Raw genomic sequence first — 57,671 nt, forward strand, 5'->3', positions numbered from 1 at the left:
GCGCGGATCGAGGTCCTGGTCGAGGACGCCGACGCCGACGCCGTGATCGACGCGGTGGTGGCCGCGGCGAGGACCGGCAAGATCGGCGACGGCAAGGTGTGGGCGGTGCCGGTGGAGACGGCGGTACGGGTCCGCACCGGCGAACGCGGGCCGGACGCGCTGTAGTCGCGCCGGGACCGGCGGGGACGCGCGAGGTCGGCGTCCACGGCGTCCACCGCGTCCGCGGCGTCCGCGCCGGGGTCAGCCGGCGGTGACCGTGGCCCGGACGGCGCCGTCCGGGCCGGCGAGCAGCACCGGCGTGTCCGGGCCGCCCAAGTCCCGTACGGCGGCGCGGTCCTGGTCCGCGGCGGCCTCCGCGTCGGTGACGATGGCGGCGGCCTCCAGCGAGGTGGCGCCGCTGGCGACCGCCATCGCGACGGCGGTCTGCAGCGCGCTCAGCCGCAGCGAGTCCAGGGCCACCGTGCCGGCCACGTAGGTGCGGCCGGTCCCGTCGCGCACGGCCGCGCCCTCGGGCACGCCGTTGCGCGCACGGGCGGACCGGGCGAGCGTGATGAGCTTGCGGTCCTCGGGGTTCTCGGGGGCGGCGGTGGCCTCGGCGTCGCTCATGCCCGTGATCATACGGCGCTCGCTCACGGCGCCGGAGGCCGCGCTCTGTCCGGGCCCCGGCCCGCTTCCTCCGGGGGCGCCGACCCGGCGGTCTCACGCTGTGTGACTGGAGATGCGCGAGGGGCGACCTCCGCCTAGCCTGAGCAGAGCGTCGTCTCATATGAGGTGATTTTCATGCTTTTGCACATGCCGTTCGTCATCGCTCTCGCCGTGGTGACGTTCTTCCTCACCCGCAAGGGCGGGCTCAAGAGCAGCCACGCGCTGGCCTGCGGGGCGTTCGGCTTCTACCTCGCCGACACCAGCTTCTCCGGGTCGATCCACGAGGCGAGCGCGAACCTGCTGAGCATGCTCGGCCAGTTCAGCGTCTGAGCACCGCCGGGCGCTGGGCCAGCCAGACGGCGCGGCTCAGCGCTCGGCGTCGAGCGGGCCCCGGGAGCCGAGGGGCTCGACGAGGACCGTGCCGATGCGGTTGCGCCGCCCCGCCTGGGTCTCCGCGGTGAGCCGCAGCGCCACCGTCTCGCGCGCGGAGGACGCGTCCTCGGGCAGCGGCACCACCGCCGTCGCCCCCGGAATCGGCACCCTGCCGAGGGACTTCGCGAGCAGCCCGCCGACCGTCTCGACGTCGTCGTCGTCGAGCAGCACCCCGTACAGCTCCCCGAGGTCGCCGATGTCCAGGCGCGCGGTGACGCGGTAGCGGCCCTCGCCCAACTCCTCGACCGGCGGCGTCTCGCGGTCGTACTCGTCGGTGATCTCGCCGACGATCTCCTCCAGGATGTCCTCGATCGTCACGATGCCCGCGGTCCCGCCGTACTCGTCGATCACCACCGCGACGTGGTTGCGCTCGCGCTGCATCTCGCGCAGCAGGTCGCCCGCGTTCTTGGTGTCGGGGACGAACGCGGCCGGCCGGATCAGCGAGGACACCGGGTCGGACTCGGCGTCGCGGTTGATGTGCACGCGGCGCGCCAGGTCCTTGAGGTAGACGAAGCCCACCACGTCGTCCTCGCTCTCCCCGGTCACCGGGATCCGGGAGAAGCCGCTGCGCAGCGCCAGCGTCATGGCCTGGCGGACCGTCTTGAACCGCTCGATCATGACCAGTTCGGTGCGCGGCACCATCACCTCGCGCACGATGGTGTCGCCGAGTTCGAAGACCGAGTGCACCATGCGGCGCTCCTCGTCCTCGATCAGCGACTCGGACTCGGCGAGGTCCACCATCGCCCGCAGCTCCGCCTCGGAGGCGAACGGCCCGCGCTTGAAGCCCTTGCCGGGCGTCAGCGCGTTGCCGAGCAGGATCAGCAGCCCCGGCACCGGGCCCATCACCCGGGCCAGCGGCAGCAGGACGTACGAGGCGGCGGTCGCGGTGTTCATCGGGTGCTGGCGGCCGATGGTGCGCGGCGAGACGCCCACCGCGACGTACGACACCAGGACCATCACGCCGATCGCCACGCACAGCACCTGCCAGGTGCGGTCGAAGGTGCGGTCGCTGACCACGGTGATCAGCACCGCGGCCGCGGTCTCGCAGCCGACCCGCACCAGCAGGGCGACGTTGAGGTAGCGCGTCGGGTCCGAGGCGACCGCCAGCAGGTTGGCGGCGCCCCGGCGGCCCGAGCGCAGCGCGTCCTCGGCGCGGAAGCGCGAGACGCGGGCGATGGCGGTCTCGGCGCAGGCGGCGAGCCAGGCGACGATGACCAGCAGGACGGCGGAGACGATCATGCCCGTGGGGTGTCCCTCGTGTCCGTCGCCGCCGTCAGTGGGTGGTCGGGGCCGGCGAGGGCCCGTCCACGCCGCGCCCGGCCCGCCAGTCGTCCAGGATCGCCTTCTGCAGGCCGAACATCTCGGCCCGCTCGTCCGGCTCGCCGTGGTCGTAGCCGAGCAGGTGCAGGACGCCGTGGACGGTGAGCAGCTGCAGCTCCTCGTCCATCGAGTGCTTGGTCGGCGCCTGCTCGCCCTGCTTCTTCGCCACCTCCGGGCACAGCACGATGTCGCCGAGCAGCCCCTGCGCCGGCTCCTCGTCGTCCTTGCCCGGACGCAGCTCGTCCATCGGGAACGACATCACGTCCGTCGGCCCCGGCAGGTCCATCCACTGCAGGTGCAGCTGCTCCATGGCGGGCGCGTCCACCGCGATCACCGACAGCTCGGACAGGGGGTGGATGCGCATCCGGTGCAGCGCGTAACGGGCCGCGTCCAGGATCGCCTGCTCGTCGATGTCCCAGCCGGACTCGTTGTTGACGTCGATCGCCATGGGGTGGGTCGGCTACTTTCTCTTGGGCCGGGCCGAGCGGTCGCCGCCGCGGCGCTCCCCGCCGCGGTCGCCGTCGCCCGCGGTCTCGTTGTCGTACCGCTCGTAGGCGTCCACGATGCGTCCCACCAGCTTATGGCGTACCACGTCGGTGCTGGTGAGCCGGGAGAAGTGCACGTCGTCCACGTCCGCGAGGATCGCCTGCACCTCCCGCAGCCCGCTCTTGGTGCCCCCCGGCAGGTCCACCTGCGTGATGTCCCCGGTCACCACGATCTTCGAGTCGAACCCGAGCCGGGTGAGGAACATCTTCATCTGCTCCGCGCTGGTGTTCTGCGCCTCGTCGAGAATGATGAACGCGTCGTTGAGCGTGTTGTGCGTCAGCAGGTGATCCTCGGTGACGTAGAGCGAGTCCTGCGCGGCCACCTGGATGCACACGGTCTCCTCGCGTCCGGCGGGCTCGATGCTGTCGACGAAGCGCATCGGACGGCCGCCGCCGCCCGCCGCCCGGTACTTCTCCGCCTTGCGCGCCAGGCGAAAGGGCTCGATTCCCTCCGGGAGCCGGATGTCGACGATGTGCGCGTCGTGGCGGTGGTGCACGTCCCGGCCGTGCGCCCGTCCCGGCTTACGTCCCTGCGCGGCCCGGCGGCGGGTGTAGGCGACTCCGCCGAGGGACTGCACGAGGGCCACCACGTCGTCGCGCAGCACGATGGACGTGGTCGTGTACTGGACGCGGCACGTGCGGTCGGCCTGGGTGACCGGGCCGCCGTCGGCGTCCAGCAGGCCCTGCAGCACGGCCAGCCGGACGTCCGCCGAGTTGCGCAGATAGACCTCGGGCACGAACTTCGCGTGCGACCTGTTGCCGAGCAGGTCCAGAGCCCTCATGGCCGCCGTGACGGGGTTCTCCAGCGTGACGACGTCACCGGGCGTGCGGACCCGGTTCAGGGTGTAGTCGACCCCCCTCTTGCGGTTCACCTCGACGCCGGGCAGCGCCGCCTGGAGGGCGGCGGCCAGTTCGGTGTCCTCGGTGGAGAAGGAGGGCGTGGTCCGTCCGGTCAGACAGCCGTCGCCGAGGAGCAGACCCAGGGCGTACGGGTCCATCGGGACGGGCTGCTCCGGGAGGCTGACCGGTGCGGTGAGCATCGGCAGTTCGTAGCGGCGGTAGTGGGCCGCGCGGAGCTTGCCGATCATCTCCTGGGTCTCCAGGACCCGCCACGGCTTGTCGCGCCGCTTGTCGTCGCGCGTCCGCACCGTCCACAGGTGCTCGCCGCAGCACAGGGTCGAGGCGCCGTCCTGCGCCGTGACCCGGTAGACGTCCTTCTCGCCCTGCGGGTAGACGCCGAGCACCGGGGTCGGTTCGCCGCCTGAGCCGATGACCAGGTCGCCGACCCGGAGGTCGCCGATGGGGCGCCAGCCGTCCGGCGTCAGCACGTTGGTGAAGACCGGCTGCGCCCGTCCCCGCATGTACGCCAGCGGGGCGACCTCGATCGTGCCCGCGGCCATCAGGCGGGGGATCGAGTCGGGGTCGATCATGTCGTGCAGGGCGTCGTACAGGGGGCGCAGGTAGGGGTCGATCTTCTCGTAGAGGGTGCCGGGGAGGAAGCCGAGGCGTTCGCCGGCCTCGACCGCGGGGCGGGTCAGGATGATGCGGTTGACCTGCTTGGACTGCAGGGCCTGGACCGCCTTGGCCATCGCCAGGTAGGTCTTGCCGGTGCCGGCCGGGCCGATGCCGAAGACGATCGTGTGCTTGTCGATCGCGTCGACGTACCGCTTCTGGTTGAGCGTCTTGGGGCGGATGGTGCGGCCGCGGCTGGACAGGATGTTCTGGGTGAGCACCTGGGCCGGGGTCTCCGCGCCCTCGCCGTCGGGTGCGCCGTCGGCGTTGGCCCGCAGCATGGCGATGGAGCGCTCGACGGCGTCCTCGGTCATCGGCTGGCCGGTGCGCAGCACGAGCATCATCTCGTCGAAGAGCCGCTGGACCAGGGCCACCTCGGGGGCGTCCCCGACGGCGCTGATCTCGTTGCCCCGCACGTGGATGTCGACGGCGGGGAACGCGCGCTCGATCACGCGGAGGAGGGCGTCTCCCGAGCCCAGCACGGTGACCATGGGGTGCTTGGCCGGTACGACGAAGTGGGCGCGCGCCTGCTGGGGCTGCTGCGGCTGGTGCGTGGTCGGTGTCTGAGTCATGGGCAGGCTCTAGGGCCTGCACATCCCGCCTTCTGCGTTCGAGGGCCTGTCGGCCCTGGGGTGACCCAAGCCTACGACGTGCGGCGGCGCCCGCCGAGGGGTTTAGGCCCGGGTGGCCGGGGGTCTCGGGCGCCGGGTCCCGGGTGGCCAGGGGTCTCGGGCACCGGGTTTCGGGTGCCGGGGCCCCGGGTGCCGGGTCCCGGGCGCCGGGGTCCCGCGCGGCCGTGGTCCCGGCGGGCGGCCTCCCGGGGAGCCGGGCCCGCGCGAGGCCCCGGTCACTCCCCCGGGGCGTCCGGCGGGCGGGGGGCCGGGCGGAAGCCGACCGTGGGGACCGCGCGGCGCAGCGGCCAGGGCCGGGTGCCGGTGGGCAGCAGGTCCTCCAGGAAGCCGTAGCGCACCAGCGCCTCGCGCTCGGCGGGCCGGCCGCCGGACCGGCCGGCGTACGCCTTGGCCTGTTCCCACCAGCCGGCGATCTCGGTCCAGCCGGGCGCCGACAGCGAGCCGCCGAACTCCTGCACCGACAGCGCCGCGCACAGCGAGGCGAAGGCCAGCCGGTCGGCCAGCCGCCAGCCGGCCAGGGAGCCGGTGAGGAAGCCGGCCACGAAGACGTCGCCCGCGCCGGTCGGGTCCAGCGTCTCGACCAGCAGGGCCGGCACCTCGGCGGTCTCGCCGGTGGAGGAGTCCACCGCGCAGGCGCCCTCCGCGCCGAGGGTGACGACGGCGACCGGCACGAGCTCGGCGAGGCGGCGGGCGGCCTCGCGGGGGCTGTCGGCCCGGGTGTAGCGCATCGCCTCCTCAGCGTTGGGCAGGAAGGCGGCGCAGTGCCGCAGCGCGTCGAGGTCCGCGGGGTCCCAGCGGCCGGAGTCGTCCCAGCCGACGTCGGCGAAGATCCGGGTGCCGGAGGCCGCCGCGTCGGCGATCCAGTCGCCCTCCTGCGACTCCGAGCGGTGGCCGAGCGCGGCGACGGCGGCCCGGGCGGGCGGCGGGCAGGCGGGGACGGCGCCTTCCGGCGGCGGGGCGCGGTGGCCGTGGCTGACCATGGTCCGCTCGCCCTCGTACGCCATCGAGACGGTGACCGGGGAGTGCCAGCCGGGGATGCGGCGCGAGGGGGTGAGGTCGATGCCCTCGCCGTCGCGCAGGCTGTCCCAGCAGTAGTCGCCGTAGACGTCGTCGCCGAAGGCCGCGGCGAGCGTGGTGCGCAGACCGAGGCGGGCCAGGGCGGTGGCCATGTTGGCGATGCCGCCGGGGCTGGAGCCCATGCCGCGGGCCCAGGTCTCGGTGCCGCGGACGGGGGCGCGGTCGAGCCCGGTGAAGATGATGTCGAGGAAGACGGTCCCGGTGAGGTACACGTCCGTGTCGGGGTCGCCCGCCGCGCGCAGGCCGGCGAGCGGGTCGAGAACGGGCTGCTCGTCCATCCCCCCACTCTTCCACGCGGGTCCGACAGGTCCGCGTCACGACGTTCCGTGCGCGGGGTGCGGGAGGGCGTTGCGAGGGCGCGCCCGGGCGGCCGTGCAGGATGGAGGGGAAACGGGCCCCCGGGCAGGACGGCGCCCGGCGGACGGCCCCGCGGCGGGGCGGAAGGCGGAGACGACTCGTGCGACTGACCATCCTCGGCGGCGGCGGCTTCCGCGTGCCGCTGGTGCACGCGGCCCTGCTCGGCGATCCGACGGTCGACGAGGTGGTGCTGTACGACACCGACGCGCGCCGGGTGGGGGTGGTCGCGGCGGTGCTGGCCGCGCAGCGCGCGGAGTACGCCGCGGGCGGTAGGGGGACTCCGGTGGCGGAGGCGGTACGCGCGGGGGCGGCACGGGTGGTGCCGAGGTCGGCGCGGGCGGTACGGGCGGTACGGGCGCCGGCGGCGGGCCGGTTCCGCGGGTGCGGGTCGCGCGGGACCTGGACGAGGCGCTGCGCGACGCCGACTTCGTCTTCTCGGCGATAAGGGTCGGCGGCACCGCCGGCCGGGTCCGCGACGAGCGGCTGCCGCTGGCCGAGGGCGTCCTCGGCCAGGAGACGGTCGGCGCCGGCGGCGTGCTGTACGGGCTGCGCACGGTGCCGGTGGCGCTGGACATCGCCGAGCGGGTCGCGCGGCTGGCGCCGCGCGCGTGGGTGATCAGCTTCACCAATCCGGCCGGGACGGTCACCGAGGCGATGGCGCGGGTGCTGGGCCCGCGGGTGATCGGCATCTGCGACTCGCCGGTGGGCCTGGTGCGGCGGGCCGCGCGGGCGGCGGGCGCGGACCCGGACGCGCCGGGCTTCACGTACGACTACGTGGGCCTGAACCACCTGGGCTGGCTGCGCGCGCTGCGCGCCGCGCCGGACGGTCCCGACCTGCTGCCCGGGCTGCTCGCCGACGCCGCCGCGATGGGCTCCTTCGAGGAGGGCCGACTGTTCGGCGCGCGGTGGCCGGCGGCGCTCGGCTCGCTGCCCAACGAGTACCTGCACTACTACTACTTCCGGCGCGAGACGCTCGCGGCGGTGCGCGCGGCGCGGGCCACCCGCGGGGAGTTCCTGGACCGGCAGCAGGGCGACTTCTTCGCCGCGGCGGCGAAGGCGGGCGCGGCGGACCCGGCGGCGGCGTACCGGCTGTGGCGGCGGGCCCGGCGCGAGCGCGAGGAGACGTACATGGCCGACAGCCGCGCGGCGACCGGCGGTTGGCAGCGCGACCCGCACGACCTGGACGGCGGCGGCTACGACAGGGTGGCGCTCGCGCTGATGCGGGCGATCGCGCACGACGAGCGCGGCACGCTGATCCTGAACGTGCCGGGCGGCGGCGCGCTGCCGTTCCTCGACCCGGCCGCGGTGGTCGAAGTGCCGTGCGAGGTGGGCGCGTTCGGGGCGCGCCCACGGCCGGTGGCGCCGCCCGACGAGCACCAGGCCGGCCTGATGCTGGCGGTGAAGGCGGTGGAGCGCGCCACGATCGAGGCGGCCGTGACGGGTTCGCGCGCGGCGGCGCTGCGCGCGCTGGCGCTGCACCCGCTGGTGGACTCCGCCGCCGCCGCGGACCGGATCCTCACCGCGGCCGGCTGGTGAGCCGCCCGGCCCGCCGGCGAGCGCGCCCGCGAACACGCCGACGAACACGCCGGGGAGCGCGCCGGCGAACCACGTCGGCGAACACGCCGGGGAGCGCCGGGCAGCGCGCCGGCTTTCCTGAACACCGTCTGAACTGCGCGTTGACCTCGACGAAACACCCGCCGCGCCGACTTCGGCCCCCACGCGCGTAGACACCCCTTGACCTGCCACGATGCCGGGCCCTAAGTTCGCGGGCACCAACCAGCGTCGAAGGAGCACCGCCATGCCCCGAGCCCGCCTGTCCAGACGTTCCCTGGCCGTCGCCGCCGCCGCGGTCGCGCTGAGCGCGACCTTCTACGGCGTGGGCGCCGCGACCGCCGACAACTCCGTGCCGCGCAGCGACAAGGAGATCCCCAACCTCACCGACGTGGTGAACGACATCAAGGCGTACTACGGCGACACCGTCGACGCCTCGGGCGAGCACCAGGCGTCGGCGACGAGCAACTACGCCAAGCAACTCGCCGGCATCGAGGCGAAGGCGACCGCCACCCTGGCGCACAAGCCGCGGCACGGCGCCAAGCCGGCCATTGTCCTGGACGTCGACGACACGTCCCTGCTCACGTACAACTACGAGCTGGAGGTGGGCTTCAACTACACCCCGGCCAGCAACCAGGCCTACCTGGACACCAAGAACATGCCGCCGGTCTTCGGCATGGACACCCTCACCAACTGGGCGGAGGACCACGGCTACACGGTCTTCTGGATCACCGGCCGCCCGGAGTCGCAGCGCGCCGACACCGTCCGCAACCTGACCGCGGTCGGCTACCGCGCGCCCTCCGACTCCGCCCACCTGTACCTGAAGAACAGCGCCAACCCGCCCGCGTACCTCTCCTGCGGCGCGACCTGCACCACGGTCGAGTACAAGTCCGGCACCCGCGCGCACATCGAGTCGCTCGGCTACGACATCGTCGCCAACTTCGGCGACCAGTACAGCGACCTGAGCGGCGGCCACGCGGACCACGCGTACAAGCTGCCGAACCCGATGTACTTCCTGCCGTAACGGCCCGTCCCGGCAGGGGCGTCCACCGGTCGCGCCCGCGTCCCGGCACGGCATCCCCGGGCGGCGTGCCCGCGCCGGTCCCGCGGCCCTCAGCGGCGCCGCGGGACCGGGACGCGCACGAGGTCGGCGGCGACGGTGAGTTCGCCGGCGAAGCCGGCGGCGCGGGCCCGGTCGGCGAACGCGGCCGGGTCGCCGTAGCGCTGCGAGAAGTGGGTGAGGACCAGGTGCCGGACGCCGGCGTCGCGGGCCACCGCCCCGGCCTGTCCGGCGGTCAGGTGGCCGTACTCGGCGGCGAGCCCGGCGTCCTCGTCGAGGAAGGTCGACTCGATGACCAGCAGGTCGCAGTCCGCGGCCAGTTCGGGCACCGCGTCGCACAGCCGGGTGTCCATGATGAACGCCGCCTTCTGGCCCGGCCGGTGCTCGCTCACCTCGTCCAGGGTGACGCCGCCGAGCGCGCCCTCGCGCTGGAGCCGGCCGATCGCCGGACCGGTGATGCCGTGCGCGGCGAGCCGGTCCGGCAGCATCCGGCGGCCGTCCGGCTCGGCCAGCCGGTAGCCGTAGGACTCCACCGGGTGCGACAGCCGCGCGGCGGACAGGGTGAAGGCGGGCGTCACGGCCAGCACGCCGTCCGCGGCGACGGGCTCCTCGCGCAGGTCGGCGGTCTCGCGGTAGGCGGTGGCGTACCGCAGCCGCGCGAAGAAGTGCCGCCCGGAGGCCGGGTAGTGGGCGGTGACCGGGTGCGGCACCCGGTCGAGGTTGATCCGCTGGATCACCCCGGCCAGGCCCAGGCTGTGGTCGCCGTGGAAGTGCGTGACGCAGATCCGGGTGAGGTCGTGCGCGGCGACCCCGGCGTGCAGCATCTGCCGCTGGCTGCCCTCGCCGGGGTCGAAGAGGATGCCCTCGCCGTCCCAGCGCAGCACGTAGCCGTTGTGGTTGCGCTGCCGGGTCGGCACCTGGCTCGCGGTGCCGAGGACGACGAGTTCGCGCACCGGCGGTCCCTCAGCCCATGTGGGTGAGGTCGCGGCCGCCCAGCACGTGCGCGTGCGCGTGGAAGACGGTCTGGCCGGAGCCCGCGCCGGTGTTGAAGACGACGCGGTAGCCGTGGCCGTCGATCTTCTCCTGCGCGGCGACCTCGCCCGCCTCGCGCAGCACGTCCGCCGCCGCGCCCGGGTCGCCGGCGGCCAGCGAGGCCGCGTCGGGGTAGTGCACCCGGGGGATCACCAGGACGTGGGTCGGCGCCTTGGGCGCGATGTCGCGGAAGGCGACCGTCGTCGCGGTCTCGCGGACGACCGTGGCGGGGATCTCCCCGGCGACGATCTTGCAGAACAGGCAGTCGGCCTGCGGCTCTCCCGCCATGGCGGATGCTCCTCGGGTGCTGGGGTCTTCTGGGTCTTGAGGTGCTGGGGTCTGGGAGTGCTGGGGTGCTCGGTGTTCGGGTGCGGGCGTCCGGGCGCGCGCGCCCGCGTACGGGTTCTGGTACGCGGGCGCCGCGCGGCCCGACGGGAACGACTCTACGGACGCCGGGGCGCTACGGGCGGGGCGGCACGGGCGGCAGCGGCGGCGGGGTCTTGGCCGGGGTCTCCTCCAGCGCGGCCAGCGCCAGCGCGATCGCCGTGTCGAGCTGCGGGTCGCGGCCGGCCGCCGAGTCCTGCGGGGTGTGCACCACCTCGACGTCCGGGTCGACGCCGTGGTTCTCCACGCCCCACCCGTAGCCCTCCAGCCAGAAGGCGTACTTGGGCTGGGTGACCAGCGTGCCGTCGACCAGCCGGTAGCGGCTGTCGATGCCGATCACGCCGCCCCAGGTGCGGGTGCCGACGACCGGGCCGATGCCGAGCGCGCGCACCGCCGCGTTGACGATGTCGCCGTCGGAGCCGGAGAACTCGTTGGCGACGGCGACGACCGGGCCGCGCGGCGCGTCCTGCGGGTAGCTGTAGACCGGGCCGCCGCGCGGCAGGTCCCAGCCGACGATGCGGCGGGCCAGCTTCTCCACCACCAGCTGCGAGGTGTGGCCGCCGCTGTTCTCCCGGACGTCCACCACCAGGCCCTCGCGGGCGACTTCGAGCCGCAGGTCGCGGTGGAGCTGGGCCCAGCCGCTGCTGACCATGTCCGGGACGTGCAGATAGCCCAGCCGCCCCCCGGACGCCTGGTGGACGTGCGCCCGGCGGCCGGCGACCCAGTCGTGGTAGCGCAGCGCCTCCTCGGCGGCCAGCGGCACCGCGACCACGTGGCGCACCGCGCCGCCGCCGGCCGGGGCGACGGTCAGCTCGACCGGCTTGCCCGCGGTGCCGACCAGCAGCGGCCAGGGGCCGGTCGCGGGGTCGACCGGGCGGCCGTCCACGGCCAGCAGCAGGTCGCCGGCGCGGACCGCGACGCCGGGCGCGGCCAGCGGCGAGCGCGCCTCGGGGTCGGAGGACTCGCCCGGCAGCACCCGGTCGACCCGCCACGCGCCGTCCTCGGTGCGGGACAGGTCCGCGCCGAGCAGGCCCTGGCGGTGCAGCGGGTCGCGGTAGCCGCCGGTCCCGGTGACGTAGGCGTGCGAGGTGCGCAGTTCGCCGTGCAGCTCCCAGAGCAGGTCCACCAGGTCGTCGTGGGTGGCGACGGCGTCCAGCAGCGGCCGGTAGCGCTCGCCCAGCGCGTCCCAGTCCAGGCCGTTCATGTCCGCGCGCCAGAAGTTGTCGCGCATCAGGCGGTGCGTCTCGTCGAACATCTGCCGCCACTCCTGCGCGGGGCGGACGGTGACGCGGACCCGGCCGAGGTCGACCGAGGCGGCGCCGTCGGAGTCGTCGGAGGAGTCGGACTTGCTGTCGGCGGGCACGATCCGCAGCCGGCCGCCGCTGGTGATCAGCACCTTGGCGCCGTCGCCGGTGACCGCGAAGTCGTCGGCGGCGTCGGAGATCTCCTCGACCCGCAGGTGGCCGAGGTCGTAGCGCTCCAGCACGCTGTCCGGCGGCTGCGCGTCGGGGGTGGCCAGCGACGAGCCGAGCATGCCGGTCAGCGGGTGGCGCAGCCACAGCACGCCGCCCTTGGCCGCGCGCAGGCCGGAGTAGCGGCCGGCCTCGACCGGGAAGGGCACGATGCGGTCGGCGATGCCCTCGGCGTCGACGGTGGTCGGGCGCGGGCGCTCGGGCACGCTCTTGTCGTCGCCCTGGTCGCCGCGGCCCTCGCCGTCGTCGTCGAGCCGGCCCCGGGCCCGGTGCCGCCGTCGCCGGAGCCGCCGGCCGCGCCCGGCTCGTCGTCGTCCTCGTTCTCGTACGGGCGGCCGTGGCGCTGCGGGCCGAACGGCGAGGGGGTGGTCGCGGCCAGCGTGATCAGGTACGGCCGGCAGGCGTTGGGGAAGGACAGGTCGAAGACGTGCGCGTCGTAGACCGGGTCGAAGGCCCGCTCGGACAGGAACGCCAGGTGCCGGCCGTCCGCGGTGAAGGCCGGCGCGAAGTCGTTGAAGCGCAGCGGCGTCGCCTCGACCACGGTGAGGTCGGCGGTGGCGGCCAGCTTGATCTGGCGCAGCCCCCCGGGGCCCGGCTGGGACCAGGCGAGCCAGCCGGAGTCGGGCGAGAAGGCCAGGTCGGAGCAGTCGCCCTCGGCGCCCGCGGTGACCTCGCGGACCTCGCCGGTCTGGGTCTGGACCAGCAGCACGCGGCCGTCGTGCGAGGCGACGGCGATGCGGTGGCCGTCGGGCGAGACCTCGATCTCGTGGACGCGGCCGAGGCGGCCCGCGGCCAGGCGCCGCGGCGCGGGGGCGGCGTCGGGGGCGGAGCCGGTGTCCGGGGTGGAGCCGGTGTCCGGGGTGGAGCCGGTGTCCGGGGTGGACGCGGTGTCCGCGGCGGACGCGGCCGGATCGCCGCCCGCCGGGGCGGAGTCGGGGGCCGCACCGGCCGGCGTGGCCGCGGCGGGCGGCGCGGGGGTCGCGGGCGCGGGCGGCACGAGTCCGGTCGCCGGCGCGATGTCCAGCGCGTCGTCGCCCTCGGCGTCGGTCACCCACACCACGTACTGGTCGGCGCCCTGCTGGAAGACCCGCGGGTGGCGGGCGCGCACGCCGGCGGTGTCGGCGAGGACGCGGGCCGGGCCGCCGCGGTGGGTGAGCCAGTGCACGGTGCCGCGGATCTCCACGGCGCTGCCGCGCCCGGTCCGGTCCGGCCGCGCGTCGCCCAGGTACCGCGCGGCGCGCACCGGGTGGGGCTGGAGGTCGCCGCGCTGGCCGCCGAGGCGGATCTGCAGGACGCGCGGCTCCCGGCCGGCGTCGAGGCCGTCCAGCAGGTGCAGCCGCCCGCCCGCGGTCCAGGCCACGCGGGTGCCGTCGGTGGCGGCGTGCCGTGCGTAGAACTCCCCGGGCTCGCCGTGCCGGCGCAGGTCGGAGCCGTCGGGCAGGCTGGAGTAGAGCGCGCCCGTGCCCTCGTGGTCGCTGAGGAACGCGATCCGCTCCCCCACCCACATCGGGCACTCGATGTTGCCGTCCAGGTCCGCGTGCACCCGGTGGAAGTCGCCGCCGCCGTCCGGGTCGAGCCACAGCTTGCCCGCGGTGCCGCCGCGGTAGCCCTTCCAGTACGCGGCCTCGCGGCCCATCGTCACCGACTGCAGCAGCACCGCGCCGTCCGGGCCGTAGCTCACGTCGCCCACCGGGCCGTAGGGCAGCACGGTGAACGGGCCGCCGTCCAGCGGCAGTCGCCGCGCCCAGGTGCGGCGCAGGCTGCCCTGGCCGGCGGCGGTGGTGACCACCGGCCGGCCGTCCGGGGTCCATGTGCGCACCGCGGTGCGGGCGTTGCCCCAGTAGGTGAGCCGGGTGGCGGGGCCGCCGTCCAGCGGCGCGACGTGCACCTCGGGGGCGCCGTCGCGGGTGGACGTCCAGGCGATCAGGTCGCCGCCGGGGGCGATCCGGGGCCGCCCGACCGGCATGTTGTCCGCGCTGACCCGCCAGGCGCGACCGCCGTCGAGCGGCGCCACCCAGACGTCGTCCTCCGCGGTGAAGGCGATCACGTCGCCGTGCGGGTGCGGGTTTCTGAGGTACGAGGGCTGCGGCGGCCTCGGATGCGTCGTCACCCGACCACCCTAAAACCTCGATCAACTCGGCGTCGCGGTGCGGTGGACGCACCGGCCCAGACCGGATACGTCGAAGACGGTGCGCCCGGCCACCTCGGCGGTGAGCCGGCCGCGCACGCAGGTGTCGTCCTGCTGCTCGGTCACCGTGCCCTTGACGGTGATCTTGCGCTGGTCGTCGGTGCGGCCGAGGCAGTCGACCGTGGCCCGGCGGTCGCCGGTCGAGGCGCCGCAGGAGAGCCACTGGACCTTCACGTGGTCGTTCTTCAGCGCGCGGGTGGCCAGTTGGTCGGTGGTCACCGACACCGAGCTCTCGGCGAGGCCGTCGGCGGGGTCGCAGCCCGACGCGCCCACCAGCAGGGCCGCGGTGGTTGCGGTGAGTGCCGTGACCGCCCAGATCTTCCCGTTCCGTACCATCACTCCACGGTGCGCCCGTGACGGACCGTGGTCCATCCCCCGGACGGCCGATACCGGCCCCTACGGGTCCCCGTGCGAGTGACGCGCGCCGCGCGGGAGTTGACGCGCGGTCAGGACCAGCGGCCGGTGCGGGCCAGCAGCAGCGCGGTCGCCGCGACGCCCGCGGTGGAGGTGCGCAGCACCGTGGGACCCAGCCGGTACGGCGGCGCGCCCGCCTCGGCGAAGGCCGCCAACTCCTCCGGCGACACGCCCCCTTCGGGCCCGACGACCAGCACCAGCGAGCCGGCGCGCGGCAGTTCGGCGGTGGCCAGCGGCGCCGAGCCCTCCTCGTGCAGGACCGCGGCGAAGTCGGCGCCGCGCAGCAGCTGCGCCACCTGGCGCGTCGACATGGGCTCGGCGATCTCCGGGAAGCGCAGCCGACGGGACTGCTTGGCCGCCTCGCGGGCGGTGGCGCGCCACTTGGCCAGCGCCTTGGCGCCGCGCTCGCCGCGCCACTGGGTGACGCAGCGGGCGGCGGACCACGGCACCACCGCGTCCACGCCGGCCTCGGTCATGGTCTCCACGGCGAGTTCGCCGCGGTCGCCCTTGGGCAGCGCCTGCACCACGGTGACCGAGGGCGCGGGCGGGGCCTCGGCGCGGACCTCGCGGACGTCGACGTGCAGCACGTCCTTGCCCTCGGCCGCGGCCACCGTCCCGTAGGCGCCGCGCCCGGCGCCGTCGGTCAGCACGACCTCCTCGCCGGGGGCGAGCCGGCGCACGGACACCGCGTGGCGGCCCTCCGGGCCGTCCAGGGTCAGCCGCGCGGGCGGGCGGAAGCCGGCGGCGTCGCCGGAGCCGCCGGGGGCCGCTGGGCCGTATGGGCCGCCGGAGCCGTGCGGGCCTTGAGGGGCCGTCAGCGCGTCCAGGGACGCCGCCGGGACCAGGAACACCGGCGCGGTCACGTACGCGCTCCCCCGGCCGCTTCCAGCTCGGCGACCAGCGTCTCCACCAGCGCGCCCGCGGACAGCTCCCGGGCCAGCCGGTGGCCCTGGCCCGCCCACAGCGCCATGCCCTGCGGGTCGCCGGCCGCGGCGGCGGCCTTGCGCAGCGTCGAGGTCAGGTGGTGGATCTGCGGGTAGCCGGGCGGCGCGTAGGGGCCGTGCTCGCGCATGAAGCGGTTGAGCAGACCGCGGGCCGGGCGGCCGGAGAACGCGCGGGTCAGCTCGGTGCGGGCGAAGACCGGGTCGGTGATCGCCTTCTTGTGCAGCGGGCTCGCGCCGGACTCCGGGGTGACCAGGAACGCGGTGCCGAGCGACGCGGCGTCCGCGCCGGCCGCGAGCACCGCGGCGATCTGGCCGCCGCGCATCAGCCCGCCGGCCGCGATGATCGGCAGCTGCACGGCCTCGCGCACCTGCGGGACCAGCGTGAGCAGGCCCATCCCGGCGCCGTCGGACAGCGGGTCGTCGCGGTGCGTGCCCTGGTGGCCGCCGGCCTCCACGCCCTGCACGCACACCGCGTCGGCGCCGGCCCACTGCGCGGCCAGCGCCTCGGCGGGCGAGGTGACCGTCACCACGGTGAAGGTGCCCGCCTGGGCGAACGCGTCGAGCACCGCGCGGTCGGGGCAGCCGAAGGTGAAGCTCACCATCGGGACCGGGTCCTCCAGCAGCACCGCGACCTTCGCGTCGTACCCGTCGTCGCCGCCGACGTCCGGGTCGCCGAGCGCGGTGGCGTACCAGGCGGCCTCGCCGGCCAGCTGCTCGGCGTAGACGGCGATCGCCGAGGGGTCCGCGGTGGGCGGCTGCGGCATGAACAGGTTGACGCCGAAGGGCCGCGAGGTCAGGTCGCGCAGCTGGCGGATCTCCTGGTACATCGCCTCCGAGGTCTTGTACCCGGCGGCCAGGAACCCCAGGCCGCCGGCCGCGGACACCGCGGCGGCCAGCCGGGGGTTCGACGCGCCGCCGGCCATCGGGGCCTGCACGATCGGATACGCCGAGAACGCGGCGAGTTCGTCCATGACCTCATGGTGTCACGCGCCCCCGGCCCCCTCGACGCAGGGCGTCGGCCCTCCCCCCGCCGGACCTTGCCCCCCAGGGGCGCGGGGAACTGCGCGCTCAGCCCACCACCGGGCCGGTGGTCCGGATCGGCAGCCACAGCCCCTTCGGGCCGGTGGCGACCAACCCCCGCGTGGGAGCCGGTGAGGGTACCTCCCGGACGGAGTGCTGGGGGAGCAGTTCCCCCGCGCCCCCGCGGCGCCGAAGCCCGGCATCCGGGCGGCACCCGGGCGGCGGGAGACGCCAGGAGGCCGTTCTAACGGCCGTTGAACGCGTCCTTGAGGCGGGAGAAGAGGCCCTGCTGACCGGGCGCGAACTGACCGGTCGGCCGCTCCTCGCCGCGCAACTGCGCGAGCCGCCGCAGCAGCTCCTCCTGCTCCGGGTCGAGCTTGGACGGCGTGAGCACCTCGACGTGCACGACCAGGTCCCCCCGGCCGCCGCCGCGCAGGTGGGTGATGCCGCGCTGGTGCAGCGGGATCGACTGCCCCGACTGCGTGCCCGGCCGGATGTCGACCTCCTCCAGCCCGTCGAGCGTCTCCAGCGGGCACTTCGTGCCCAGCGCCGCCGCGGTCATCGGGATGGTGACCGTGCAGTGCAGGTCGTCGCCGCGGCGCTGGAAGACCGGGTGCGGCACCTCGCGGATCTCGACGTAGAGGTCGCCGGCGGGTCCGCCGCCGGGGCCGACCTCGCCCTCGCCGGCCAGCTGGATGCGGGTGCCGTTGTCGACGCCCGCGGGGATCTTGACGGTGAGGGTGCGGCGGGAGCGGACCCGGCCGTCGCCCGCGCACTCCGGGCACGGCGTGGGCACGACCGTGCCGAAGCCCTGGCACTGCGGGCACGGCCGGGAGGTCATGACCTGGCCCAGGAAGGACCGGGTGACCTGGGAGACCTCGCCGCGGCCGCGGCACATGTCGCAGGTCTGCGCGGAGGTGCCGGGAGCCGCGCCCTCGCCGTTGCAGGTGCCACAGGTGACCGCGGTGTCCACCTGGATGTCCTTGGTGGTGCCGAACGCCGCCTCGTCCAGCTCGATCTCCAGCCGGATCATGGCGTCCTGCCCGCGCCGGGTCCGCGAGCGCGGGCCGCGCTGCGAGGACTGGCCGAAGAAGGCGTCCATGATGTCGCTGAAGTTGCCGAAGCCGGCCCCGAAGCCGCCCGCGCCGCCGCCACCGCCCGCGGCGGACAGCGGGTCGCCGCCGAGGTCGTAGACCTGCTTCTTCTGCGGGTCGGAGAGCACCTCGTACGCGGCGTTGATCTCCTTGAACCGCTCCTGGGTCTTGGGGTCCGGGTTGACGTCCGGGTGCAGTTCGCGGGCGAGGCGGCGGAACGCCTTCTTGATCTCGTCCGGTCCTGCGTCGCGGCGCACGCCGAGCACGGCGTAGTAGTCCGTGGCCACTTACGACTCCGCCAGGATCTGTCCGACGTAACGTGCCACTGCGCGTACCGCTCCCATCGTTCCGGGGTAGTCCATGCGGGTCGGTCCGACCACGCCGAGTTTGGCGACTGCCTCGTCGCCCGAACCGTAGCCGACCGCCACCACGGAGGTGGAATTGAGGCCCTCGTGAAAATTCTCATGCCCGATGCGCACGGTCATCGACGGGTCCCAGGTCTCGCCCAGGAGCTTGAGGAGGACCATCTGCTCCTCCAGCGCCTCCAGCACCGGGCGGATGGTCAGCGGGAAGTCGTGGTTGAAGCGGGTGAGGTTCGCCGCGCCGCCGAGCATGATCCGCTCCTCCTTCTCCTCCACGAGGGTCTCCAGGAGGGTGGCGAGCACGGTGGCCACCGCCGGCCGGTCGTCGGGCTCGAAGCCCTCGGCCAGGTCCTGCACCAGCGGCGGCACGTCGCTGAAGCGGCGGCCGACGACCCGGCTGTTCAGCCGGGCCCGCAGGTCGGCCAGGACGGTCTCGCCGACCGGGCCCGCGCAGTCGACGATCCGCTGCTCGACCCGGCCGGTGTCGGTGATCAGCACCAGCATCAGCCGGGCGGGCGCCAGCGAGAGCAGTTCCACGTGGCGGACCGAGGAGCGGGTCAGCGAGGGGTACTGCACGACGGCGACCTGCCGGGTGAGCTGGGCGAGCAGCCGGACGGTGCGGCCGACCACGTCGTCCAGGTCGACCGCGCCGTCCAGGAAGTTCTGGATGGCCCGGCGCTCGGCGGCCGACAGCGGCTTGACGCCGGCGAGCTTGTCGACGAAGAGCCGGTAGCCCTTGTCGGTGGGGATGCGGCCGGCGCTGGTGTGGGGCTGGGCGATGTAGCCCTCCTCCTCCAGCACGGCCATGTCGTTGCGCACCGTGGCGGGCGAGACGCCGAGCTGGTGCCGCTCGGTCAGCGCCTTGGAGCCGACCGGCTCCTCGGTGCCGACGTAGTCCTGGACGATGGCACGCAGCACCTCAAGCCTGCGTTCGCTGAGCATCGCGCACCTCCAGCCGCGGGTCCCGGACCTGCTGCCTGGCACTCCGCGGTTTCGAGTGCCAGCTTTCCCGCAGCCAGTGTACGGCGAGGCGGCGAGGGCTCGGCAAGAGCGGCTCCGTATTCGGTCATCCTCGGGGCGGTACGGTCGCCCCCGTGGATGTCGACGAGAACGCGCGGGGCCGGCCGGGACGGCCCGTCCGGGGACTCGGTGTGGGAGCAGCTGGCCCCCGGGGTGGCCCGGCGGCGGCTGCCGTTCCTGGACGTGACGGTGGGGCTGGTGGTGGGCGCGGACGCGGCGCTGCTGGTGGACACCGGGTCGACGCTGCGCGAGGGCGCGGAGCTGGCGGAGCAGGCCGCGGCGCTGACCGGGCGCCCGGTCAGCCATGTGGCGCTCACCCACGGCCACTTCGACCACGTTCTCGGCGCGGCGGCGCTGCCCGGGGCGCGGGTGTACGGGCACCGGGCGCTGCCGGCGTACCTCGCCGGGGAGCGGGAGGCGCTGCGCGCGGACGCGGTGCGGCACGGCGTCGGCCCGGAGGAGGCCGCGGCGGCGGCGCGCTCGCTCGCCGTGCCGGACACGACGGTCGACGGCGCGCTGGCGCTCGACCTCGGGGAGCGGCCGGTGCGGCTGGTGCACCCCGGTCCCGGGCACACCGCGCACGACCTGGTGGTGCTGGTGCCGGGCGCGACGGCCAGCGACCCGGCGGTGGTCTTCTGCGGCGACCTGGTCGAGGAGTCCGGCGACCCGCAGGCCGACGACGCGGCGGTCCCGGCCCGCTGGCCCGGCACGCTGGACGCGCTGCTGGCGCTGGGCGGGGAGACCGCGCGGTACGTGCCGGGGCACGGCGCGGTGGTGGACGCGCGGTTCGTCCGGGAGCAGCGGGACGCGCTGGCGCGGAGGTTCGGCGCGGGGCCGCGGTAGCGGAGGGGCGGGGCGGCGCGGCGATGCGCGGCGGCGCGGCGGCGCGGCGTGACGATGCGCGGCGGCGCGGCGTGACGATGCGCGGCGGCGCGGCGTGACGATGCGCGGCGGCGCGGCGTGGCGATGCGCGGCGGCGCGGACGGCGGGGCCGACCCGCCGGGGAGGCGACCGGCACGGTACCGCGACCGGCCGGGCGGCCCTGGCTACGATCTCCCCCATGCGCAGCCGCAGTTACGACGCCGATCTCACCCCGCCGTGGAAGAAGCAGGCGCCCGCGCCCGAGGTGGCCGCCGAGCGGGACCTGGTGGTCGAGGAGGCCGCGACGGGCTTCTGCGGGGCCGTGGTGCGGGTGGAGAAGACCGCCGAGGGGCTCACCGTCACCCTGGAGGACCGGTTCGGCAAGCTGCGGGTCTTCCCGATGACCCCGCGCGGCTTCCTGATCGACGGGAAGCCGGTGACGCTGGTGCGCCCGCGGGCCGCGGCCCCCGCGCCGCGCGGCCCGCTGCTGTCGGCGTCCGGGTCGATCGCGGTCACCGGCGCCACGGCCCGGGTCGCCCGGGCGGGCCGGATCTACGTCGAGGGCCGGCACGACGCCGAGCTGGTCGAGCGCGTCTGGGGCCACGACCTGCGGGTCGAGGGCGTCGTCGTGGAGTATCTGGAGGGCGTGGACGACCTGCCGGCCGTGGTCGAGTCCTTCGGCCCGGGCCCGGGGGCCCGCCTCGGCGTCCTGGTGGACCACCTGGTCCCCGGCTCCAAGGAGTCGCGGATCGCCGCCTCGGTCACCGGCCCGGACGTCCTGGTCGTCGGCCACCCCTACATCGACGTGTGGGAGGCGGTGAAGCCGGCCTCGGTCGGCATCCCCGGATGGCCCCGGGTCCCGCGCGGCGAGGACTGGAAGATCGGCGTCTGCCGCGCCCTCGGCTGGTCCCACCTGACCACCGGTGAGGCGTGGCAGCGCATCCTCGCCTGCGTGAGCAGCTACCGCGACCTCGAACCCGAGCTCCTCGGCCGGGTGGAGGAGCTGATCGACTTCGTGACGGAGCCGGGCGCCTAGCTGTATTGCCCTGTCCGGTCCGGTCCGCCCCGGGGCGCGGCCCGGGAGCGGCGCTAGTCGACCAGGTCGCGGACCACGGCGTCGGCGAGGAGGCGGCCCTTGAGGGTGAGGACGGCGCGGCCCTCGGCGTAAGGGGCGGGCTCCAGGAGGCCGTCCGTCACCGCGCGGGCGGCGGCGCGGGCGCCCTGGGGGGCCAGCAGGTCCAGCGGGCAGCCGGCGGCCAGGCGCAGCTCCAGGAGGATGCGCTCGACCCGGCGGTCCTCGGCGGTGAGCAGTTCGCGGCCGGCGCCGGGGCTGCGGCCCTCGGCGAGCGCCTGGGCGTAGGCGCCGGGGTGCTTGACGTTCCACCAGCGGACGCCGCCGACGTGGCTGTGCGCGCCGGGGCCCGCGCCCCACCAGTCCGCGCCGGTCCAGTACAGCTCGTTGTGCCGGCAGCGGCCGGCCGCCGAGGCGGCCCAGTTGGACACCTCGTACCAGTGGAAGCCCGCGGCCGCCAGGCGCTCCTCGGCGATCAGGTAGCGGTCGGCGTGCTCGTCGTCGTCGGTCGGCGGGACCTCGCCGCGCCGGATGCGCTGGGCCAGCCGGGTGCCGTCCTCGACGATCAGCGCGTACGCCGAGACGTGGTCGGGCCCGGCGCCCAGGGCCGCGTCCAGCGAGGCCCGCCAGTCGTCGTCGCTCTCGCCGGGGGTGCCGTAGATGAGGTCGAGGTTGACGTGCTCGAACCCGGCCGCGCGGGCCTCGGCCACGCAGCGCTCGGGCCGGCCAGGGGTGTGGGTGCGGTCCAGCACGCGCAGCACGTGCTGCCGGGCGCTCTGCATGCCGAAGGACACCCGGGTGAAGCCGGCCGCGCGCAGGTCGGCCAGGTAGGCGGGGTCGACGGACTCCGGGTTGGCCTCGGTCGTCACCTCCGCGTCCGGCGCGAGCCCGAACTCCTCCCGGATCGCCGCCAGCATCCGCCCGAGGTCGGCCGCGGGCAGCAGCGTGGGGGTGCCGCCGCCCACGAACACCGTCTCCACCCGCCGCGGGTCGTCCCCGAGCGCCTTGCGGGCCCGCCGCACCTCCTCGACCAGCACGTCGGCGTAGTTCTCGCGCGAGGCGAGCGCGCCGCCGGAGCCGCGCAGCTCGCTCGCGGTGTAGGTGTTGAAGTCGCAGTACCCGCAGCGCGTCGCGCAGTACGGCACGTGCAGGTAGAACCCGAGCGGCCGGTCGGCCGCCCCGGCCAGGGCGTGCGGCGGCAGCGCGCCGTCGGCGGGCACGGGCTCGCCGTCGGGGAGTACGGAAGGCATCCCCCCAGTATCCGCCACCGGCGGGCGTTCCGGCGGCCGGCGAAGGAGCGGCCGTCAGGCGCGCAGCACCAGCAGCGCCAGGTCGTCGGCGGGCGGGGCGTCGTCGAAGTCGTGCACGGCCCGGCGGATCCGCTCGGCGACGTCGGCCGCGGCCAGCCCGCGGCACTCCCGCAGCGCCGCCGCCAGGCCGTCGTCGTCGTCGAACTGCCGCCGTCCGTGCCGCCGCTCGGTGACGCCGTCGGTCACGCACAGCAGCACGTCGCCGGGCGCGAGGTCGAGGCGCTGGCTGGTGTAGCGGGCGTCGTCGGAGATCCCGAGCAGCAGTTGCGGCTCGGCCGCGGGCCGCACGGTGCCGTCCGCGGCGAGCAGCAGCGGCAGCGGGTGCCCGGCGGAGGCGATCGTGCAGCGCGCGCCGAGGAACGCCCCGGGGCCGGGACCGGAGCCCGGGGCGGAGGCCGGGCCGGGGCCGGGATACGGGTCGGGGTACGGGTCGGGGCGGCCGGGCGCGTACGGCGTGACCTCGCCGTACAGCAGGGACAGGAACCGGCCCTGGCCGGTGTGCCACGCGGTGGTCTCGGCGAGCAGCGCGGTGGCCGCCTCGTCGGCGAGGGCCCGGTTGAGCCGGTCCAGCACGTCGGCGACGCCGTACCCCTCGCGGGCCAGCAGCCGCAGCACCGGGCGGGCGATGCCGGCCAGCGACGCCGCCTCGGGGCCGCTGCCGCAGACGTCGCCCAGGGCGAAGCACCAGCGGCCGTCGCCGGCCGGGAACAGGTCGTAGAAGTCGCCGCCCACCCAGTCGCCGGCGGCCGGCTCGTAGACCACCGCGTGCTCGACGCCGGGGATGCGGCCGGCCGCCGGCGGCAGCAGGCCGCGTTGCAGGACCGTGCTGATCATCGCCTGGCGGGCGTACTGCCGCGCGGTGCCGAGGGCGAGCGCGACCCGGCGGGCGAAGTCGTCGATCAGGCCGGCCGCCCCGTCCGGCAGCCCGAGCAGCCCGGAGCGGCCGAGCATCAGCGTGCCGTGGCAGTGGCCGCCGGCCACCAGCGGCACGGCCGTCGCGCCGAACGGATCGGCGAGCGGCCTGCTCCCCCACGTCCCGTCCTGCGCGGGCGCGGGCGGCGGCGACTTCTCCAGTACGGCCCGCAGGTCGTCGGCCGACTGCTCCGAGCGGTGCCAGACGTGGGCCAGCCGGGGCGCCGCGCCCGGCGGGTACAGCCACACCGCGCACCAGTCGGCGAGCCGCGGGACCAGCAGCTGGGCGGCGAGCGAGGCGACGTTGTCCTCGTCGAGCTGCCCGGCCAGCAGCTCGGAGGCCTCGGCGAGGAAGGACAGCGAGCCGCGGCTGATCCAGTCGGGGTCGGCGCGGCGCGGCGGCGCGGGCAGCGCGGGGGCGAGCAGCTGCGTCGGCCCGTCGGGCGGCGCCGCGGCCGGGGCGTCGGCGGCCAGGTCGATCCGGCACCAGACGGTCTTGCGGTCGCGGCGGTAGCTGACGCCCCAGGCGTCGGCGAGCCCGGCGACCAGGTGCAGGCCGCGGCCGTCCTCCGCGGCCTCCGGCGGCGGGGCGGCGCGCGAGCGCAGGACGCGGGCGGGGTGGTGGTCGGTGACGGCGAGGAACAGTTCGGGGCCGGCCGCGGGGTCGAGCCGGCAGAGCAGGTCGACGCCGGTGCCGGCGTGCACCACGGCGTTCGTCACCAGCTCGCTGAGCAGCAGGGTGCCGTCGTCCACGGCACGCTCGGGGAAGCCGGGCGGCGCCCAGGCGGCCAGCGCGGTGCGCAGGAAGCGGCGGGCCGCGCCGGCGGCGAGCTCGTTGCCGGGCAGGCTGGTCCGCAGGGCCGTCCGCCCGTCCTGGACGCGGGGGGCGGGCGCGGCCGGCGAGGCTTCCGTGACGCTCATCGTCTCAGCGTCGCAGGCCCCGTCGGCTTTCCCGGCCGCCCGGGTCCGGCGTCCCCCGTTCGTGCGATCCGCCGCCGGCCGCGCCCCCGGTCGCGCCCCCGACTGCGCTACTCTGCGCGCCGGCGCGGGGCGGGGCGCCGACCCGGTCCCGCGGGTGCGGCGCCGGCCCGGTCTCAGGCCTCGCGCGTGCCCGCGTACATCTCGTCGATGAGCGGCGCGAACTCCCGCTCCACGACGGGGCGCTTGAGCTTGAGCGACGGCGTCAGGTCGCCGTGCTCGACGTCGAGGTCGCGCGGCAGGACGCGGAACTTGCGGATCTGCTGCCAGCGCTGCAACCCCTCGTTGAGGCGCTGCACATAGCCGTCGACCAGCTCGCGCACCGCGTCGCTCGCCACCACCTCGGCGTACGGCCGGCCCTTAAGGCCGTTCTCCGCCGCCCAGGCCAGGATCGCGGGCTCGTCGAGCGCGAGCAGCGCCGTACAGAAGTTGCGGCCGCCGCCGACGACCAGCACGTTGCTGACGTACGGGCACACCGCCTTGAACTGGCCCTCGACCTCGGCGGGCGCGATGTACTTGCCGCCGGAGGTCTTGATCAGGTCCTTCTTGCGGTCGGTGATCTTCAGGAAGCCGTCGGGCGACAGCTCGCCGATGTCGCCGGTGTGGAACCAGCCGTCCGGCTCCAGCACCTCCGCGGTCTTCTCCGGCAACCCGTGGTAGCCCTGCATGATGCCGGGGCCGCGCAGCAGGATCTCGCCGTCCTCGGCGATCCTGACCTCCAGGCCGGGCAGCGCCTTGCCGACCGTGCCGGTGCGGTAGGACTCGCCGGGGTTGCAGAAGCTGGCCGCGCTGGACTCGGTGAGGCCGTAGCCCTCCAGGATGTGGATGCCGGCGCCGGAGAAGAAGTAGCCGATCTCGGGGGCGAGCGCGGCCGAGCCGGACACGCACGCGCGCAGCCGGCCGCCGAACGCCTCGCGCAGCTTGGCGTAGACCAGCCGGTCGGCGACCGCGTGCTTGGTGCGCAGGCCCAGCGGGGCGGTGGGCACACCGGTCAGTCGCATGCTGTTCTGGGTGGCCTTGGCGTACTCGCGGGCCACCTCGGCGGCCCACTGGAAGATCCGGTACTTGGCGGCGCCGCCCTCGCGGGCCTTGGCCGCGACGCCGTTGTAGACCTTCTCGAAGATCCGCGGCACGGCGGCCATGTACGTGGGCCGCACCACCGGCAGGTTCTCGATGATTTTGTCCACCCGGCCGTCGACGGCGGTGACGTGGCCGACGGTGATCTGGCCCGCGGTGAGCACCTTGCCGAAGACGTGCGCGAGCGGCAGCCACAGGTACTGCACGTCGTTCTCGTCCAGCAGTTCGATCGCCTCGATGGCGCGGCCCATGTACGACCAGGCGTCGTGCGGCAGCCGGACGCCCTTGGGGCGGCCGGTGGTGCCGGAGGTGTAGATCAGGGTGGCGAGCTGGTCGCGGCCGATCGCGGCGACGCTCTCGCGGACCGCCTCGGGGTGCTGCTCCAGGTAGGCGGCGCCGCGCTTCTCCAGCTCCTGCAGCGACAGCACCCAGCCGTCGCCGTCGGGGTCGGCCGCGTCGGCGGTGTCGATGACCACGACGTGCGCGAGCTCGGGCAGTTCGGCGCGGCGCCGGCGGGCCTTGTCGACCTGGGCGGCGTTCTCCGCGATCAGTACCCGGCTGCCGGAGTCGGCGAGGATGAACGCGGTCTCGTCGGCGTTGGTGCTCGCGTAGACGGTGGTGGTGGCAGCGCCCGCGCACAGCACGGCGAGGTCGGCGAGGATCCAGTCGACCCGGGTGTCGGAGGCGATGGCCACCCGCTCCTCGGGCCGCACGCCGAGGTCCATCAGGCCGGCCGCGATCGCGAAGACCCGCTCGGCGGCCTGGCCCCAGGTCACCGACCGCCACTCGTCCGGGCCCTGCCCGTCGGCCGGCGGCACCGGGTAGCGGTACGCCTCGGCGTCGGGTGTGGCGGCGACCCGCTCAAGGAAGAGCGTCGCCACGGACGGCGGCCGGTTCTCGATCAGGGACTGTGTGCCGGTCACGGCAACCTCCGGGACGCGCGCGATTTCTTCTTAACTCACCAGTAACCTATCCGGTCGGATCAGGGTAGAGGCCGCGGGCCGGATGCGTAAGGGGACACGGCCCGCGGGTTGCACGCCGCGGGGGTTACTTCCTGGCCTTGGCGTCGCCGTCGGAGTCGGTGGACAGCACCGCGATGAAGGCCTCCTGCGGCACCTCGACGCTGCCGACCATCTTCATCCGCTTCTTGCCCTCCTTCTGCTTCTCCAGCAGCTTGCGCTTGCGGCTGATGTCGCCGCCGTAGCACTTGGCGAGCACGTCCTTGCGGATGGCGCGGACCGTCTCGCGGGCGATCACCCGGGAGCCGATCGCGGCCTGGATGGGCACCTCGAAGTTCTGCCGCGGGATCAGCTCGCGCAGCTTGGCGACCAGCCGCACCCCGTAGGCGTACGCCTTGTCCTTGTGGGTGATCGCGGAGAACGCGTCGACCTTGTCGCCGTGCAGCAGGATGTCGACCTTGACCAGGTCCGCGCTCTGCTCGCCGGTGGGCTCGTAGTCCAGCGAGGCGTAGCCGCGGGTCTTGGACTTCAGCTGGTCGAAGAAGTCGAAGACGATCTCGGCCAGCGGCAGGGTGTAGCGGATCTCGACGCGGTCCTCGGAGAGGTAGTCCATGCCGAGCAGCGAGCCGCGCCGGTTCTGGCACAGCTCCATGATCGCGCCGATGAACTCGGTGGGCGCGAGCACGGTGGCCCGCACCACCGGCTCGTACACCTCGTCGATCTTGCCCTCGGGGAACTCGCTGGGGTTGGTGACGGTGTGCTCGGCGCCGTCCTCCATCACCACCCGGTAGACGACGTTGGGCGCGGTGGCGATCAGGTCGAGGCCGAACTCGCGCTCCAGGCGCTCGCGGATCACGTCCAGGTGCAGCAGGCCGAGGAAGCCGCAGCGGAAGCCGAAGCCGAGGGCGGCGGAGGTCTCCGGCTCGTAGACCAGGGCGGCGTCGTTGAGCTGGAGCTTGTCCAGGGCCTCGCGCAGCTCGGGGTAGTCCGAGCCGTCCAGCGGGTACAGGCCCGAGAACACCATCGGCTTGGGGTCCTTGTAGCCGCCCAGCGCCTCGGTGGCGCCGGCGCTCTGGGTGGTGATGGTGTCGCCGACCTTGGACTGGCGGACGTCCTTCACACCGGTGATCAGATAGCCGACCTCGCCGACGCCCAGGCCGTCGGCGGGCAGCATCTCGGGCGAGTTGGCGCCGATCTCCAGCAGCTCGTGGGTGGCGCCGGTGGACATCATCCGGATGCGCTCGCGCTTGGTGAGCTGTCCGTCGACGACGCGGACGTAGGTGACCACGCCGCGGTAGGAGTCGTAGACCGAGTCGAAGATCATCGCGCGGGCGGGCGCGTCGGCGACGCCGACCGGGGCGGGGATGTCGCGGACCACCCGGTCCAGCAGCGCGTCGACGCCGACGCCGGTCTTGGCGGACACCTTCAGCACGTCGGAGGGGTCGCAACCGATGAGATTGGCCAGCTCCTCGGAGAACTTCTCCGGCTGGGCCGCGGGCAGGTCGATCTTGTTCAGCACCGGCACGATGGTGAGGTCGTTCTCCATCGCCAGGTAGAGGTTGGCGAGCGTCTGCGCCTCGATGCCCTGGGCGGCGTCGACCAGCAGGATGGTGCCCTCGCAGGCGGCCAGCGAGCGGGACACCTCGTAGGTGAAGTCCACGTGGCCGGGGGTGTCGATCATGTTCAGGATGTGGGTGCGGCCCTGTTGGTCGCCCTCGGTGGGCGCCCAGGGCAGCCGCACGGCCTGCGACTTGATCGTGATCCCGCGCTCCCGCTCGATGTCCATCCGGTCGAGGTACTGGGCGCGCATCTGGCGCTGGTCGACCACGCCGGTGAGCTGCAGCATCCGGTCGGCCAGGGTGGACTTGCCGTGGTCGATGTGGGCGATGATGCAGAAGTTGCGGATCAGCGCCGGGTCGGTACGGCTCGGCTCCGGCACGTGGAGCGGCAGGTGCGAAGGGATGGCGGGCACGCAGGGTCCAGTTTCTTAGAGATTCTCGGGGCGCTTTACGGTGCGGGGTTCCATAGTCCCATGAGCGGCGCCGTGGCCGCGGCGCGCGTCGGCGGCGGGTGTGCGGGAGGGGCCCGAAGCGGGGCGGGACGGGGCCGGCGACCCGGGCCGGACGGGGCCGGCGACGCGTACCGGACGGGGCCGGACGGGGCCGGGATGTGGGGCCGGTACGGGTTTGGGAGCGGCCGTGGGCTGCTGGTAGCCTGGGGCGCTGTGCCTCGTGCCCTCTACCCGAGGCGCTCACCTGGCGGCTCCCGGCGGACCTCTCCGGGAACCCTCGAAGCATACGAACCTGAGAAGGCTCTTTCGTGGCGAACATCAAGTCCCAGATCAAGCGCAACAAGACCAACGAGAAGGCGCGCCTGCGCAACAAGGCCGTCAAGTCCGAGCTGAAGACCGCGATCCGCCGCACCCGTGAGGCCGTGGCCGCCGGTGACGCGGAGAAGGCCGGTGCCGCCGCCGCCTACGCCGCCAAGAAGCTCGACAAGGCGGTCAGCAAGGGCGTCATCCACAAGAACCAGGCCGCCAACAAGAAGTCGGCGCTGGCCCACTCGGTCGCCTCGCTCCAGGGCTGAGCTCCCGGGCTCCGCCCCTGACGCCGGCCCCGCGCGGGACGGCGTCGACCGATCCGCGCACCGCGGGCAACCGGACCCAGCGGCCCCTCTACCGCCCGGACCCGTACCGCTCGGCTCGCGCGCCGCACACGGACGTTCGCCACGTGCGTGCGGCGCACCGCACACGTCACCGCCCGCCCGGGAAAACCGGACGGGCGGTGTGCTGTCCGCACTACGCTCGGGCCATGTCGACGCCTTCGGAACGACCGAGCGGCTCCCCCTACTCCCCTCCTCCGCAAGGCCCGGGCGGCTACGGCTCGCCGGTGCCGCCGCAGCAGAACCCCTACGCGCAGGACCCGCCGGCCGCGCCCCAGGGGCCGCCGCAGGGTCCGCCGGCGAACCCGCCGGGGCAGCAGGGGCCGCCGGTCCCGTCCGCGTACGGACCGGCGGCGCCGGGACAGGCTCCGCCCGGATATCCGGGAGCCGGGCCCGGCGTGCCGGCGGCTCCCCCGGGTGCGGGCGGCGCGGGCCGCCGGGGCGGGGTGGGGCGTGCGGCGCTGTGGACCGTCGTCGGAGCGGTGGTCGCCTCGGCGGCGTGGGCCGGGGGCGTACTGCTGCTGCGCGACGGCGGCTCGGACGCGGACCTGCGCGGCTACCACGTGGTCGGCGACCTGTGCGACTCCGCCGACTTCTCGCCGTTCGGCCCCGGCTTCAAGCCCAGTTCCTCGCACACCGCCTACACCTCCAAGGGCGACGCGCTGGACTCGATGACCTGCAGCCAGAGCATGGAGGGCGATTCCGGCGCCTCCTCGCTGTCCGCGTACACCTACCTCCAGTTCGACCTGCACAAGAAGACCGACCCCGGGGCCGAGTTCACCGACACCTGGAAGGGCTACACCCAGCACAAGGACGAGAAGTACGAGGTCACGCCGGTCTCCGGGCTGGGCGACGAGGCGTATGTGATCAGTTCGGACTCGCTGTCCTCGGCCTCGGGTGAGCGCTATGTGACCGTCGCGGTGCGCGACGGCTGGATGACGTACTCCGCGAACTGGACGCAGTTCACCGGCTTCAGCTCGGACTCCTCCGCCGACAGCCAGCCGTCGGTCGACGAGGTCACGCAGTGGCTGCAGTGGTCGGCGAAGGGGACGCTGGCCAAGCTGCGGAAGTAGCGCGGGGCGGGCGGGGCGGCGTGCTGTGCGGGGGACGGGAGGCGGCCGGACGGCGGCCGGGCGGGGGGGCGCAGCGGTCGGGCGCGCCCGCGTGCCGGCGTCAGGCGCGGGAGCGGGAGGCGCGGGCCACGGCGACGACGGCCTTCTCCAGTGCGTACGCCGGGTCCGCGCCGCCGCCCTTGACGGCGGCGTCGGCCTCGGCGACGGCCCGCAGCGCCACCGAGACGCCGTCCGCGGTCCAGCCGCGGACCTGCTGCCTGACCCGGTCGATCTTCCACGGCGGCATCCCGAGGTCGCGGGCGAGCTGGCCGGGGTTGGCGCCGCGCGGCGCGGAGGCCACCTTGCCGATCGCGCGCACCCCGGAGGCCAGCGCGAAGGTGATGCCGGGCAGCGGCTGGCCGACCGACAGGGCCCAGCGCAGCCGCTCCAGCGCCTCCGCGGCGCGGCCGGTGACCGCCAGGTCGGCGACCTCGAAGCCGGTGGCCTCGGCCCGCCCGGTGTAGTAGCGCGCGACCACCGCGACGTCCACGGCGCCGTCGGTGTCGGCGGTCAACTGGGCACAGGCGCTGGCCAGTTCGCGCAGATCGCTGCCGATGGCGTCGACCAGCGCCTGGGCCGCCTCGGGGGTCACCGAGCGGCCGAGGGTGCGGAACTCGCCCCGGACGAAGGCCAGCCGGTCGGCGGGCTTGGTCATCTTCGGGCAGGCCACCTCGCGCGCCCCGGCCTTGCGCGCGGCGTCCAGCAGCGCCTTCCCCTTGGCGCCGCCGGCGTGCAGCAGCACCAGGGTGATCTCCTCGACGGGCGCGGCCAGATACGCCTTGACGTCCTTGACCGTGTCCGCCGACAGGTCCTGCGCGGCGCGCACCACCACGACCTTGCGCTCGGCGAACAGCGACGGGCTGGTCAACTCCGCCAGCGTGCCGGGCTGCAGCGCCTCGGGCGTCAGGTCCCTCACGTCGGTGTCCGGGTCGGCGGCGCGGGCGGCGTCGACCACCTCGCGCACGGCGCGGTCCAGCAGCAGGTCCTCCTGGCCCACCGCGAGGGTGAGCGGAGCGAGGACGTCGTCGGGTGCGCTCTTCCTGGCCATCGCGGTCCAGCATCCCACGCGCCTCGGACACTCCCGCCCGCGGTCCCGGGCCGGGCCCCCACCCGGGCGTCGTTCGCCAGCGCCGGCACGGCACCCGGGCGGAGAGCCGGGCGGATGCGGCGCGGCGCCGCGTACCGCGACAATGCCCGGGTGAGCGACGTACGACATGTCCTGGTGCTGCCCGACCGCGACGCCGCGCGGGAGGCGGCGGAGAAGCTGGCCGACGCCTTCGCGCTGCCGGAGGAACCCCGCCTGGTGCGCGACGCCCTGGCCGGCGAGGACGACGCGGAGGACGCGCAGTGGCTGGTGGTCCTGGAGGACCCGGCCGGCACGCTGGACCGGGCGGCGCTGGACGCGGTCGCCGCGGAGCTCGACGGCTGGCTGGAGTAGCCGCCACCGCCCCGTCCCGCCCGCCCCGCTGCTACGTGCGGGCCGCCTTCGCGCCGAACGCGGAGCCCTGCCCGGCCCCCGGGGCGTCGGCAGCCGGCTCGGCCTCCGGGGCCGCAGCGTCCGGGGCTCCGGCGTCCACGGCTCCGGTCTGCGGGGCCGCGGCGTCCAGGGCTCCGGCCCCCGGGGCCGCGGCGTCCTGTGCCCGGCCGGCCGGGGGCTCGGGGGCCCGGGTGCGGGCTGCTGGGGCGTCCGACGCCGTCGGGGCGGCGGGCCGCGCCATCGGCGACGCGGGATCGATCGCCTTGGCGGGCAGTTCGCGTATCCGGGGCACAGGCGAGGGCAGCAGCCACAGCACGCCCAGCACGCCGCCCGCGGTGGCGATCCACAGCGTGGGGCGCAGCCCCGCCGCGCCGCCGAGCAGGCCGCCGGCGAGCGCGCCGAGCGGCCGCATGCCGTAGTTGACCGTGCGGAACGCGCCCGAGACCCGCGAGCGCAGCGTGTCCGGTATGACCGCGGCCTGGAGCGAGCCGCTGGCGATGTCCAGCAGCATCACCCCGAACCCGGACAGGAACTCCGACACGAACAGCAGCGCGAGCACCGCCGGTTCGGGCCCGCCGGCCAGCGGCACCAGCATCATGGGCGCGGGGAAGCCGACCGTGCCGAGCACGACCGTCGGTCCGAGGCCGACGCGGCGCACGATCCGCCCGGTGAGCGCCGCGCCGAGGACGCCGCCCACCGCTCCCGCCCCCACCACCGCGCCCAGCGTGCCGGGGCTCAGCCCGAGCCGGTCGACGGCGTAGAGCACCACGAGGGTGTGGAAGATGAAGTTGAAGAAGTTCACGGTGGCCGCGGAGGCGACCAGGGCGCGCAGGACGGGGTTGCCGCCGATGAACCGCAGTCCGGCGGAGAAGTGGCCCTCGGCCGGTGCGGCGGCGGGCGGCTCCGCGGGCGCTATCCGGCTCAGGCTCACGGCCGAGACCAGGTAGGAGCAGGCGTCCACGAGCAGCGCGAGCGGGGCCGCGAGCACCTGGACGAGCAGCCCGCCGGCGCTGGGCCGGCCACGAAGGAGAACGCCCGGCTGCCGTTGCCCAGGGCATTGCCCTCGACGTACTGCTCCGGCCTGACCAGCGAGACGAACAGCGTCGCGTTGCAGACGTCGAACACCACCGCGAGCGCGCCCACCGCGAACGCGACCGCGTAGAGCTGTCCCAGGGTGAGGCCGCCGAGCGCGTAGGCGACCGGCACCGACACCATGAGCGCGGCCCGACCCAGGTCGGCGGCGATCATCACCGCGCGGCGCCGGCCGCGCCGGTCGGCCCACGCGCCGGCCGGCAGCGAGAACAGCAGCGCGGGCAGGAGCCCGGCCATGGACAGCCAGCCCATCTCCCGGGCGCCGGCGTGCAGCACCAGCACGGCGGCCAGCGGCAGCGCGAGGAACGTGATCTCGTCGCCGATGAACGACACGCTCTGCCCGGTCCAGTAGCGCCGGAACTGCCGGTCGTGCAGCAGCCCGGGCGCACGCCCGGCCACCGCGCGCGCCGCCCGCCCGGCCCACGCGGCGCTCACGACGGCTCCCCGGCGGGCGGATCGGCCCGGGCCTCGCCGGCGGCCGGCCGCTCCGGCCCCGGTTCGGGCTCGGGCTCCGGCGCCACGAAGCCGGCGTTCAGGCACACCACCCTGCGGGCGCCCGCGGGCCTGCGCTCGGGGTGCGCGACGCGGTCGCCGTACTCCTGGAAGAGTGCCTCGACGCGCCGCCCGAGGCTGTTCAGCTCCTCCGCCGTGAGATACAGGGTGACGTCGCTGAACCCTTCGGCCTCCTGCCACTCCCGGGGCAGCTTGTGGCGCCTCTCCATCGCCCTGGCCATCCGGTGGAACTGGTTCTCCGCCACCGCCAGCGTCAGCGCCTCGGCCGCCGAGGCGACCGCGGGGTCGTCCGACCAGCCCGGCCAGTCGGTGTACTCCGCGGTGGCTCGCCATGGCTTGTCCCGCCCGGGGCCGTCCGGGTCGGCCTCCTCCACCAGCCCGTACTTGGCCAGCATCCGCAGGTGGTACGAGCAGCTGGCGACCGACTCCCCGACCAGCGGGGCGGCCTGCGTCGCGGTGCGCGGGCCCTCCCGGCGCAGCAGCCCGACCAGGGCCATCCGCACGGGGTGCGCGTAGGCGCGCAGGGCACGGGGGTCGCTGAGGTGGACCTGGGGTCGCATGGGCTTCTCCGTCACGCTTGTAAAGCTATCTTTAGATAGGAGCGCTTGCAAGGGATTCTTTAGAAGGCAATCTTTAGACTCGGGTCGCGGGATCACCGGGCGCCTCCCGCTCGCCCGACCGTCGTGCCCAGGTCGGCCGGGGAGCCCCCGGTCACCGCGATCGGACCGTCGACATCCGTCCGCAGCACCACCGCGCCCAGCGCCCGCAACGCGCCGACCGTCCGCGCCGACGGGTGCCCGTACGGATTGCCGCGGCCGACGCTGATCAGCGCCACCCGCGGCCGCACCCGCGCCAGCAGCGCCGGGTCCTGGTACGACGACCCGTGGTGCGCGACCTTCAGCACGTCCACCCGCGGCAGGTCGGGCGCCTGCTCCAGCACCTCCCGCTGCGCGTCCGGCTCCAGGTCGCCCATCAGCAGCAGCGTCAGCCCCGCCGAACGCACCAGCAGCGCCACGCTCGCGTCGTTCGGGTTGTCGTCCGGCAGCGCCGCCGCGGCCGGCGGCGGCCACAGCACCCGCCACTCCACGTCCCCGAGGCGGCGCCGCTCCCCCGCCGCGGCCCGCAGCTCCGGCACCCCGGCGGCGGTCGCCTCCCGGCGCACCCGCGCCGCCTCCCGCCGGCTCGTCCAGCACGCTGGTCTCGATCGCCCCCACCTTGCGCCCGCGCAGCACACCGGGCAGGCCGTCCGCGTGGTCGGCGTGGAAGTGCGTCAGGATCAGCAGCGGGACCGTCCGCACGCCCAGTTCGCGCAGGCAGCGGTCGACCGGCGCCGGGTCGGGACCGGTGTCCACCACCACGGCGGCGCCGGGGCCCGCGGCCAGCGCGAGCGCGTCGCCCTGGCCGACGTCGCACATCGCGAACCTCCAGCCCGCGGGAGGCCACTGCCCGGTCGGCAACGGCATCCGGACCGGGCGCAGCAACGCCAGGAGCAGCAGGAGCGCGCACCCCGCCGCGGCCAGCGGGCGGCGCAGCAGCGGCCGGCCGCAGAACGCCCCGGCCACCGTCACCGCCACCAGCAGCCCCGCGCCCCACGCCCCCCGCGGCCAGCCGATCTCCGCGCCCGGCAGCGCGGCGCCGCGGCGCGCGACCCACGCGATCCACTGCGCCGGACCGCCCGCGAGCCAGGCGAGCGCGCGGCCCGCGCTCGGCGTGGCCTGTGCGGCGAGCATCGCGGCGCAGCCCAGCACCGTGGCGGCGCCGACGGCCGGCTCGGCCAGCAGGTTGCACGGCACCCCGACCAGGCTCAGCCTGCCCGTCAGCAGCACCAGCACCGGACCGCACACCGCCTGGGCCGCCGCCGCGGCGGCCAGTGCCTCGGCGATCCGCGGCGGCACCCGGTGGCGGCGCAGCGCCGCGCTCCACCGCGGCGCCAGTGTCAGCAGCGAACCGGTGGCCGCCACCGACAGCGTGAAGCCGTAGGACCGCGCCAGGTCCGGCTGGTACAGCACCAGCAGCAGCACCGCCGCGGCCAGCGCGGGCAGCAGCGACCTGCGCCGGCCGGTGCCGATCGCCAGCAGCGCGACCAGGCCGCACGCGGCGGCCCGCAGGACGCTCGGGCTCGGCCGGCAGACCAGCACGAACCCCGCGGTCACGGCCGCGCCCGCCACCGCCGTCCAGCGCAGCGGCAGCCCCACCGCCGCCGCCAGGCCCCGGCGTTCGATCCGCCCGGCCGAGCCCGGCGGGCCGATCAGCAGGAGCAGCACGATCGTGAGGTTCGCGCCGGACACGGCCGTCAGATGCGCGAGGTCCGTCGCCCGGAACGCGTCCTCCAGGTCCTCCGGCAGCCCCGAGGTGTCGCCGACCACCAGCCCGGGCAGCAGCGCACGGGCGTCCGCGGGCAGCGGCGCCGCGGCCTCGCGCAGTCCACCCCGCAACCGGGCGGCCAGCCGCTGGGCGGCGCTCGGCGCGGCGACCACCCGGGGCGGCTCGCGCGTGTGCAGCACCGCGGCCTCGGGCCTGCCGCCGGCCGGGGCGCGGTCGGCCGGCGCGAACCGCGCGGTCACCGCGACCCGCGTCGAGGGCACCAGCCTCAGCCACGGCCCCGGCGGTCCCGACGCCATGAGCACCACCGGGGTCCGCACGGCCGTCGCGCCGACCCGGACCGCGACGGCCGGCACGACCACCGTGTGCTCGGCCGCGACCGGGTCCCCGCTCACCCGCAGGGTCACCTCCGCGGTGGACCGCGCCCGGGCCAGCGCGGGCACCGGGCCCCGGTGCAGATCGGCCGCGTTGAGCACGCTCGCGGCCAGTGCCGCCGCCGCGCACAGCGCCGAGGCCAGCGCCGCCCACACCAGCCCGCGTCCGCGCCGCGCGGTCCCGAGCGCCGCCGCCCCGGCGACCGCCGCCGCGATCAGCACCGCCGTCCACGCCGCCCCGATTGCCGGCGCGAGCGCCGCCGTCCCCCACGCCGCGCCCGCCGGCGCCACCAGCCGCAGGTCCGTGGGCCCCTCCCCGCGCGGCTCCGCCGCGCCCAGCCGCGACGCCGCCCGCCGGTGCACCGCCGCCCGCCCGCCGTCGCCCGCGCCGGAGAGGCCGCTCGCGTCCGGGACTGCGTGCGGCGGGAGCGCGTCACGCGCCTCGCGGACACGGCCGGCGCGGAGGTCGCCGCCCACGTCCGACACGCCGGGGGCCCTGGAGGAGGCGCGCACGCCCGGTTCATAGCACACGCCTGGTTCATCACGGACGCCCAGCCCGTCGTGCGGCGCCGGGACGTGGCGCGGCGTCAGGACACGGTGCGGCGTCGTGAGGTGACGCGGGCGCGGGACGTGCCCTGGGACCCGTGGCCGGGGCGGTCCGGGCCGCGGCGTCCGCGGCTGGGTGGGGGCCGGCCGGGTCGGGCCCCTAGGGTCGGGGTGAGGGGGCGTCAGCCAGGGGTGCCCGGGCCCGGGGGTCGGGGCGCCGGGGGTGGGGCCGGGTTTCGCCGGGTCCGGAGGGGGGCCGGCCGGGTCGTCGGTGGTCATGGCTGGACCAGGGGCTGGAGGGTGGCGAACTTGCGGGGGCCGATGCCGGGGATCTGGCGGAGCTGCTGGAGGGAGGTGAAGCCTCCGTGCTGCGTGCGGAAGTCGACGATGTGCTGGGCGAGGACGGGTCCCACGCCGGGGAGGGCGTCGAGCTGGGCCGGGGTGGCGGAGGTGAGGCTGACCGGGGCCCCGGGCGCGGCCGGGGCCGTGGCCGAGGGGTCGGCCGGGGGCGGCGGGTGGACGCCGACGAGGATCTGTTCGCCGTCGGTGAGGGTGCGGGCGAGGTTGAGGGCGGTGGTGTCCGTGCCGGGGAGCGGGCCGCCGGCCGCGGCCAGGGCGTCGGCGACGCGGGCGCCCTTGGGAAGACGGCGCAGACCCGGCTTCGCGACCTTGCCGGCGACGTCGACGGTGACCTGGACCGCAGCGGCGGGCTTCGCCGGCCCGACCGCGGGCGGAAGGCGTGCGGGGGCTACGGCCGTGGGCGGCGGCACCCGTACCGCGTGGGGGCGTCCCGACCAGTAGTGCTGGAAGGCCAGCCCGCCGGCGGCGATCAGTACGACGGCCAGCGCGACCACCGTCCTGAACTCGAACCCGCACCGCACGAACAGCCAGGTCCGCAGCCGTCCGACCGGTCCGTCGCCGAAGACGGGCGCGCCGGGCAGCGGGTCGGCCAGCCGCGCGTCGGACGCGGCCGCCGCCCCGAAGATCGCGGCGGTGCGCTGCCGCATGGCCTCCACGCGTTCCCGTTGCCCTTCGCGGGCGTGGGCGGGCCCCGGCGCGCGGTCCTTCCCACCGGCCGAACCCGCCGAACGCCTCGTGGCCGCCGTGGCCGCTGAACTCCCCGTGACCGCCGTGGCCGCCGAGGTCGCCGAAAAGCTCGAACCCGTTGAACCCGTTGAACCCGTCGAATCGACCGCGTCCGGGCGGTCGATGACACTCTGTCCGATGTGTGCGTTCATGTCTCGATGCTGGACCCGCACCGCACACAAAGACGATCTTGGTCGAGATCTGTGGACAACTCGCCGACTGTGGACAACTCCGTCACCCGTGTGGGTGACACGCTCCCGCTCAGCCCACCAGCCGGCCCCGCGCCCAGCACCCAGCACCCAGCCTCAGTGCGGCGACACCACGACCCCCAGCAGCCCCGGCCCCGCGTGTGCGCCGATCACCGCGCCGACCTCGCTGACGACCAGCCCGTCGAGGCCCGGCACCCGCTCGCGCAGCCGTTCGGCGAGAGCGGCCGCGCGGTCGGCCGCGGCGAGGTGGTGGACGGCGAGGTCGACGCGGCGGGCGCCAGCCTGCTCCGCCACGATCTCCTCCAGGCGGCTGATCGCCTTGGACGCCGTCCGCACCTTCTCCAGCAGCTCGATCCGCCCGTCCGCCAGGCGCAGCAGCGGCTTGACCGCGAGCGCCGAGCCGAAGAGCGCCTGGGCGGCGCCGATCCGGCCGCCCCGGCGCAGGTAGTCGAGCGTGTCGACGTAGAAGAACGCCGAGGTGTCGGCCGCGCGCTTCTCGGCCGCCGCCACGACCTCGTCCACGGTGCCGCCGGACGCGGCGGTCTCGGCGGCGGCCAGCACGGTGAAGCCGAGCGCCATGGCGACCATGCCCGTGTCGACCACCCGCACCGGCACGGGCGCGTCCTTCGCGGCGACGCTCGCCGCGTCGTAGGTGCCGGAGAAGTCCGCGGACAGGTGGAGCGAGACGATCGCGTCCGCGCCGGACGCCGCGGCGGCCCCGTAGGCGGCGGCGAACTCGGCGGGGGACGGCCGCGACGTGGTGACCGGATGGCGGCGCTGGAGCGCGTGCGCGACGGCCGGCGCGGAGATCTCGGTGCCCTCCTCGAACGCCTCGTCGCCGATCACCACGGTGAGCGGGACGACCGTGATGCCGTGGGCCGACAGGGCGTCGTCGCCCAGGTAAGCGGTGGAATCCGTGACGATGGCGACGTGCGGGGGCATGTCGGGAGGTTACCGGGGCGCAGGTCGGGACGACAGCCGGGGCGGTCCGGACCCCGGCCCGCCCGATCGCGCGGCCCCCTCAGTCCTTGCCCAGCCGGGGACCCGGCGCCTCGTCCGGCGGGTTGAGCTTCAGGGCCGCCGACTCGATGGCGATGTCGCGGGTGAGCGCCGCCAGGTCGTCCGCGGCGAACCGGCGGGCGCGGTCCTGGGCGGCCCAGCGCAGGGAGTCCGCGCCGTGGGTGATGCGGTGGGTGCGGTCGGCGAGGTCCGGGAGCAGGGAGCGGACGCGTTCGCGGTCCGGCTCGCCCTCCAGCAGGCGCAGTTCGCCGTCCAGGGCGCGGGCGTGGTCGTTGAGCCGGGCCATCAGCCCGGCCGCCTCGGCCAGCGACGCGTCCTCGCGCCTGCCCTCCTCCAGCGCGCGGAACGTGCTGTCGATCGACGCGCGCAGTTCCAGCCGCAGCCGGGCGAGTTCGCCGGCCGGGCCGGGCGTCGTCCAGCTGCGGGCGCGCAGCCGGTTGTCCTCCACGAGGCGGCGCGCCTGCGTGGTGCTGCGGTCGATGCTCTCGCGCACCCGGCGCTTGACGGCCCGCGCGGTGCGCACGGTGCGCACGGTCGCCAGCGCGGCGAAGATCAGGAAGAGCAGGAGGACGATGATCCCTGCGGTCTCCACGGGCCCCTCCTCTTCCGGACCTCTCCGGTCCGCTCCCGGCCGGCACGGCGTCCCTCCACCGTAACCGCACGGGGCGGGCCCCGAGGCCCACCCGGTCCCTGAACCCGCCCCTAGGGGGTGCCGCGCGCCTGGGAGGCGCGCCCGCGCCGCGCGAACCGGCGGCGCCGCGCGGACCCCACCGCGCCGCGTCCGCCCCTCACACCACCACGTTCACCAGCTTCGGCGCCCGCACGATCACCTTGCGGACCGCCGCGCCGCCCACCGCGGCGACCACCGCCGGGTCGGCCAGCGCCGCCGCCTCCAGGTCGGCCTCGGAGATGCCGGGCGCGACCTCCAGGCGGGCCTTGACCTTGCCCTTGACCTGGACGACGCAGGTGACCGTCTCGTCCTGGACCAGGGCCGGGTCGGCGACCGGGAAGTCCGCGTGGGCCAGCGAGCCGGTGTGGCCCAGGCGGGACCACAGCTCCTCGGCGATGTGCGGGGCCAGCGGCGCGACCAGCAGCACCAGCGGCTCGGCGACCGCGCGCGGCACCGGCCGGCCTTGGTCAGGTGGTTGTTCAGCTCGGTGATCTTGGCGATGGCGGTGTTGAAGCGCAGCTCCGCCATGTCCGAGGTGACGCCGTCGATCGCCTTGTGCAGGGCGCGCAGGGTCTGCTCGTCCGGCTCCTCGTCGACCACGGTGACCTCGCCGGTCTCCTCGTCCACCACGTTGCGCCACAGGCGCTGCAGCAGCCGGTACTGGCCGACCACCGCGCGGGTGTCCCAGGGCCGGGAGACGTCCAGCGGGCCCATCGCCATCTCGTACAGCCGCAGCGTGTCCGCGCCGTACTCCGCGCAGATCTCGTCCGGGGTGACCGCGTTCTTCAGCGACTTGCCCATCTTGCCCAGCAGCCGGCTGACCTGCTCGCCGCGGTACCAGTAGGCGCCGTCGTGCTCCTCCACCTCGGCGGCCGGGACGGCGATGCCGCGCGCGTCGCGGTAGACGTACGCCTGGATCATGCCCTGGTTGTACAGCTTGTGGAACGGCTCGTAGGACGAGATGTGCCCCAGGTCGAACAGCACCTTGTGCCAGAAGCGCGCGTACAGCAGGTGCAGCACGGCGTGCTCGGCGCCGCCGACGTACAGGTCGACGCCGCCCGCCGGCTGTCCCTCGCGCGGGCCCATCCAGTACGCCTCGGACTCCGCGGAGACCAGCTGACCGCTGTTGTGCGGGTCCAGGTAGCGCAGCTCGTACCAGCAGGAGCCGGCCCAGTTGGGCATGGTGTTGGTCTCGCGGCGGAAGCGCCGCACGCCGCGGCCGTCGCCCAGGTCCAGGTCGACGTTCACCCAGTCCTCGTTGCGCGACAGCGGCGGCTCGGGCGAGGTGTCGGCGTCGTCCGGGTCGAAGGTGCGGGGGCTGTAGTCGTCGACCTCGGGCAGTTCGACGGGCAGCATCGAGTCCGGCAGCGCGTGCGCGACGCCCGCCTCGTCGTAGACGATCGGGAACGGCTCGCCCCAGTACCGCTGGCGGCTGAACAGCCAGTCGCGCAGCCGGTAGTTGACGGTGCCCTCGCCGATGCCGCGGGCGGTCAGCCAGGCGGTGATCGCGGCCTTGGCGTCGGTCACGGACAGGCCGTCCAGGGACACGTCGTCGTTCGCCGAGTCGATGATCGTCGCGTCGTGGGACACGAACGCGTCGTCCCACTCGGCCGGGTCGGTGCCGCGGCCGTCGGTGGGCGCGACGACGCAGCGCATCGGCAGGTCGAAGGCGCGGGCGAAGGCGAAGTCGCGGCTGTCGTGCGCGGGCACCGCCATGATCGCGCCGGTGCCGTAGCCCATCAGCACGTAGTCGGCGACGAAGACCGGGACCGGCCGGCCGCTGACCGGGTTGACGGCGAAGGCGCCGGTGAAGACGCCGGTCTTGTCCTTGGCCTCGGCCTGCCGCTCGACGTCGGACTTGGCGGCGGCCTGCTTGCGATAGGCGGCGACGGCCTCCGCCGGCGTGGCGTGGCCGCCGGTCCACGCGTCCTTGGTGCCCTCCGGCCAGGCGGCCGGCACGATCGCGTCGACCAGCTCGTGCTCGGGCGCCAGCACCATGTACGTGGCGCCGAACAGGGTGTCCGGGCGGGTGGTGAAGACCGTGACGGTGTGCTCGGCGTGCGCGCCGCCGGCCTCGTGCACCGGGAAGCCGACCCGGGCGCCCTCGCTGCGGCCGATCCAGTTGCGCTGCTGCAGCTTGATCGCCTCGGGCCAGTCCAGCGCGTCCAGGTCGGCCAGCAGCCGGTCGGCGTAGGCGGTGATGCGCATCATCCACTGCCGCAGATTGGCCTTGAAGACCGGGTAGTTGCCGCGCTCGGAGCGGCCGTCGGCGGTGACCTCCTCGTTGGCCAGCACGGTGCCCAGGCCCGGGCACCAGTTGACCGGCGACTGCGCGGAGTAGGCCAGCCGGTGGCCGCTCAGCACGTCGGCGCGCTCGGCGTCGGTCAGCGCGGCCCACGGGCGGCCGTCCGGGGTGGGCCGGGCGCCGGAGGCGAACTCGGCGATCAGGGTGTCGATCGGGCGGGCCTTGCCGGCGGCCTCGTCGTACCAGGAGTTGTAGATCTGCAGGAAGATCCACTGCGTCCAGCGGTAGTAGGCGGGGTCGATGGTGGCGAAGGAGCGGCGGCGGTCGTGGCCCAGGCCCAGGCGGCGCAGCTGCTGCCGCATGTTGACGATGTTGGCCTCGGTGGACACCCGCGGGTGGGTGCCGGTCTGCACGGCGTACTGCTCCGCGGGCAGGCCGAAGGCGTCGAAGCCCAGGGTGTGCAGCACGTTGTGGCCGGTCATCCGCTGGTGCCGGGCGAAGACGTCGGTGGCGATGTAGCCGAGCGGGTGGCCGACGTGCAGCCCGGCGCCCGACGGGTACGGGAACATGTCCATGATGAACTTCTTGGGCCGGGCGGCCAGCTCCGGGTCGCCGTCCAGCTCGCCGCTGGGGTTGGGCGCGGCGAAGGTGCCGTGCTCGTCCCAGTGGTCCTGCCATCGGCTCTCGATCCGCGCGGCCAGCTCGGCGGTGTAGCGGTGCGGCGCGGCCGTCTCGCCGGCCGAAGCGGCCGAGGGGGTCGTGGCCGTGGGGGCCGAAGCGGCCGGACCGGCCGCCGGGGTGCTCTCGCTCATCGTCCTCGGTACTCCATCGCAATCGTGACGGCTGCGGCCGCGGAGTCTGCTGCCCGTCGCCGCCGTGGGGGCTGCCCCGAAAAGGGAGCGGAAACAGAGCGGAAACAAAAAAGCCCCTCGCGCAGGAGGGGTGCCGCACCGACGTGGTTCCTGGTCAGCGCGGCTCGTCAAGCAGGAGGCTCACAGCTCGCATGGCCCCAGATTACCGCAGGACGGGCGCGGCCCGCACCGAGGATCGCTCCTCGGTGCGGGCCGCCTGCCGACGGGCCCGGCGCGTCAGCGCTTGGGCAGCGACGAGGTCACGTAGCCCTTGGCGGGCGTGCCCACGCCGGTGACGTCGTCGTAGCCCACGGTGGCGTGCAGCGAGGCGTCCTTGCCGAGGCTCCGCAGGGAGGTGATGACACCGTCCGAGGAGTCGAAGGAGTTCGCGAAGTCCACCCGGACCACCGCGAGGTCACGACCCTGGCCCAGCGGGTGGTCGGTGACGTCGTGGTAGACGGACGTGCCGTACTGGTTGTAGATCAGCGGGTTGGCGAAGCCGATCGCGATGCCGTGGCGGGCCTGCTGGGCCAGCGCCTGGACGCCCGCGATCACCGGCGCGGCGAGCGAGGTGCCGCCGATCCGGTACTCGCTGTACTGCAGCGACCCGTCGGGGAACGTCTGGGTCTGGCCGACCAGGAAGCCGGTGTTCGGGTCCGCGACCGCCGCGATGTCCGGCTCGACGCGCTGCTTGACGCTGCCGCCGTTGGCCAGGGCGAGCGAGTCCGGCACGACGCCGCGCTGGTAGAACGGCTGCGCGTAGAGCTTGCTGGTGCCGCCGCCGGCGCCGGAGGTGTACGGGCCGGGGAAGCCGGTCCAGGTCTTGCCGTCGGCGGACAGCGGGGCGCGCTCGGTGCCCCAGCCGGTCTCCCACTGGTACGTGTCGTTCTTGCCGACCGCCAGCGAGGTGCCGCCGACGGAGGTGGCCCACGGGGAGTTGCCGGGGGTGTCGGCCTGCTTCACACCGGTGGAGGCGACGTTGTCGCCCGCGTCGCCGGAGGAGAAGTAGAAGCCGATGCCCTCGACCGCGCCCTGCTGGAAGACCTGGTCGTAGGCCGCGGCCACGTCCGGGGTCTCGTTGGCCTCGACGTCGCCCCAGGAGTTGGAGACGATGTCGGCGAGGTGGCCGTCGACGACCTTGTTCAGGGCGTCGAGCAGGTCGTCGTCGTAGCAGGAGGCGCCGCCGACGTACACGATGTTCGCGTCGGGCGCGAGCGCGTGCACGGCCTCGACGTCGAGGGTCTCCTCGCCGTACCAGCCGGACGCGCCGCACTCGTCGGTCTTGGTGTAGTCGCTGGGCAGCACCTGGGTGAGCTGGCCGGCCTTGTACTTCTGGTCGCCGTTGCGCTTGGCGTACTGCGCGGCGTCCTGGGCGATGTACGGGGAGGCGTACGCGTCGGTGATCGCCACCCGGACGCCCTTGCCGGTGTACTTGCCGGCGCCGTACGCGGCGCGCAGCTGCTCACCGGTGTAGCCCTTGATCGCGTACGGGGCCTTGACGCCGTACGCGTCGGGAAGCTTGGTGTTGGTGTTGGAGCCGAAGTACGTGGAGAACGGCCCGGCGTTCTTGAACACCGCGTCCGGCGGCGGCAGCGTGTCGTCGTGGCTGACCTTCTTCGGCGCCGTGTCCAGGCCGGTGACGGTCAGCACGGCGCCGTTCAGCGACGCGGGGGCGGAGGCCGTGGCCGCGGGGGCGCGGTAGGTCTTGCCGGCCTTGGAGTAGTTGTGCAGCGTGGTGCCGAAGGCCTTCTCGGCGGCGGCCACGTCACCGGTGACGGTGAGGTAGTGCTGGTTCCCGCCGGTGACCTTCAGGCCGGCCGACGTCAGCCACTTGGTGACGGCGGCGCGCTGCGCCGCGGTCGCGCCGAAGCGGGCCTGGGTCTGAGCCGCCGTCAGGTAGTGGCCGTAGCTCGCCGAGTTCGGGTCGGACACCGCCTGCGCGTAGGCCGCGAGGCCCTTGGCGTCCTTGCCGGCCAGGTAGACGCGGGCGGTCACCTTGCCGGAGTCGGCGGCGGCGCCCTGGTCCGCCTGGGCGGTGGCCCACTGCGGCTTGGTTCCGGTCAGGAGCTGGCGCCCGCTCGGCTGATCGGCCGACGCGGACTGCGTGCCAAGCGCGAGCGCGCCGGCCACCAGCGGCAGGGCCGCGGCTGCCACGAGTGCGGCGCGCGTTCTCTTGCGCTCAAATCTCATCAAACCCCCATGCGAAGCGAGTGTCGTCGCGTGCTGCGGTGTCGGACGTCGCCGGTATGCGTACGGTTCGTACCGCAGAGCGATACTCTTGCGCTGATCGGTTCACGCCAGGGCCATGATTACCCCAAGAGCAGGTCAAGGAACCGTCACCGCGCCCTTGTTGACGATTCGGCCGACACCGCGGCGAACCGACGCTAGCAGGGGCGAAGTTGCCGCGACAGGGGCCGACACGCGGCCGCGCGCACGGCCGTTGAGGCACCGGGCCGGGGCGGGGGACGGCGGGCGGCGCACACGCGAAACCCCCGCGGCCCGGGAAGCGGGAGCGGAAGCGGACGGGGTGTGCGCGGGGGTTCGGGGTGGAGCTACGGGGATTCGAACCCCGGACCTCTTGCATGCCATGCAAGCGCTCTACCAACTGAGCTATAGCCCCGCGTGCCGTGTCCAGGCCCCCTGCGGGGTCCCGGCGACCTCGGACACACTACACGCTCGCGGGCGCCGTCCGCCAATCGCGAACCGCGCCGCCACCTCGTGGTTTGCCGGCCCCGGCAGAGTTCACACGCTCTCAACACTCCCCCGCCGCGGCCCGGGTTACGGTGACCGGCGTGACCACCGCCTTCGACCCCGTGGACCTGCCGGGACTGCGCCTGGCCAACCGGATCGCCATGGCGCCGATGACCCGCAGCCGTGCCTACGGCCCGGGGCTCAGCCCCACCGCGGCCACCGCGGCGTACTACGCGCAGCGCGCCTCGGCCGGGCTGATCGTCACCGAGGGCGTGCAGCCGTCGCCGGGCGGGCAGGGCTACCCCGACACCCCGGGCCTGCACAGCGACGGGCAGGTGGCCGCCTGGCGGGCGGTCACCGACGCGGTGCACGCGGCCGGCGGCCGGATCTTCGCCCAGCTGATGCACGCCGGCCGGATCGGCCACCCCTCGCTGCTGCCGGACGGCCTGGAGCCGGTCGGCCCGTCGCCGGTCGCCGCCAAGGGCCGGATCTTCACCGCGGACGGCCCCAAGGACCTGGTCGCGCCGCGGGAGCTGACCGAGGACGGCATCGCGCGCACCCTCGCCGACCACGCCGCCGCCGCGCGCAACGCGATCGCCGCCGGCTTCGACGGGGTCGAGTTGCACGGCGCCAACGGCTACCTCACCCACCAGTTCCTCGCCCCCAATTCCAACCTGCGCACCGACGGATGGGGCGGCGACCCCGAGCGCCGGGCCCGCTTCGCGGTCGAACTGGTGCGCACGGTCGCCGACGCGATCGGCCCCGGGCGCACCGGGCTGCGCATCTCCCCCGGCAACCCGCTGGGCGACATCGCCGAACCCGAGCCCGACGCGACGTACCTGGCGCTGCTGCGCGGCCTGGAGCCGATCGGCCCGGCCTACCTGCACGTGGTGGAGACCGGGGAGCGGGCGCTGACGCTGGAGCTGCGCAAGCGCTTCGGCGGCGTCTTCATCCTCAACGCGCGCACCGACGGCCGCTCCTCGGGGCCGCAGGAGCTGGCGCTGGTCGAGGACGGGACCGCCGACATGGTGTCGTACGGCGCCCTGTTCCTCGCCAACCCCGACCTGCCGCGCCGGCTGCGGCCGGCGGGCCGTTCAACGCGCCGGACCGCGCGACGTACTACGGCGGCGACGAGCGGGGGTACACCGACTACCCGGCGCTGCCGGAGCCGGCCGACCCGGCGGAGCGGGCGGAGTCGCCGGCGGCGTCCGGGGCCGGGGAACCGGCCGCGGGCTGAGCGGGGGCCCGGGGCGTCCCCGCGGCCGGGCGGACCGCCGCCTCGTCCGGTGTCCGCGCGCGGCCCACCGCGAGCACCGCGCCGACCGCCGCGACCGCGGTGAGCGCCGCGGCGGTGACCGCGAAGGCGTGCGCGGACGGGTGTGCGCCGACGCCGCTCAGCCGGTTGAGGTAGAGCGTGCCGAGGGTGGCGACGCCGATCAGCTGACCCAGCTGCGTCACCGTGGCCAGCAGCCCGCTGGCGTCCGCCGCGTCCTTGGGCGCGACCTTCGACAGCGCGAGGGTGAACGTCGGGCTGAAGCCCAGCGCCAGCCCGGCGCCGAGGGTCAGCAGCGCCACGTACAGCAGCGGGCCGCCGTGGCCGCCGCCGCGCAGCGCCAGGCCGACCGCCGCGAACGACGCCGCGGACAGCAGCAGGCCGGCCGAGGCGAGCCGGGGCCACCAGGAGTTCGGCAGCCGGGACCAGGTCAGGCCCGCCCCGCCGAAGCACACCGCGGTCACCGCGAAGGTCAGCCCGGTGCGCAGCGCGCTGAAGCCGAGGCCGGACTGCAGGTGCAGCGCGACCGCGAAGAGGAAGCCGGCGTTGACCGCCATGGTCAGCGCGAGCACGGTGACCGACCGGGCCATGCCGGGCGCCCTCAGCACCCGCGGCGACACCAGCGGGGAGCCGCCGCGCCGGCCGAGCCGCGCCTCGATCACGGTGAAGGCCGCGAACAGCAGCACGCTCAGGCCCAGGCACACCCAGCCCCACACCGGCCAGCCCTCCTGCTGGCCGAGCACCAGCGGCACGGTGAACAAGGTCACCGCGGCGCCGAGCGCCAGCAGCCCCGGCAGGTCCAGGCCGCGCCGGCGGCCGGCAGCGGCGGGCGCGTCCGCGGGCAGCAGTCGCGGCGCGAGCGCCAGCAGCACCACGCCGATCGGCACGTTCACCAGGAAGACCGGCCGCCAGCCCGCGCCGAACAGGTCGGCGCTGACCAGCACGCCGCCGATCGACTGGCCGAGCGCGGCGCCCGAGGAGAGCACCGCGGAGTACACGCTCATCGCGCGGGTGCGCGCCGGGCCGGTGAAGTTCAGCTGGAGCAGGCTCAGCACCTGCGGGATCATCATCGCCGAGCCCGCGCCCTGCACGAACCGGAAGCCGATCAGCTGGCCGGTGCTCTGCGCCAGCCCGCAGGCCAGCGAGGCCGCGGTGAAGACCGCGAGGCCGATCAGGAAGAGCCGGCGGTGGCCGATCATGTCGCCGAGCCGGGCGCCGGTGATCAGCAGCACCGCGTAGGAGATGGTGTAGCCGGCGATCACCAGCTGCAGACCGGCGCCCGAGGCGTGCAGGTCGGTACGGATGGTGGGCGCGGCGACGTTGACGATGAACACGTCGAGCAGGGCCATGAACTGGCCGGTGAGGATGACGGTGAGCAGCAGCCCGGGGCGGGCGGCGGGGGCGTGGCCAGGGGCGGCGGGGGCGTTCGCCGAGCCGGCCGGGACGGCGGGCGCGGCGGGCGCTGCGGAGGCGGCGGGCCCTGCGGAGGCGGCGGAGGCGGGCGGGGCGGACGTGCGGGACGGATCGGTCATGCTCCGAGCGTCGGTCGCGCGCGGTACCGGTAACGAGAGCCCGGTGATCCTGGTACTGCCAGCACCTGGCAGGGGCGGGGCGCCCGGGTGAGGATGGGGCCATGGCAGTCCAGCCGACGGTCCGCTCCCGCGGCGGCGCGCAGCAGGCGCGCCGTACCGAGCTCGCGGCCTTCCTGCGCAGCCGCCGGGCCCGGATCACACCGGAGGACGTCGGCATGCCGCCGGGGCTGCGCCGCCGCACGCCCGGACTGCGCCGCGAGGAGGTCGCGCAGCTCGCCGGGGTGGGCGTCACCTGGTACACGTGGCTGGAGCAGGGCCGCCCGATCAACGCCAGCGTGCAGGTGCTCGACGCGGTCGCCCGGGTGCTCCAGCTCGACGTCACCGAACGCGAGCACCTCTACCGGCTGGCCGGCATCCCCTTCGTGCCCGAGCCGGTCTCCGACGTCGAGGCGGTCGGCGCGGAGGTGCAGGGCGTGCTGGACGCCCTCTGCCCGCTGCCCGCGGTGGTCCTCAACGCGCGCTACGACGTCCAGGCCTCGAACGTGGCGTACCGGACGCTGTGGCCGATGGCGTCGATGGTGGAGCGCTGGGAGCGCAACATCATCTACAAGCTGTTCACCGTCCCCGACTGCTGCTCGACCATCGTCAACAGCAGCGAGGAGGTGCCGTGGATGGTGGCCCAGCTGCGCCGCTCTTACGGGCGGCACGTCGGCGAGCCGGCCTGGGAGTCGTTCATCGCGCTGCTGCTCAAGGAGAGCCCGCACTTCGCCCAGCTGTGGGCGCGCGCGGACGTGGCCGCGCCGGGCCGCCGGGTGAAGATCTTCCGCCACCAGACGGTCGGCACGATCGAGCTGACCTCGATGTCGCTGAGCATCGACGGCATGGCCGAGCACCGCATCGTCGTCTACACCCCGGTCGCCGAGGAGGACCGCCTGCGGATGCAGCGGCTGCGCGACATCGACGATCCCGTCATCGGCTGCCCGGTGCACGGCCGCCCGCTGTCCGAGGTCCTGGCGGACGGCGCCCGGCCCACCCCGTCCCGCCGCACCGCCTGACCGCCGCACCGCCACCGCCGCCTTTGCGGCCCGCGACTCCAGGCCGCCGAGGCCGAGGGTCCGCAAACGAGGGTGGACAAACGGCGATGGCGCCACCCTCAAAGGGTGACGCCGTGGACGCGCGAACTGTGGAGCTACGGGGAATTGAACCCCGGACCTCTTGCATGCCATGCAAGCGCTCTACCAACTGAGCTACAGCCCCGCGCCGACCCGTTCCCGGGCGACGGGAAGAAGCATAGCCGGTGCGTGGACCGGAAACGAAATCGGTTCTTCGCGCCGGGGAGCCGCCGGGGCCGCGCGGCTCCCCGGCGGCTCCCCGGCGGCTCCCCGGCGGCTCCGCACGACGGACCCTAGGTGTCGTCGCCGAGGACCGGCTCGGGGAGCGTGCCCGCGTTGTGCTCGGTGAGGCGCCAGCCGCGCACGCCCTCGCCGAGCACCGACCAGCAGCAGTTGGACAGGCCGCCCAGCGACTCCCAGCTGACCGGGTCGAGACCGATCAGCCGGCCGATGGTGGTGCGGATCGTGCCGCCGTGGCTGACCACGACGAGCACGCCGTCCTCGGGCAGCTTGTCGGCCGCCGCCTGCACCACGGGCGCGGCGCGGTCGGCGACCTCGGTCTCCAGTTCGCCGCCGCCCCTGCGCACCGGCTCGCCGCGCTTCCACGCGGCGTACTCCTCGCCGAAGCGCTCGTTGATCTCGGTGTGGGTCAGGCCCTGCCAGGCGCCGGCGTAGGTCTCCCGCAGGCCGTCGTCCAGCAGGGCGGGCAGCCCGGTGACCGCCGTCAGCTCGGCCGCGGTGTCCACGGCCCGCCGCAGCGTGGAGGAGATGATCATGTCCGGACGCAGCGCGGCCAGCAGCCGGGCGGCCCGCCGCGCCTGCAGCACGCCCTCCGCGGTCAGCGCGATGTCCGTGCCGCCCTGGAAGCGCTGCTCCAGATTCCACGCGGTCTGGCCGTGCCTCCACAGCACGATCCGCCGGCCGCGCCTCTTGGTGGTGCTCAGCTCAGGCCCCCTCGTCCTCGGCCGCGGCCATCGCCTGGGCGTGAGCGGCGCCCTTGCCGCGGGTGGCGACCGCGTCCTCGGGCAGCGCGATCTCCGGGCAGTCCTTCCACAGCCGTTCGAGCGCGTAGAACACGCGCTCCTCGGAGTGCTGCACGTGGACCACGATGTCGACGTAGTCCAGCAGCACCCAGCGGCCGTCCCGCTCCCCCTCGCGCCGCACCGGCTTGGCGTCCAGCTCCTTGAGCAGGGTCTCCTCGATGGCGTCCACGATCGCCTTGACCTGGCGGTCGTTGGGCGCCGAGGCCACCAGGAAGGCGTCGGTGATGGAGAGGACGTCACTGACGTCATAGGCGATGACGTCGTGCGCGAGCTTGTCGGCGGCCGCCTGGGCGGCGGTGCGGGTCAGCTCGACGGAGCGGTCGGTGGCGGTCACGGATGCGGCTTTCCGGTCGGGGTCTGTTGGCTTCCAGGGTCTCACGGCCCTGCGACAGTCCCCGACCGGATATCCGGCAGGCGGGTGCCCCGGCCCGGCGGACTCCTACTGGCTCGTCTGCGGTGTGTAGTCCTTGCCGAGGACGACCAGGATGTCGGCGTTGGACGGGACCGTGCCCTTCCTCACACTGCCGGCCGGCAGGCCCAGGGTCGCGGCGACGTCCTTGGCGGCGGCCAGCTGCGCGGCGTCGGCGTAGCTGATCGTGGAGGTGCTCTGGGTGCCGGTCGCCTTGCCGCCGGGCACGTAGGAGTACGAGCCGCCGTTGACGATCGCGGCCTGGGCCATCGCGGCGGACTTCGCCGAGCCGCTGGCGTCCTTGATCTCCACGCGCGGCTGGGCCGCGGCGCCGGTGGGCGTCTTGACGGTGCCGCCGAGCACGTCCCTGACCACGCTGTCGGTGGCCTGGGTGCTGAGCGAGCCGTCCTTCTGCACCGGCAGCATGGCGGTGTCGTAGGCGCCGGTCTTCGCCAGCTCGGCGAGCGCCGCCAGCGACGCGCCGAGCTGCTTCTCGGTCAGCGAGGGGTCGAGGATCTGGGCCAGGCCCTGCACGGTCCTGGTGGCGTCCGCGGCGTCGCTGGGCATCTTCTTCAGCACCGCCTGCATGACCTGCCCGAAGCGGCTGAGCTGGTCGGTCTCGGACTCCCCGGGCGCCCGGTACGTGGCGTACGCGACCGCGGCCTGCCCGGTCAGGTCCTGCTGCTTGCCCTGGGCGACCAGCGTCTTGCCGCTGTCCTTGCCGGTGCCCTTCACCGTGGCGTTGGTGTCGACGTAGATGTCGCCGACGGAGTCCACGAGCAGTTCCAGGTACGGGGTGTCGAGCCGCCAGCTGCCCTTGATGTCGGTGCCGAGCAGGGTGTTGAGCCCGTCGCGGGTGGGGCCGACGCCGTCGGCGACGGACTTGTCGAGGGTGGTGACGTTGCCGTCGTCGCCGGTGAGCTGGACGTTGTTGGGGATCAGCACGGTGGTGCCGCGGCCCTTGGTGGCGTTGTCCACGAGCAGCGCGGTGGAGCTGGGGCCGCCGCCGACCGGCAGCAGGTGGACCACGATCACGTCGCGCTTCTGGCTGCCGCCGGCGGTCGTCGCCGTGGCCTTGGTCTTTCCCAGGCCGGGGATCTTGCCGGCCTGCCACAGGTATCCCGCACCGCCGAGCAGCGCCAGGACCAGGACGACGACCAGGCCGGCCTTCCGGTTGCGGCCGCGCCGTTTGGCCTCCTCGCGGCGCTCGGTCCGCGACTCGGAGAACTTCAGCCAGTCGATGACCTCCTCGGACTCCTCCGACTCCTCGTCGACGAAGGAGAACTGCTCGGTCTGGTACTCGCGCGGCGCCTCCGGGTCGCGCACCCGGGCCGCGCCGGGCGCGGCGCCGGACGCCGGTCCCTGGCGCAGGTCCTGTGCCGGGTGCTGCCCGGTGTCGTACCCGGCGTGCTGTCCGGTGTCGTAGACCGGGGACTGCACCCCGGTGTCGTAGGCCGTGGGGCCGCCCGTGCCGTACACCGGGGCCTGCCGGCCCGTGTCGTACACGGGCGCCTGTTGTCCGGTGTCGTAGACGGGCGGCTGCTGCCCCGTGTCGTAGACGGGCGCCTGCCGGCCGGTGTCGTAGAGGGGCGGCTGGACGCCGGTGTCGTACAGCGGGTGCTGCCCGGTGTCGTAGCCCTGCTGCTGCGGGATGCGGCCGCCCTGGTCCTGGCCGTAGTACGGCTGCTGCGGCTGGGACTGCTGCGGGATCCACCCGTCGGGCCGGCCCTGCCCGTAGTACGGGTCGCCGTACTCCTGCTGCTGCGGCGGGGGCGGCGCCTGCACCGGCCGGCCGTACGCGTCGTAACCGTAGTGCTGCTGCTGGTAGTAGGGGTCCTGCGCGTAAGGGTCTCTCTCGTCGTCTGGACCGCCCTCGGCGTGGTGCCAACGGGGGTTTGCGTCGTTCACGAGGAACCCCTTCGTGTGTTTCGTTGCGCGCTACCCGGTGGCGTCCCGGTACAGCGCGCGTTTGTCGATGTAGCGCACCACACCGTCCGGAACCAAGTACCAGACCGGGTCCCCCTTGGCCACCCGCTGGCGGCAGTCGGTGGAGGAGATGGCCAGCGCGGGCACCTCGACCAGCGACACGCCGCCGTCGGGGAAGCCCGGGTCCGACAGCGTATGCCCTGGACGTGTGACCCCGATGAAATGAGCCAGCGAGAACAGCTCCTCGGCGTCCCGCCAGGAGAAGATCTGCGCGAGGGCGTCGGCGCCGGTGATGAAGAACAGGTCCGCGTCGGGGTGCTCGCGGCGCAGGTCGCGCAGGGTGTCGATGGTGTACGTGCGGCCGCCGCGGTCGATGTCGCTGCGGCTGACCGAGAACTGCGGGTTCGACGCGGTGGCGATGACCGTCATCAGATAGCGGTCCTCGGCCGGGGACACCCTGCGCTCTTCCTTCTGCCAGGGCTTGCCGGTGGGCACGAACACCACCTCGTCGAGGTGGAACAGGCTGGCCACCTCGCTGGCGGCCACCAGGTGCCCGTGATGGACGGGATCGAAGGTGCCGCCCATCACGCCGATGCGCTGCTTCCCCGGCCTGCTCGGGGGCGGCGGCTCGGGCTGCCTGGCCGTCACGTCAGTCCCGGTTGAAGCGGGTGGTGATCCACAGCAGGAGCAGCAGCGCCCCCAGCGCGCCGAAGCCGGTGAGGTACGGGCTCAGGCTCGGGTGGTTGCCGCCGTGCGACTCGGAGGCTTCGGCGAGCGTGGTCAGGGCGGAGGCTGCGGCGGGCGACATGGTCGGCACGACCCTTCGGTTCGGACGGCTGGCTCTCCCGCACATCGTACGGGCGCGGGGCGGGGAACTTCGCGCTGGCTCCGCGCGTCAGAGTAGGTACTGAACGGCTAGCAGGGGGTTGGGCCAGTATGTCCGGATCGGAAGAACCGAAGGACCCGGCGGCGGAGAGCGTCAGCACCGAGAAGCACCTGCCGGGACGCACCCGCAGGCGCTTCCAGGGCATCTCCTCGCGCGCCTACGAGCACCCGGCGGACAAGTCGGCCCTGGTGGCGCTGCGCAAGCTGACCGGATTCGACACCGTCTTCAAGGCGTTGAGCGGGCTACTGCCCGAGCGGAGCCTGCGGCTGCTGTTCCTGTCCGACTCGGTGCGGGTCAGCGACGAGCAGTTCCCGCATCTGAACGCGATGCTGCGGGACGCCTGTTGGATCCTGGACCTGGAGAAGGTCCCCAACCTGTACGTCACGCAGGACCCCAAGCCGAACGCGATGTGCATCGGCATGGACGAGCCGATCATCGTGGTGACCACCGGCCTGGTCGAGCTGCTGGACGAGGAGGAGATGCGCGCGGTCATCGGCCACGAGGTCGGCCACGCGCTGTCCGGGCACTCCGTCTACCGCACGATCCTGCTGTTCCTGACGAACCTGGCGCTGCGGGTGGCGTGGATCCCGCTGGGCAATCTGGCGGTGCTGGCGCTGGTCACCGCGCTGCGCGAGTGGTTCCGCAAGTCGGAGCTGTCGGCGGACCGGGCCGGCCTGCTGGTCGGCCAGGACCTCCAGGCGTCCATGCGCGGCCTGATGAAGCTGGCCGGCGGCAACCACCTGCACGAGATGAACGTCGACTCGTTCCTGAAGCAGGCCGACGAGTACGAGGCGGCCGGCGACCTGCGCGACTCGGTGCTCAAGATCCTGAACGTACTGCCGCGCAGCCACCCGTTCACCACCGTGCGCGCCGCCGAGCTGCGCACATGGGCCGCCTCGCGGGACTACCAGCGGCTGATGGACGGCCACTACCCGCAGCGCAGCGCCGACAAGGACGCGTCGGTCTCCGACGCGTTCAAGGAGTCCGCGGGCCACTACGCCGACACGGTGAAGCAGAGCAAGGACCCGCTGTTCGGCCTGATACGCGACATCTCGAACGGCGCCGGGGAGTTCGGCGGCAAGCTGCGCGACCGCTTCACCGGCGCCGGCCGCGGCGCCGAGCAGGGCCCGGAGGGCGACGAGGCCGGCGGCGCCGCCCCGGCCTGACCCGCCCGGCCGCCGGCCTGACCCGCCGACACGCCGCGGCGCCCGGCCCGCGTCGACCCGCCGTCGCCCCGCCGCCGTGCGGTCAGCCGGCGGTGAGGGCGGGGGCCGCGGTGGCGAGCACGCCGCACACCGCGCCGACCGGCAGCCGGTGGTCGTACGGATCGGCGCCCACCACGCCGCCGGGCGCGCGGCCCCCCGCCAGGATCGGCCGGAAGCCGCTCTGCGCCTCGGATTCGCAGGCCAGCGGCCCGGCCGAGACGTCGGCCTGCACGACCTGGACGTGCCCCTGCTGGATCTGCTGGTGGTCGAAGCGGAAGCGCAGCTTGCGCCGGACGGTGAACAGCGACACCGCGGAGTGGCCCGGGCCGCGCAGCGCGTAGACGAAGGTGTGGTCGGAGGTGACCTCCAGCTGCGCGTCGTCGGTCTCCTGCGGGTCCATGGTGCCGTTCACCCGGATGTCGCCGGGGACCACGGAGACCTGCTGGGCCGGGTCGAAGCGCACCAGCCAGCCGGTGGCCTCGTGCTCGCCGTCCTCGGCGGGCTTGCTGAGGCTGGCGTCGAACTGGTCGACCTGTCCGGGGTCGAGCAGGTCGCGCACCGCCCCCACGTCGCCGTCGGCCACCGCCCTGGGGTTCAGCGAGGTCGCGGTGAGGTACTTCCTGACGATGTCCAGGGCGGCCACCACCTCGCTCTCGGCGAAGCCGCCCTCGCGGTGCACGTCCGGCGGGTCGACGATGCCCCGGGCGCCCACCGCGTAGGTCGCCGCCCTGCTGCCGCGGAAGGGGGCGGAGGGCGGCACCGCGGGCACCTCGCCGGGCGGCACGAGCGGGATCACGTTCGCCCGCAGCGGCTCGCCGGCCGCTGGGGTGTCGGCCTTGTAGGGATGCCGCACGCCCATGTAGATCGCGAAACCGAAGGCCAGCACGATCAGTATCACCAGCGCGGCGGCCTGACGCGCCAGGCCGCCGGGCAGCACATGGCGGATGCGCACCGCACGCGGCGCGCCCGTCCCGGCCCCCAGGCGCTCGCGCGCGGAGAACTCCTGGATCCGCGCAGCCTTCACGAACGATTCGTCGAAGACGACGGATCGGTACTCGTCCTCACCGCCTCCCGGGGTGCCCTCCGGGGCGCCCTCGGGAGGGTCTCCAGACCCGCTCATATCACAAGGTTAAGTCTGCCGGGAGGTGAATAAAGGCCTCAGTACCGGTCAACTTGACACCGGATCAGGGCAGCGGGGTGCTGGCGACGGGCGGCACATGGGTGGTGCCCACCGGGCCGGTGCTCGGCGGCGGGATGCTGGGCCGGGCGTTCCCGGCCCCGCGGTAGACGGCGGCGAAGGTCAGGGCGACGACGCCGATGCCCATCACCACCGCGAGCGCCCAGGCGACCGGCCGGTGCCAGCGGGTGCTGCTGCCGCGGTAGGGGTGGCCGGCCGCGTACAGCTCGTCGGATTCCAGTGCGGTGTCGTCGTCCAGTTCGGGCACGACGCGGGACTCGCGGGGGTGCCGTCCGGGCCTGCCGGGCGGGAGCGCGGGACCTTCGGCGACGGCAAGCATCCGTTCCGTGGCCGTGGGCTCATGGAACAGGGCGGACCGTACGAAATCTTCGTCGAGGACTACGGAGGCGAACTCGTCATCGTCCGGCATCTGTCCAGGGTAATGCGGAAGTTGGCTGTTTGGGCAGGGGATTCCCGACCGCCTGTGCGACAGCTGTGCCCCGTTCGGCCGTCGCCCGTTCAGCGGATGTGGCCGTCGCCGGTGACGACGTACTTGGTGGAGGTCAGCTCCGGCAGGCCCATCGGACCGCGCGCGTGCAGCTTCTGGGTGGAGATGCCGATCTCCGCGCCGAAGCCGAACTGGCCGCCGTCGGTGAAGCGGGTCGAGGCGTTCACCATCACGGCCGCCGCGTCGACCAACTGGGTGAAGCGGCGGGCGGCGGGCTGCGAGGAGGTCACGATGGCCTCGGTGTGACCGGAGGACCACAGCCGGATGTGCTCCACCGCGGCCTCCAGCGAGTCCACCACGCCGGCGGCGATGTCGTAGGAGAGGTACTCGGCCTCCCAGTCCTCGGCGGTGGCCGCCACCACCGTCGCCTTGCTGCCGGACGCCTCGGCGATCGCCGCCACCCGGGTGTCGGCGTGCACGGTGACGCCGGCGTCGGCGAGCGCGGCCAGCGCCCGGGGCACGAACTCCTCCGCGATGTCCTGGTGCACCAGGAGCGTCTCGGCGGCGTTGCACACGCTGGGCCGCTGCGCCTTGGAGTTGACCAGGATCTCCACGGCCATGTCCAGGTCGGCCTGGGCGTCGACGTAGACGTGGCAGTTGCCGGTGCCGGTCTCGATGACCGGGACGGTGGAGCCCTCGACCACCGAGCGGATGAGGGAGGCGCCGCCGCGCGGGATCAGCACGTCGACCATGCCGCGGGCGCGCATCAGCTCGGTGACCGACTGGCGGGACTCGCCCGGCACCAGCTGCACCGCGTCGGCGGGCAGCCCGGCGCCGCCGACCGCGTCGCGCAGCACGGTGACCAGGGCGGTGTTCGAGGCGTAGGCGGAGGAGGAGCCGCGCAGCAGCACCGCGTTCCCGGACTTCAGGCAGAGCGCGGCGGCGTCCACCGTGACGTTCGGCCGGGCCTCGTAGACGATGCCGACGACGCCGAGCGGCACCCGGACCTGCCGCAGGTCGAGGCCGTTGGGCAGGGTGGAGCCGCGCAGCACCTCGCCGACCGGGTCCGGCAGCGAGGCGACGTGCCGCACGTCGGCGGCGATCGCGGCGACCCGCTCGCGGGTCAGGGTCAGCCGGTCGATGATCGCCTCGCTGGTGCCGGCCGCGCGGGCCCGCTCGACGTCCTCGGCGTTGGCCGCGACGATCTCCTGGGTGCGCACGATCAGCGCGTCCGCGATGGCCAGGAGGGCGTCGTCCTTGGCGGCGCGGGGCAGCGGGGCCAGGTCGGCGGCGGCGGCGCGGGCGCGGTAGGCCGCGAGCATCACGGGCGACTTCGGCAGGGGCGACGGCAGCTCCGGGTGGGTCATGAAGGCAGCGTACGGGGTCCGGCGGCCGTGCCGGAGCGCCTTTCCGCAGCCTGAGACACGGCCCAGGACACGTGCGGGGACGTGCGCGGGAGGCGTCCGGGACACGCCCGGGGACGTGCGCGGGGACGTGCGCGGGAGGCGCCCGGGGCCCCGCGCGCCGCTCCCGCCGGTCGCGCGTCTCAGAAGGGGTGCAC

At 74.8% G+C, this 57,671-nt stretch carries 42 protein-coding genes, 2 tRNA genes and 6 pseudogenes (2 of these 50 running past the window's edge); 12 read left to right on the forward strand and 38 right to left on the reverse strand.

Annotated features, from left to right (window positions below; all coding sequences use genetic code 11):
- On the forward strand, positions 1-165 hold the 3' end of the coding sequence (locus VSR01_RS11665; protein WP_326449189.1) for a P-II family nitrogen regulator. 174 nt of this gene lie to the left of the window's left edge; only the last 165 of its 339 coding nucleotides appear in the window; the start codon falls outside the window, past its left edge; it ends in the stop codon at positions 163-165.
- A gap of 75 nt (positions 166-240) precedes the next feature.
- Here VSR01_RS11665 and VSR01_RS11670 read toward each other — a convergent pair whose 3' ends face one another.
- A complete protein-coding gene (locus VSR01_RS11670) occupies positions 241-606 on the reverse strand; it encodes a cytidine deaminase (protein ID WP_326449190.1) in 366 nt (121 codons plus the stop codon).
- Positions 607-780: 174 nt separating this feature from the next.
- Between VSR01_RS11670 and VSR01_RS11675 the strand changes: the two genes are divergently transcribed.
- Positions 781-975 carry a hypothetical protein gene (locus VSR01_RS11675; RefSeq protein ID WP_326449191.1) on the forward strand — a complete coding sequence of 65 codons (195 nt, stop codon included), beginning with the start codon at positions 781-783 and terminating at the stop codon, positions 973-975.
- Positions 976-1,011: 36 nt separating this feature from the next.
- Here VSR01_RS11675 and VSR01_RS11680 read toward each other — a convergent pair whose 3' ends face one another.
- The 4 genes from VSR01_RS11680 to VSR01_RS11695 form a co-directional block, all read right to left on the reverse strand.
- Positions 1,012-2,316 carry a hemolysin family protein gene (locus tag VSR01_RS11680; protein ID WP_326449192.1) on the reverse strand — a complete coding sequence of 435 codons (1,305 nt, stop codon included), beginning with the start codon at positions 2,314-2,316 and terminating at the stop codon, positions 1,012-1,014.
- Between the two features lie 34 nt (positions 2,317-2,350).
- Positions 2,351-2,845, reverse strand: a complete 495-nt coding sequence (gene ybeY / locus VSR01_RS11685) for an rRNA maturation RNase YbeY (RefSeq protein WP_326449193.1) — start codon at positions 2,843-2,845, stop codon at positions 2,351-2,353.
- Between the two features lie 12 nt (positions 2,846-2,857).
- Positions 2,858-5,026: a PhoH family protein gene (locus tag VSR01_RS11690; RefSeq protein ID WP_326449194.1), complete on the reverse strand. Its 2,169-nt coding sequence runs from the start codon at positions 5,024-5,026 to the stop codon at positions 2,858-2,860.
- A gap of 275 nt (positions 5,027-5,301) precedes the next feature.
- Complete coding sequence (locus tag VSR01_RS11695; protein ID WP_326449195.1) at positions 5,302-6,441, reverse strand: carbohydrate kinase family protein; 1,140 nt, start codon at positions 6,439-6,441, stop codon at positions 5,302-5,304.
- Between the two features lie 179 nt (positions 6,442-6,620).
- Here VSR01_RS11695 and VSR01_RS11700 point away from each other — a divergent pair.
- Positions 6,621-8,056, forward strand: a pseudogene (locus VSR01_RS11700) (family 4 glycosyl hydrolase).
- A gap of 262 nt (positions 8,057-8,318) precedes the next feature.
- Positions 8,319-9,095: an HAD family acid phosphatase gene (locus VSR01_RS11705; protein ID WP_326449196.1), complete on the forward strand. Its 777-nt coding sequence runs from the start codon at positions 8,319-8,321 to the stop codon at positions 9,093-9,095.
- Between the two features lie 89 nt (positions 9,096-9,184).
- Here the strand turns inward: VSR01_RS11705 and VSR01_RS11710 are convergent, their stop codons facing one another.
- From VSR01_RS11710 to hrcA, 8 genes and pseudogenes are all read right to left on the reverse strand, one after another.
- Entirely contained in the window at positions 9,185-10,084 is a 900-nt protein-coding gene (locus VSR01_RS11710) for a ribonuclease Z (RefSeq protein WP_326449197.1), read from the reverse strand.
- 10 nt (positions 10,085-10,094) lie between these two features.
- The gene (locus tag VSR01_RS11715) at positions 10,095-10,451 is read right to left on the reverse strand and encodes a histidine triad nucleotide-binding protein (RefSeq protein WP_326449198.1); all 357 of its coding nucleotides are present in this window, start codon (positions 10,449-10,451) and stop codon (positions 10,095-10,097) included.
- Between the two features lie 172 nt (positions 10,452-10,623).
- Positions 10,624-14,066, reverse strand: a pseudogene (locus VSR01_RS11720) (S41 family peptidase).
- An 84-nt stretch (positions 14,067-14,150) separates the two neighbouring features.
- Positions 14,151-14,543, reverse strand: coding sequence for a hypothetical protein (locus VSR01_RS11725; RefSeq protein ID WP_326449199.1), 393 nt, complete (start codon positions 14,541-14,543; stop codon positions 14,151-14,153).
- A 110-nt stretch (positions 14,544-14,653) separates the two neighbouring features.
- Positions 14,654-15,340, reverse strand: a complete 687-nt coding sequence (locus tag VSR01_RS11730) for a 16S rRNA (uracil(1498)-N(3))-methyltransferase (RefSeq protein WP_326453601.1) — start codon at positions 15,338-15,340, stop codon at positions 14,654-14,656.
- 140 nt (positions 15,341-15,480) lie between these two features.
- Positions 15,481-16,536: a nitronate monooxygenase gene (locus VSR01_RS11735; protein ID WP_326449200.1), complete on the reverse strand. Its 1,056-nt coding sequence runs from the start codon at positions 16,534-16,536 to the stop codon at positions 15,481-15,483.
- Between the two features lie 293 nt (positions 16,537-16,829).
- Complete coding sequence (gene dnaJ / locus VSR01_RS11740; protein WP_326449201.1) at positions 16,830-17,966, reverse strand: molecular chaperone DnaJ; 1,137 nt, start codon at positions 17,964-17,966, stop codon at positions 16,830-16,832.
- Complete coding sequence (gene hrcA / locus VSR01_RS11745) at positions 17,967-18,983, reverse strand: heat-inducible transcriptional repressor HrcA (RefSeq protein ID WP_326449202.1); 1,017 nt, start codon at positions 18,981-18,983, stop codon at positions 17,967-17,969.
- Between the two features lie 156 nt (positions 18,984-19,139).
- On the opposite strand from hrcA, the gene VSR01_RS11750 reads away from it, so the two are divergent.
- On the forward strand, positions 19,140-19,904 hold the full coding sequence (locus VSR01_RS11750) for an MBL fold metallo-hydrolase (RefSeq protein ID WP_326449203.1): 765 nt from the start codon (positions 19,140-19,142) through the stop codon (positions 19,902-19,904).
- 217 nt (positions 19,905-20,121) lie between these two features.
- Positions 20,122-20,958: a DUF3097 domain-containing protein gene (locus VSR01_RS11755; protein WP_326449204.1), complete on the forward strand. Its 837-nt coding sequence runs from the start codon at positions 20,122-20,124 to the stop codon at positions 20,956-20,958.
- A gap of 53 nt (positions 20,959-21,011) precedes the next feature.
- On the opposite strand, the gene hemW is transcribed toward VSR01_RS11755, so the two are convergent.
- The 4 genes from hemW to lepA form a co-directional block, all read right to left on the reverse strand.
- Positions 21,012-22,244 (reverse strand): radical SAM family heme chaperone HemW, encoded by a 1,233-nt coding sequence (gene hemW, locus VSR01_RS11760; RefSeq protein ID WP_326449205.1) that lies wholly within the window; start codon positions 22,242-22,244, stop codon positions 21,012-21,014.
- A 54-nt stretch (positions 22,245-22,298) separates the two neighbouring features.
- Positions 22,299-24,137, reverse strand: a complete 1,839-nt coding sequence (locus tag VSR01_RS11765; RefSeq protein ID WP_326449206.1) for an ATP-binding SpoIIE family protein phosphatase — start codon at positions 24,135-24,137, stop codon at positions 22,299-22,301.
- Between the two features lie 173 nt (positions 24,138-24,310).
- Positions 24,311-26,194, reverse strand: coding sequence for an AMP-dependent synthetase/ligase (locus VSR01_RS11770; RefSeq protein ID WP_326449207.1), 1,884 nt, complete (start codon positions 26,192-26,194; stop codon positions 24,311-24,313).
- Positions 26,195-26,318: 124 nt separating this feature from the next.
- Positions 26,319-28,169 (reverse strand): translation elongation factor 4, encoded by a 1,851-nt coding sequence (gene lepA, locus VSR01_RS11775; RefSeq protein WP_442785665.1) that lies wholly within the window; start codon positions 28,167-28,169, stop codon positions 26,319-26,321.
- Between the two features lie 380 nt (positions 28,170-28,549).
- Here lepA and rpsT point away from each other — a divergent pair, with 380 nt between their 5' ends.
- Together rpsT and VSR01_RS11785 are read left to right on the forward strand one after the other, a co-directional pair.
- Positions 28,550-28,816 carry a 30S ribosomal protein S20 gene (gene rpsT, locus VSR01_RS11780; RefSeq protein WP_326449208.1) on the forward strand — a complete coding sequence of 89 codons (267 nt, stop codon included), beginning with the start codon at positions 28,550-28,552 and terminating at the stop codon, positions 28,814-28,816.
- Between the two features lie 224 nt (positions 28,817-29,040).
- Positions 29,041-29,964, forward strand: coding sequence for a hypothetical protein (locus tag VSR01_RS11785; RefSeq protein ID WP_326449209.1), 924 nt, complete (start codon positions 29,041-29,043; stop codon positions 29,962-29,964).
- Between the two features lie 100 nt (positions 29,965-30,064).
- Here the strand turns inward: VSR01_RS11785 and holA are convergent, their stop codons facing one another.
- Positions 30,065-31,051: a DNA polymerase III subunit delta gene (gene holA, locus VSR01_RS11790; protein ID WP_326449210.1), complete on the reverse strand. Its 987-nt coding sequence runs from the start codon at positions 31,049-31,051 to the stop codon at positions 30,065-30,067.
- Positions 31,052-31,201: 150 nt separating this feature from the next.
- Here holA and VSR01_RS11795 point away from each other — a divergent pair, with 150 nt between their 5' ends.
- Complete coding sequence (locus tag VSR01_RS11795) at positions 31,202-31,441, forward strand: hypothetical protein (RefSeq protein ID WP_326449211.1); 240 nt, start codon at positions 31,202-31,204, stop codon at positions 31,439-31,441.
- Between the two features lie 31 nt (positions 31,442-31,472).
- On the opposite strand, the pseudogene VSR01_RS37715 reads toward VSR01_RS11795, so the two are convergent.
- The 9 genes and pseudogenes from VSR01_RS37715 to VSR01_RS11845 all read right to left on the reverse strand — a co-directional run bounded on the left by VSR01_RS37715 (position 31,473) and on the right by VSR01_RS11845 (position 45,028).
- Positions 31,473-33,112, reverse strand: a pseudogene (locus VSR01_RS37715) (MFS transporter).
- Positions 33,004-33,645: a helix-turn-helix domain-containing protein gene (locus VSR01_RS11810; RefSeq protein ID WP_326453603.1), complete on the reverse strand. Its 642-nt coding sequence runs from the start codon at positions 33,643-33,645 to the stop codon at positions 33,004-33,006. Before VSR01_RS11810 ends, VSR01_RS37715 begins: the two are co-directional and overlap by 109 nt.
- 92 nt (positions 33,646-33,737) lie before the next feature.
- Positions 33,738-36,072 (reverse strand): annotated as a pseudogene (locus VSR01_RS11815) (ComEC/Rec2 family competence protein).
- A 530-nt stretch (positions 36,073-36,602) separates the two neighbouring features.
- The gene (locus tag VSR01_RS11820) at positions 36,603-37,334 is read right to left on the reverse strand and encodes a ComEA family DNA-binding protein (protein WP_326449214.1); all 732 of its coding nucleotides are present in this window, start codon (positions 37,332-37,334) and stop codon (positions 36,603-36,605) included.
- Between the two features lie 384 nt (positions 37,335-37,718).
- Positions 37,719-38,564, reverse strand: coding sequence for a DegV family protein (locus VSR01_RS11825; protein WP_326449215.1), 846 nt, complete (start codon positions 38,562-38,564; stop codon positions 37,719-37,721).
- Between the two features lie 79 nt (positions 38,565-38,643).
- Positions 38,644-39,234, reverse strand: a complete 591-nt coding sequence (locus VSR01_RS11830; protein WP_326449216.1) for a hypothetical protein — start codon at positions 39,232-39,234, stop codon at positions 38,644-38,646.
- Between the two features lie 196 nt (positions 39,235-39,430).
- Positions 39,431-42,369 (reverse strand): annotated as a pseudogene (gene leuS, locus VSR01_RS11835) (leucine--tRNA ligase).
- Between the two features lie 276 nt (positions 42,370-42,645).
- Entirely contained in the window at positions 42,646-44,598 is a 1,953-nt protein-coding gene (locus VSR01_RS11840; protein ID WP_326449217.1) for a S53 family peptidase, read from the reverse strand.
- Between the two features lie 357 nt (positions 44,599-44,955).
- A tRNA-Ala gene (locus VSR01_RS11845) sits at positions 44,956-45,028 on the reverse strand.
- Between the two features lie 172 nt (positions 45,029-45,200).
- Between VSR01_RS11845 and VSR01_RS11850 the strand changes: the two are divergent.
- Positions 45,201-46,336, forward strand: a pseudogene (locus VSR01_RS11850) (alkene reductase).
- Here the strand turns inward: VSR01_RS11850 and VSR01_RS11855 are convergent.
- Positions 46,249-47,904: an MFS transporter gene (locus VSR01_RS11855; protein WP_326449218.1), complete on the reverse strand. Its 1,656-nt coding sequence runs from the start codon at positions 47,902-47,904 to the stop codon at positions 46,249-46,251. The pseudogene VSR01_RS11850 and the gene VSR01_RS11855 overlap by 88 nt on opposite strands.
- A 101-nt stretch (positions 47,905-48,005) precedes the next feature.
- Here VSR01_RS11855 and VSR01_RS11860 point away from each other — a divergent pair, with 101 nt between their 5' ends.
- Positions 48,006-48,959 carry a helix-turn-helix transcriptional regulator gene (locus VSR01_RS11860; protein ID WP_326449219.1) on the forward strand — a complete coding sequence of 318 codons (954 nt, stop codon included), beginning with the start codon at positions 48,006-48,008 and terminating at the stop codon, positions 48,957-48,959.
- 129 nt (positions 48,960-49,088) lie between these two features.
- Here VSR01_RS11860 and VSR01_RS11865 read toward each other — a convergent pair.
- From VSR01_RS11865 to VSR01_RS11890, 6 genes are all read right to left on the reverse strand, one after another.
- Positions 49,089-49,161: transfer RNA gene (locus VSR01_RS11865), tRNA-Ala, on the reverse strand.
- Positions 49,162-49,309: 148 nt separating this feature from the next.
- The gene (locus VSR01_RS11870; protein WP_326453604.1) at positions 49,310-49,960 is read right to left on the reverse strand and encodes a histidine phosphatase family protein; all 651 of its coding nucleotides are present in this window, start codon (positions 49,958-49,960) and stop codon (positions 49,310-49,312) included.
- Between the two features lies 1 nt (position 49,961).
- Positions 49,962-50,393, reverse strand: a complete 432-nt coding sequence (gene rsfS / locus VSR01_RS11875) for a ribosome silencing factor (protein WP_326449220.1) — start codon at positions 50,391-50,393, stop codon at positions 49,962-49,964.
- A 105-nt stretch (positions 50,394-50,498) separates the two neighbouring features.
- Complete coding sequence (locus tag VSR01_RS11880; RefSeq protein ID WP_326449221.1) at positions 50,499-52,376, reverse strand: LCP family protein; 1,878 nt, start codon at positions 52,374-52,376, stop codon at positions 50,499-50,501.
- 30 nt (positions 52,377-52,406) lie between these two features.
- Positions 52,407-53,042 (reverse strand): nicotinate-nucleotide adenylyltransferase, encoded by a 636-nt coding sequence (gene nadD / locus VSR01_RS11885; RefSeq protein ID WP_326449222.1) that lies wholly within the window; start codon positions 53,040-53,042, stop codon positions 52,407-52,409.
- A 1-nt stretch (position 53,043) separates the two neighbouring features.
- A complete protein-coding gene (locus VSR01_RS11890; RefSeq protein WP_326449223.1) occupies positions 53,044-53,202 on the reverse strand; it encodes a hypothetical protein in 159 nt (52 codons plus the stop codon).
- 128 nt (positions 53,203-53,330) lie between these two features.
- Between VSR01_RS11890 and VSR01_RS11895 the strand changes: the two genes are divergently transcribed.
- Positions 53,331-54,446, forward strand: coding sequence for a M48 family metallopeptidase (locus VSR01_RS11895; RefSeq protein WP_326449224.1), 1,116 nt, complete (start codon positions 53,331-53,333; stop codon positions 54,444-54,446).
- A gap of 82 nt (positions 54,447-54,528) precedes the next feature.
- Here the strand turns inward: VSR01_RS11895 and VSR01_RS11900 are convergent, their stop codons facing one another.
- The 4 genes from VSR01_RS11900 to VSR01_RS11915 all read right to left on the reverse strand — a co-directional run.
- Positions 54,529-55,605, reverse strand: a complete 1,077-nt coding sequence (locus tag VSR01_RS11900; RefSeq protein WP_326449225.1) for an SCO2583 family membrane protein — start codon at positions 55,603-55,605, stop codon at positions 54,529-54,531.
- 64 nt (positions 55,606-55,669) lie between these two features.
- Positions 55,670-56,092, reverse strand: a complete 423-nt coding sequence (locus tag VSR01_RS11905; RefSeq protein ID WP_326449226.1) for an SCO2583/SCO2584 N-terminal domain-containing protein — start codon at positions 56,090-56,092, stop codon at positions 55,670-55,672.
- Positions 56,093-56,181: 89 nt separating this feature from the next.
- Positions 56,182-57,477, reverse strand: coding sequence for a glutamate-5-semialdehyde dehydrogenase (locus VSR01_RS11910; protein ID WP_326449227.1), 1,296 nt, complete (start codon positions 57,475-57,477; stop codon positions 56,182-56,184).
- Positions 57,478-57,656: 179 nt separating this feature from the next.
- Positions 57,657-57,671 carry the final stretch of a hypothetical protein gene (locus tag VSR01_RS11915; protein ID WP_326449228.1) on the reverse strand. The gene runs 498 nt beyond the window's last position, so the window shows 15 of its 513 coding nt (coding positions 499-513); its start codon lies beyond the right edge, outside the window; it ends in the stop codon at positions 57,657-57,659.

The sequence above is a fragment of the Actinacidiphila sp. DG2A-62 genome (genome assembly GCF_035825295.1).
GTDB lineage: Bacteria > Actinomycetota > Actinomycetes > Streptomycetales > Streptomycetaceae > Actinacidiphila.

Coding starts and splice junctions, on each gene's coding strand:
- VSR01_RS11670 (WP_326449190.1), bottom strand. CDS start 606: ATGAGCGACGCCGAGGCCACCGCCGCCCCCGAGAACCCCGAGGACCGC.
- VSR01_RS11675 (WP_326449191.1), top strand. CDS start 781: ATGCTTTTGCACATGCCGTTCGTCATCGCTCTCGCCGTGGTGACGTTC.
- VSR01_RS11680 (WP_326449192.1), bottom strand. CDS start 2,316: ATGATCGTCTCCGCCGTCCTGCTGGTCATCGTCGCCTGGCTCGCCGCC.
- ybeY (WP_326449193.1), bottom strand. CDS start 2,845: ATGGCGATCGACGTCAACAACGAGTCCGGCTGGGACATCGACGAGCAG.
- VSR01_RS11690 (WP_326449194.1), bottom strand. CDS start 5,026: ATGACTCAGACACCGACCACGCACCAGCCGCAGCAGCCCCAGCAGGCG.
- VSR01_RS11695 (WP_326449195.1), bottom strand. CDS start 6,441: ATGGACGAGCAGCCCGTTCTCGACCCGCTCGCCGGCCTGCGCGCGGCG.
- VSR01_RS11705 (WP_326449196.1), top strand. CDS start 8,319: ATGCCCCGAGCCCGCCTGTCCAGACGTTCCCTGGCCGTCGCCGCCGCC.
- VSR01_RS11715 (WP_326449198.1), bottom strand. CDS start 10,451: ATGGCGGGAGAGCCGCAGGCCGACTGCCTGTTCTGCAAGATCGTCGCC.
- VSR01_RS11725 (WP_326449199.1), bottom strand. CDS start 14,543: ATGGTACGGAACGGGAAGATCTGGGCGGTCACGGCACTCACCGCAACC.
- VSR01_RS11735 (WP_326449200.1), bottom strand. CDS start 16,536: ATGGACGAACTCGCCGCGTTCTCGGCGTATCCGATCGTGCAGGCCCCG.
- hrcA (WP_326449202.1), bottom strand. CDS start 18,983: ATGCTCAGCGAACGCAGGCTTGAGGTGCTGCGTGCCATCGTCCAGGAC.
- VSR01_RS11750 (WP_326449203.1), top strand. CDS start 19,140: ATGTCGACGAGAACGCGCGGGGCCGGCCGGGACGGCCCGTCCGGGGAC.
- VSR01_RS11755 (WP_326449204.1), top strand. CDS start 20,122: ATGCGCAGCCGCAGTTACGACGCCGATCTCACCCCGCCGTGGAAGAAG.
- hemW (WP_326449205.1), bottom strand. CDS start 22,244: ATGCCTTCCGTACTCCCCGACGGCGAGCCCGTGCCCGCCGACGGCGCG.
- VSR01_RS11765 (WP_326449206.1), bottom strand. CDS start 24,137: ATGAGCGTCACGGAAGCCTCGCCGGCCGCGCCCGCCCCCCGCGTCCAG.
- VSR01_RS11785 (WP_326449209.1), top strand. CDS start 29,041: ATGTCGACGCCTTCGGAACGACCGAGCGGCTCCCCCTACTCCCCTCCT.
- holA (WP_326449210.1), bottom strand. CDS start 31,051: ATGGCCAGGAAGAGCGCACCCGACGACGTCCTCGCTCCGCTCACCCTC.
- VSR01_RS11810 (WP_326453603.1), bottom strand. CDS start 33,645: ATGCGACCCCAGGTCCACCTCAGCGACCCCCGTGCCCTGCGCGCCTAC.
- VSR01_RS11820 (WP_326449214.1), bottom strand. CDS start 37,334: ATGCGGCAGCGCACCGCCGCGATCTTCGGGGCGGCGGCCGCGTCCGAC.
- VSR01_RS11825 (WP_326449215.1), bottom strand. CDS start 38,564: ATGCCCCCGCACGTCGCCATCGTCACGGATTCCACCGCTTACCTGGGC.
- VSR01_RS11840 (WP_326449217.1), bottom strand. CDS start 44,598: ATGAGATTTGAGCGCAAGAGAACGCGCGCCGCACTCGTGGCAGCCGCG.
- VSR01_RS11855 (WP_326449218.1), bottom strand. CDS start 47,904: ATGACCGATCCGTCCCGCACGTCCGCCCCGCCCGCCTCCGCCGCCTCC.
- VSR01_RS11860 (WP_326449219.1), top strand. CDS start 48,006: ATGGCAGTCCAGCCGACGGTCCGCTCCCGCGGCGGCGCGCAGCAGGCG.
- VSR01_RS11890 (WP_326449223.1), bottom strand. CDS start 53,202: ATGTCGCCCGCCGCAGCCTCCGCCCTGACCACGCTCGCCGAAGCCTCC.
- VSR01_RS11895 (WP_326449224.1), top strand. CDS start 53,331: ATGTCCGGATCGGAAGAACCGAAGGACCCGGCGGCGGAGAGCGTCAGC.
- VSR01_RS11900 (WP_326449225.1), bottom strand. CDS start 55,605: ATGAGCGGGTCTGGAGACCCTCCCGAGGGCGCCCCGGAGGGCACCCCG.
- VSR01_RS11905 (WP_326449226.1), bottom strand. CDS start 56,092: ATGCCGGACGATGACGAGTTCGCCTCCGTAGTCCTCGACGAAGATTTC.
- VSR01_RS11910 (WP_326449227.1), bottom strand. CDS start 57,477: ATGACCCACCCGGAGCTGCCGTCGCCCCTGCCGAAGTCGCCCGTGATG.